Here is a 57671-nt window from a genome sequence, read left to right as displayed (position 1 = left end):
TTCAATTTATTACTTTAAACATAGCAATAATCACATCGGTTATTTGGAGTTTTTTAGATTTTAGAAGAAAAAATTACTCAACACTATTCATGTATCTAAGAGTATTTGTTAGATACTACATTGCTGCAACTATGTTTTCTTATGGGTTTTCTAAAGCATTTACCTTGCAATTCTCTGAGTTAAGTCTTATGGATCTTGTAAAAACTTATGGCAATTCCTCCCCTATGGGTTTAATGTGGAATTTCATGGAATATAGTGACACTTACACAAGATTTTCTGGTTACGCAGAAATAATTGCAGGTATATTACTAGTTTTTAGAAAGACTACTTTATTTGGAGCCTTAATGACCGTTGCTGTTATGTTCAATGTTTTTATGATGAACATGAGTTACGACATACCTGTAAAATTATATAGTGGACTACTAACCATTATGGGACTCTTTTTATTAGCACCAGACCTAAAACGTATAATAAATTTTCTGCTTCTTAACAAGCCTGTACAACCAAAAGTATTCACACCTTATTTTACTAAACATAAAGCAAAAACTGCTACTTTAATTGCCAAAACTTTAGTTATTTGTTTTTTTCTATACACCAATATCAGCGAATCTGCCGAAGGCCAAAAAAAATGGGGTAAAGAAGCACCTAAATCCTCTTTATATGGCATCTATGAAGTCATAGAATTTATAAAAAATAACGACACTTTGCCTCCATTAACAACAGACACTATACGCTGGAAAAGAATTTTAGTGGACAAGCGTTATACAGGGCTACAAACAATGGATGAAAAGTTTATATACAAAAAAGAGAAAACTGATACTATTTCTAAAACATTAGAGCTTACTGCATATCGAGACAGTACAGATGTTCAAAAACTTCAATACCGCATACAAGATAGCTTATACTTTTTTGAAGGCATTTACTATGGTGATACTCTAAAAATCAAAACTAAAAAGAAAAAGCGTAATGAGTTTTTATTAATTAACAGAGGATTTCATTGGATAAATGAATACCCATTTAATCGATAATCTCAATCACATTTCCATTTAAAATCTGAGACCTTATAACCTCCATTACTTTTAAAGTTATAATGCCACCATTCTGTCCTTATGGTCTTAAACCCATGTTTTTCCATAGTTTCACGCAACAATTTGCGGTGACTGAGTATCGTTTTTGAATGACCATTATATGAATGATGTGCTTCTTTCCCGAAATGATCAAAATCTGTTCCCATATCTACACCACCACCTGCTGACCTTACTAAAGTGATATCTACTGCCGCACCTTTATTATGAATAGATCCCCCTTTAGGATCAGCAACATATCCAGGATTAGGAAAAATCTTCCACATCTTTTTCTGAACACTATGCGGGCGATAACAATCAAAGAGCTTTATTCTATAGCCTTGTGCAAGGAGATCATTATTTGCTTTTACGAGTGCTTCTGCAACTTCCTTTCTAACATAACACTTAGCACAGGAATATACTTTCTCTTTCAAAAAATTATTAGAAGTAGCATATCGCATATCCAAAACAAATTCACTGGACATCTCCTCTATATTCACAAAACCTTCATCATTTGTATCAACAGCATTTTCTGTATTCACAATACCATCTGCAGCGATAGTTTTTTTTGTATCATCAGTACTTTCTGCACTCGATTCACCGCCTATCAGCATGACTATTGAATCTTTTTTTCTGAGCATACTCTGCTCTACTTTTTCTCCTCGTGCCTGTAATGCCTTAGATCTCTCTAAAAGGGCAATAGTTTGAGCCGTAGGCCCAGGAATTGCTTTTACATTATCATTACAAGAAAAAAACAGTACAGAAAAAATCAATAGCATTAATTTTCTCTCTATCATATCCATTTTTGTTTTTATCCCAATTACAATAAATATCTCGCATATTCCCATTCATATAGATTTCCCTCAAAAACTATATCAATTACATGCTTGATATCTTTAAATATAGTCAATATTTTTATTTTCAGTGTTTTCGCACACTGAGCCATAAATTATTTTTCTTTTCAGTTTATTATTTTACTTAAAAACATCTTTCACACTTCCACAAACAAGCATCTTATCCCCAAAAAAAGGATTTCTAATTTCCTCAGAATCAGATAACCAATACCCTCCTTCTCCATCAAAAGCCATTGGACAAAACTGCTTGTATACAGCTCCGGAAGTAATTTTCGTACCACGTATTAACTTCTCAGTTTCGTTAGTTAACGAAACAAAAAAATTACGTTGTTCTTTTACGTCTTTGGTTAAGGAAATTAGCTTTGAAGTTGCCTTAAGAGATTTATACTCTTCTAACATACCTATAGCAGCTTCCAGCTTTTTTGCCTCTACCTGAACACCTTCACTATTTGAATTCACTAGTGCTGCTTTGATATTAAGATATAAGCCATATATTTCAAGGCTTTTTCCATCCGAAAACTTAACTTCAGACACTTCATTTGTGATATTTAGATCAACACTTCCATCTAATTCATTCTGTGTAACAGTGACTGGTTTTTTATCTTGATTACAAGAAATTGAAATCAATGTCACTATGACCAGAAGTAATCCATATCTAACATTCAATATATTTAAATTCCTTTGCATAGAATCAGAAAATTTATTCGTCTATTAATTATTCCAAAAACCACAAAGTTAATTTAATATTTAAAACAATTAACAAAAGTATTTCTCTTTGAATATTTTTTTTAACAAAACTATACCATTAAGAATTCAGGACTTTTCTAAATATTTTAGATATTTTTGCCGGTAAAATTGTAAGGAATGCCATTTGAAGAGTTAAAACCCCAAGTAATACAGCTATTAAAAAATGAAGACCAATCAGTAACAGATAGATTACATACGATTTGTCAATTACTCAAAGACAAGATTGATTATTATGATTGGGTTGGTTTTTATTTTAAAAACGAAGACAAAGAGGAACTAAAACTTCGCACATATGTTGGCGCAGAAACAGATCATGTTATTATCCCTTTCGGGAAGGGTATTTGTGGTCAGGTAGCTGTATCTAATGAAAACTTTGTAGTTCCTGATGTGCAAGCACAGGACAATTATATTGCATGCAGCTTTACTGTTAAATCAGAGATTGTAATTCCATTATTCAAAAATGGAGAAAATATCGGACAAATTGATATAGATTCTGAAACCCCAAACCCTTTCACAGAAAAAGATGAAAGATTTTTAGAATTTGTAAATCAAGAAGTTGCTAAAATCCTTTAATTATTGTTCCTTCGTTGGTTCAAACATTAAATCATTTTACATATGAAAATCTTAGTCACGGGGGGATTGGGATTTATAGGTTCTCATACCGTAGTAGAGCTACAAAACAAAGGATATGAAGTTGTTATTATAGACAATTGCTCTAATTCTTCTCCTCATGTTATCAAAGGAATACATGCCATCACAGGTAAAGATGTAATTTTTGAACAATTCGATCTTAGAGAAAAGGATAAAGTGCAGGAGTTTTTTAAACGTCATCATGATATTGAAGGCGTCATTCATTTTGCTGCCTCAAAAGCCGTTGGAGAAAGCGTAGAAAAACCTTTACTATACTATGAAAACAACTTGTCAACCTTAGTTTTCATGCTGCAGCAACTAACAGAAAAAGCTTCTGCTAATTTTATTTTCAGTTCTTCATGTACCGTATATGGACAAGCAGATGAACTTCCGATTACCGAAGATGCACCCGTAAAAGCTGCAGAATCTCCTTATGGAAACACAAAACAAATTGGTGAAGAAATCATAAGAGATACCTGCAAAGTACACCCAGCACTAAAAGCTATATCTCTTCGCTATTTTAACCCAATTGGAGCACATCCTACAGCTGAAATTGGTGAATTACCTATTGGTGTGCCTCAGAACCTGGTTCCTTTTATTACACAGACCGCTATCGGCCTTAGAGAACAATTATCAGTTTTTGGTGATGATTACCCTACGGTAGACGGAACTTGCATCAGAGACTACATTCATGTGGTAGATCTAGCAAAAGCTCATGTAGTAGCCTTACAACGATTATTAGAAGATAATAATAAATCTAACTATGAAGTCTTTAATGTAGGCACAGGAACCGGAAGCTCTGTTTTAGAAGTAATCCATTCTTTTGAAAAAGCATCTGACAAAAAGCTGAACTATAAAATTGTCGAAAGAAGAGAAGGTGATATTACCGCAGCATATGCTGATACTACCAAAGCAAATAATGAATTAGGCTGGAAAGCAAAAAGCAGTCTGGATGATTCACTCAGTTCTGCCTGGAAATGGGAACAAAAAGTTAGAAGTTAGAAAAACTTTAATTCACTTTATAAAATAAGAAAGCCTGAAGTCTCAACTTCAGGCTTTCTTATTTATATGATTTAAATCTTAGTAAAATCTAGCTCTTTTATCTTCAATCTCTGCAGCTTCTTTAAGCGCATCAAAAACTTTAGAGTTCACTAACCCAGCTTGTGTTTTAGATGCTTGTGAAGCATAGCTCATATAAGTCTCTAAACCACTTGCAGGTGTTTTCTTCGTTACCTCTACTACATACACTCCATTGTTACCTACAATAGGACCAGAAACGTTCCCTATTTCTAAAGCAAAAGCAGTACCCACCACTTTTGGCTCTGTTCCAGCTCCACTAATAGTAGGAGTTTTCATTGTTAATGCAGAAGCTACTTTTACTGTTTGACCTTGACTTTGTGCAATTGCATCAAGAGCAGTTCCAGAAATTTTAGCTTTTAATGTTTCTGCCTTCTTCTCTTTAATTAGAATTGGCTTTACCGTAGGACTAGCATCTTCAACTGTCATAGTCCCTTTATCTGATTTTGCAGTTAATTGAACCACAGCATACCCTTCTGGGATATCAAATCGTTTTATTTCACCAATTTTAGATTCTTCATTAAATGCCCACTGCACTACTGTTCTTCTAGCACCTAATCCAGGGATATTCTCATCTAATTCTTTAATATTATTAACTGGTCGAACGGTTAATTCATTTTCTTTAGACACTTCTTCGAAATCCTTGTCTTTTGCAGAGATTTGAAATTTAGTAGTTTCTGTAAAAATTGCATTTATTGTCTTTTCACTTGGCTCTACCTTTTGTGCTACAGTTGCCACTTTTATAGCTCTTTCTTCATCTGTCTGATCTTCGATACTAATAATATGATATCCAAATTGAGTTTCTACAATACCCTGATCTCCTGTTTTATTATCAAAACAATAATCATTAAAAACAGGAACCATAGCTCCCGGAGTAAAGTATCCTAAATCTCCTCCTTTATCTTTATTAGAACTGTCAGCAGAGAATTCTGAAGCTAACGTTGCAAATTTAGCTTTATCTGCTCTGGTAACACCAATGATACTATCTGCTAGAGCTTTTGCTTCTTCTTTGGTACGTTTTGTATCACCAGCAGTCCCTAATCCTACCCAAGAAATTAAAATGTGACTTGCTTTTACAGAATCTGGTATTTGCTTTTGAGCAACAACCCTAGAAACTTTAATAAAATCTCCATCCTTATATGGCCCATAGACACCACCTACTTCTAGGTTATAAATTGTATCAGCTACTGTAGCTGGTAAATCTTTTTTGAACTTAAAACGATCATCAAATTTTACAGCAGAGTTTTGATTAACATAATCCTCTACATTCTCAACATTTCTGAATCCTTTAACGGTATCTGTTTTCCCATTTTCAAATTCTGCTTTATCATCCAATAAACTCGCAACCCTTCCTTTGATTTCATCTATATCTTCCTGGCTTGCTTCTTCATTAAAAAGCACATATCGTATACTTCTTGAAGCTTCTGCTTTATACTGATCTGCATGTACATCAACATAAGCTTTAATTTCTGCATCAGTTACATTAACTTCTGCATCTTCAATACTAGAAAATGGTAATTGCACATATTTAATATCTACATTATCATTTTCCATCTTATACACCAATTCACCTTCTTTTAATGTAGATCCCACACCAGCTTTGATCATATTAAGATACACTTGCTCACGAGCTCCTTTACTAATAGAAACCTCATACTCCAACCACTGTTGGTAAGCTTGTGGAGATGTTGCTTTTACATTTGCAACATATTCTTGCATTTTAGCCTTATCAAAAACTCCAGCCTCATTCTGAAACGTTGGATTGTTTGCTAAGGATTCTTCCAGTAATTGATTTACTTGATCTTCACCTACTATAATCCCTAACTCTTCAAATTGCTCTTCAAAAACTGTTTCACGTATTTCTTGGTTCCATACGTAATTAACAGCCTGAATGCTTGATGATCCTCCTCCAAAACTTCTAGAAGCTGTTTCTACTTTTCTAGCAAAATCAGTTCTATCAATATCTTTTCCGTTTATCGTTGCGATTACATTTTCAGCTTTTTGTGAAATTGCTCCTCCGTTACGAATCAAATCCGCCAAAACAAAAGAAAAAAGTGCTAATGCAATGATTACAATAAGAAAAACCGAACGTTGTCTGATTTTATTTAAAACTGCCATGATGTGTAATTATTTATTCAAAATATAGTGGGCGAAAGTACCATTTTATTGTAATAATACCAATTAAAATTCTGAAAGTATTATTAAGTTTTTTGCTTTTTTTATGTAAATAAGGTCAACAAAGTCTTTATGATGCATTTTCACCTAAATTAAATCATCTTTTTATTGTTTTATAACTCGATAAACAATAAAAAATTGTGTTATTTTACATGTAACAGCAAGCTATAAACTTCCTAAAAGTAAAGGCACAAAAAATAGTATACATATTAACGGTATCAGGAAACTTTTTAAAATAAGGAGCACATAAAAACCGAGAAGAATCGACTTTTATTTTAAATCAACAAGAACCAAAATCACTCCTCAGCAATCACTTGTAATTCGACAATTTCAATTTTGGTATTAGAAGTCTCTATAATTTTAATTCTAAATCCATCTATTTTTACTTCATCTCCTTGTTGTGGAATTTCTTCTGTATGATTTACAATCATCCCTCCCAGGGTTTCGTAATTTTCATCTTCAGGAAGGTCTAATTTATACAATTCATTGATATGATCTACTTCTATTCTTGCAGAAAACCTATATTGGTCATCAGCAACTTGTTCTTCAATAAGTTCAATAGAATCATGTTCGTCTTCAATCTCACCAAATAGCTCTTCCACAATATCTTCTACAGTAATGATACCACTAGTACCTCCATACTCATCGATAACAACCGCTATACTTTTATGTTTTTTTGTCAAAAGATTAAGCACATCTTTTACAAACATTGTCTCTGGCACAAAAACTACAGGAAGTAAAATTGCTCTTAGAGACTTTGGCTTTTTAAACAATTCAAAAGAGTGTACATACCCTATAATATCATCTACATTGCCGTTATATACAATTATTTTTGACAACCCGGTATCTATAAATATTTTACTAACTTCTTCTATAGATTGGGATTTCTCTACAGCAACCACCTCGGTTCTAGGAATCATTACCTCTCTTGATTTGACATCAGAAAAATCAAGAGCATTTTGAAAAATTTGAATTTCACTATCTATTTCATCATCTTTTTCAACGGTCTCCATCTGCTCACTAATATAATCCCCTAATTCTGTTTTACTAAAAGCTAGTTGAACCTGATCTCCATCAGTTTTTAGAAACTTCTTGAGCACAAAATCCGAAACCCAGATCACAAATGATGAAATTGGCGAAAAAATAATATAAAAGACATAAGCAGGAAAAGAAAATATTTTAAGCAACGTATTTGAGTAAATTTGAAAAAATACTTTTGGCAAAAACTCAGCAGTAATTAAAATAATCCCTGTAGAAATAATGGTTTGGGTCAAAAGATTTAATTCTGTAATAAAATAGTCTAATACCCAATATGGTGATGGTAGTAACGAACTAAATAGACTCATCAATACCTCTCCCATATACAACCCATAAATCACCAAAGCCACATTATTACCAACAAGCATTGTTGCAATAAACTTAGAAGGTTTTTTGGTTAAACGAGTAAGGATATTTGATATAAACCCTCCTTGTTTTTTTTCAATTTCAATATGAATTTTATTTGAGGAAACATAAGCAATTTCCATCCCTGAAAAAAAAGCTGAAAGAATTAAACAAAGTATAATAACAATAAAATGTAATTCCATGAATTAGTTCTTGTTATTTGCTTCAAATCTTTTTCTAAAGTTTCTTTTAAAGAAAAACATAAAGATCGCTGCTATTGCAAAAAAAAGATAGAGCATACTTCTCCCTCCTTCTTGCCCCCATTCTTCATATGCCTCATATAAAAAAAAGCACATAATTACTAAATAGGCATATTCAAAAAATTTAAATACTTTCTTCATAGTAGTGGATTACTCCTCTATAAACATTACTCCGTCATTAATTCTTGAATTCAAGATAGTAAAATCCTGATTAGCATCAAAACCATCTGCTTCATTAATAGTACCATCCGGGAGATAACTTTTATACGGTTGATCGGTAAATACCCAGCTAAGGTTTTGATTCCAATACAATTGTTTTGCTTGTAAATGTGTACTATCTGCTGTTAGGATATCTACATTACCTCTCATATCAATTATTCCTGTTTCCTGATAAGAAATTGCATAATCAGAGGTAACCACACTTACTTTTCCATCTTCATCTATAATATCTAATATGATTCCTTCTGGAAACTCATGATACGCAAAAGATCGATTAGAATAGTCTAAAATTCTAGAAGCTTTTAATATAGCGGTAAGCCTTCCTGAATCAGTATATTTAAGATTTACTTCAAAAGCTTCTGCAATAGGAGCTTCTTCGGATTCTAAATAATCGGGAGAAGTTATTTTTTTAGATTGGCATGAAAAAAACATTGTCACAGCAAATGCTATGACAATGTTCATTAATATATATTTTTTTTTATCCTGCATTACAGTTTAGGCACCTTAACAGTTTCTCCAATCCAACATCCAACACTAACGGATGTTATTCCTGGGTTGTTAAAAATATCTGTCTTTGTCGGAGCCTTAGCGCGATAATTTGCTGCATATTTATTTGCTGTAGACTTTAAACTTGGATCTATTTTCCCAGCTCTTCTAGCATAGTTTTCAGCCAACCAATATACCGCTCTTTTACTAAACACGTCGGTTCCACAACTATTTGCACTACTAGCAATCATACTTGCTATTCTCAAGTAGCATATCCCCATAGAAGGTTTTTGTTTTAATGCTTTTCTATAGTAGCTTCTGGCTTTTCCTTTACTACCTTGCTTTTTCATTATCTCACCAATCTTGAAGTATACTTTTGCCTTATCACTTGATTTAGTTTCTAATTCTGCTGATTGATTAAAATACTTTAATGCAGTAGTAGTCTTTTTATCTTTTAAAGCTAAAAGTCCTAAATAGTAAGCTGTTTTAGCAGAAGGATCTGATTTATGTAATGCCTCTACCAACTTAAAGAATAATGGATCCTCTGTACATTCTTTTGCAGACATTCTTCCTGCAGCACCTTTTAACCAATTTATATCAGCCTTCTTTGCTTCAAATTGTCCTGTATATAGAGGAATCAGGTTTTTACAATCTGCTAATTCTCCTAATTTCTGATTAATCCCAGCTTTTACTTTACTAAAAGCTGTTAAATTAATTCCTGAGTTTTTTAATGCTCTTTTCTCTTTAGAAGATAAAGCTGTACCTGCTTCTTCTTTTTCTGTAAGTTCTGCGATAATTTTTGCTAACCTATTTTCTTCATTTTCGATTTTTTCTGTAACATCATCATACAAATCAAAAACGCCCTGAAGTTCTTTTTTTCCTTCACCGTGAAGATCTACAAAAAGGGAGAAATACGTGTATAACTTTTTTGGTCTTTTAAAGTTTTTCTTATCCTCTGAATATCCTTTATCAAATTCAGCAAATTGAGTTTCTTTAGTACCAATTTTATTATCATACATGAGTTGACCTATATCAGAATGCATATCTCCAATTTTGGTCTTTCCCGGAAAATACTGAAAACGTTCTTTCCACAAGGCAATCAATTCATTTGCCAAAGTTGTTTTAGGCGCCCCAGAAGCTTTTTTATATTTTGCTTCTAACAATTTTTTTCCAAATTGATACGTCGCAACACTATATGTAGGGCATTCTTTTCTTACTTTCCATAATGGCTCTTCTGCCGCATCATAGTTCTTTACCTTTGCATGTTCATAAGCAATAGAAGCTGTCGTTGCACAGTCCGTAGCTTGAGCATTTATACTTGCAGTACTCAAAACTAATCCTGTTGCTATAACAAATAAAACTTTCGTATTCATAGCTGTGTTAATTATTGTATTTAATTAAATTTTATTTTCCTGAACCATTTATCATTTAATGATAAACTTAAAGAAACGTTAAAAAACTCTTCTTTAACTAATCCAAAATCTGTTGTCCCTCGTTGACCATACTCAAAACCTATATTAGCATTAGAGAATAATCTGCCAACTGGTAGTCCTACTCCAAAAGATATGCCAAACTCATCAATCGAATTTCCATTTATATTCAATCCTGTTTCTTCATATCGAAATCCTGCCCGATAAACAACACGACTAAAATAACTCGTTAACGAGTTATACTTAGGGATATAGTATCCTCCTGCTTTAAATCTTGAAGCATTTTCATACTCAACATTATCCTGACCGGATACAATATTAGTAAATTCTCCAGAATCAAGATATGTATATTCTCCTCCAACAAACCATTTTCTTGGCTGTCCTATACCACTAGCGAATTTAAACTCGGCAGGAAGATCAATTTTTTGATCACCAACGTTTATTTCTTGTCTTTCTGCTACCGTCTCTCTACCATTATTTGCAATTACTACAGTAGCTAGTTCTCTGGTACCATCTGCTTTTAACTCAAAAGATGGTGTTGACACAATCGAAGCAACCAGTTCTAGTTTTTCAGAAACCATAGTCTTATACCTTACTCCAAAAGATAAACTAAAAGCTGATAAATCTGTACTGGTTATTTCTCTGGTATCAAACTGTACATCAGGCCTTCTTAGTATTGTTTTATTTTCAATATTTCCAAAGTTATAATTTAAATCTACACCTACGCTTAGATTCTTGTTAACTTTAACCCCAGTAGCTAAAAAAACCTTATTTAAACCACCAGTCCCTTCAAATTGAAATTCTGATCCGTCATCTACAATATTATTAATACGATATCCTACAGAAGTAAGTGGTATAACTCCAAATCCGAATCCAAATTTACCTGCCGGAACACCTATAGCAAGGTAATCTAATGATGCATTCTCTCCTGAGGACGATTCATTGGCATTACTTAATTTAAAATTACGATATGATGTTCCTACCGTATATGAGGTTAATCCAAGCTCACTAAATGATGCTGGATTCTGAAGATTTAAATGAATACTATCTGCAAGTACACTTAATCCCCCCATCGATCTATTTTCTACCGTTCCTTTAAATTTTGGTATTCCAATTCCATAAAAAGAATACGGTGAAGAGGTTCCCTCCTGAGCATAAGATATTACCGCAATATGCACTAATACAACTACTAAAATCTTCTTTATCATCTACTATTATTAAAAGCTAAAATGCAGTTTAATCCTTCCAATAAAAAATTGGAAGTGGCAAATATGCCATTTTTTAATCTTTTAGACAAAAAATGTGCATCTCCTCCGGTTAAAATAACTGTTAAATCAGGATAAATGTTGCAATATTCTTCAATTACTCCTTTAATTTCATATAAAATTCCGAAAACCACACCCGAATGTATAGCTTCTTCTGTACTTTTTCCTATGTGATTTTGGGGAGATGTCAATTCTAACAGTGGTAATTTTGCAGTAAAATTATTTAAGCTGCTATATCTTAATCGTAACCCGGGAGCTATTGCTCCACCAATATATTCTTCTTTTTCATTTTTAAAATCGTAGGTAATACAAGTTCCTGCATCAATAATCAGGGTATTCTTCTTTGGGAACTGATCTACTGCAGCCGCAACAAGAACCATACGATCAATACCCAGAGTATTTGGTGTTTTATATAAATTTTTAAATGGCATGTTAACCTTATGGTCCAACATTAGAGTATTAAAAGAATTCTTGACATACAGTATTTGATCTTTATTCATATTTCCAACAGAAGAAACTATTGCTTTGGCAATCAGAGGGTATTCTTTTTTCACACGCTCTATCTCCTTTTTAAAAGAATTCTGTTTAATTGTATTTTTATAAACAATTTCAGATGTATCAAAAACTCCAATTTTAGTATACGTATTCCCTACATCAACGACAAGATTCATATCATTATTTCTAAGTTGCAAAAGTACAAAACGATTTTTTTAATTTTTTCTTTTGAGGATTAAAAAAAGCGTTCTATATTTGCATCCGCTTACAACAAGGTGCCTTAGCTCAGTTGGTAGAGCAAAGGACTGAAAATCCTTGTGTCCCTGGTTCGATTCCTGGAGGCACCACCTTAAAAGCCCAAACAATTTGTTTGGGCTTTTTGTTTGGTTTAAATTGGCTCTTCCTAATAGCAGGAATCAAGACCAGTTATTGTATTAAACACATTACATCTTGTTCCCTTTTCATCCTCATATCAATGTAATAAGCTGATATGAATGTTTTAAGACTACCAAGAGCTGTTTCAATAAAAAGCTCAAATACACGCTAAAAATTTTCTAATATTTTTTGCAACTATAAAACTTGTTTGACTTAGATTTGTTATTAGTTGTTAAATTAACAAGAGACTAATACACGAGTTTGGAAGCCCTATAAGGCACAAAATAGAGAAAAATTGTTCTAGACAAATTCTATGTACAATTGGATATAGAAATCACTCTACTGAATAAATAGAAAGGATAAACGAACTGTAAAGCATGAACATATTTGTAAGTTCATTGAGATTTTTTATGTTAAATGATTCTGGAGTAATAGCTATTTGGTTAGCAAATCAAGTGTCTCTCGTAGTGGTTAATTAAGAGCTTTAAAGATTATTGAAAAAGAGCAAAACAAAGTAAAAAATGAAAGACGCCAAGGTAAGATGGTTACAAGATTTTCGAAGATTTCTTCCTTTAAAAAGTCAATTCATCCTTTCTGGAAATATTAAAGATTTTCAGCTTATCAAAAATGATTTCGGAAGCTACAGCTGGCATAGATTAGAAAATGCAATTGATGCCGAACTTAAAAGTACAGGCTATAGGCATGTGGTTTATTACAATCCTATGAGTGGTTTTGATATTCCTTTTTTTCTTGGAAATCCTGAAGAAAAAAAAGCCTTGTTCCAAAAGCTTCATATTCCGCTTCAGCAAGATGACATATACCATAATTTACAAACTTTTAATATTGTATTACAAACCATAGTCAACTATCCTAATGAGCCCATAGCCTTAGTTGTTGATTTCGCTTCTCAATTTTTGATGAATGCTGAAAATCTAATAAAGGCCGAGCATGACACCTTTAGTTTGACACATATACTATCCCAAACTACAGAAACAAAACCTTATGGGCAACCACCTAAACCATTTTACAACACTGTTATTTGGATAGTAGACAAAGAAGGGGATTTACCCGATTGGATGGTCGTTAACAATCCCAAAATAAGACATATCCCAATAGGTAAACCAGACCATATTGCTCGAAGAAGATTAGTAGATCCTATTGTAGAAAGCTTATGCGAAACTAAAACAGAAGCTAAAAGAATAGCCACAGATTTTGTTGATGAGACTGAAGGGTTACTTCTCTTGGATTTAGTAGCCATTATAGAATTGGCTCGATCAGAATCTATTCATATTTCTCTTATTGTCGACGCCGTAAGGAGATATAAAGTAGGAGTAACTGAAGATCCCTGGGTTAAAATTGATAGAGAGAAAATTGAAAATGGCGAAGCTTTTATTAGAAAAAGAGTAAAAGGGCAAGACCATTCTGTACAGCACATGGTGGATATTGTAAAAAGAGCTATAACAGGTGTCGGCAGTTCCAAAAGAAATAATCGCCCTAGAGGTGTTGTATTTTTGGCTGGCCCAACGGGCGTCGGAAAAACGGAATTAGCCAAAACCTTAACTAGTCTTTTATTTGGTGACGAAAGTGCTTATATTAGATTTGACATGTCCGAGTTTAGTGCAGAACATTCTGACCAAAGACTCATTGGTGCACCTCCAGGCTATGTGGGTTATGATTTAGGAGGCGAATTGACCAATGCAGTTAGAGAAAAGCCTTTTAGCGTGGTATTGTTTGATGAAATTGAAAAAGCTCATCCTAGAATTCTAGATAAGTTTCTTCAAATTCTAGATGATGGGGTACTTACAAGTGGCCGAGGTGATAAAGTTTATTTTTCTGAAACGCTAATAGTTTTCACTTCCAACCTGGGGATTTATAAAAAATCAGCTACCGGAGAGCGTTTTCCAAACGTGACTTATGAAGATAATTTTGAAACGGTAGAAAAGAAAGTAAGAAATGAGATTGAACGCTATTTCAAATTCGATTTGAATCGACCTGAACTTTTGAATCGAATTGGAGATAACATCATTGTTTTTGATTACATCAGAAAAGATGTTGGCAAAATGATATTCAATATGATGATCGAAAATCACATCAACGCTATTCAGAAACAATTAGGCATTTCGCTTCATATTCAAGAAGATGTAATTCATACACTCGAAGAACTGTCTATTAAAGATTTAAATAACGGTGGTAGAGGCATCAGAAATAAGATAGAATATCATTTTATTACTCCTATTTCGAGAGCTTTGTTTTCAATAAATCCTGTCAAAGGCGATGTTGTCGAGTCCAAAGGTATTTCATTTGAAAACAAAGGGACTACCATCAATTTAATTAAAAAGTAGATCAATGGAAATTGGGATTTCACGTTTACATTTTCCAGTTACAACTCTTGGCCCCGGAAAACGAATAGGTATCTGGTTTCAAGGTTGTTCAATACATTGTGAAGGTTGTATTTCAGCAGACACTTGGCAATTTAACACCAAAATGGTTGATATAAATGAATTGAAAAGAGTTTTGAAAACGTGGTTACCTAGCTGTGATGGAATAACTATTACAGGAGGTGAACCTTTTGATCAACAAGCTGCACTGTTTGAATTGCTTACTTTCTTAAGACCTTACAATCTATCTGTTTTAGTATATAGTGGTTATTCTTATCAAAAACTTAAACAGAAAAAAGAAATCTTCGAAGGACTTATTGATGTTCTCATCTCTGAACCTTATGATTATAAAGAAACTCAAACCAAGGCTTTGTTAGGTAGCGATAATCAAAAAATTCATTTACTAACATCATTAGGAGAACATACATTTTCGGACTATGTAAAATGTATTCCAGAAAAAAAATTGGATGTACAATTTGATGATAATAAAGTATGGATGGCGGGTATTCCTATACAGGGAATGAAGGAAATAACAAAAACGTTGCAACAAGAAGGAGTTGATATAAAAAGCACTCAAGCTGTGATAAAGAAAAAATAAAAATGGAGTATATAAGACTTTGCCCAGCATGCAATAGTGAAAGACCGGTTAACGAGATGTATTGTCAAAATACTATTGAAAGCGTTACATGTAGTTGGTTATTGATGAATGTTAAACAAACACCTATTGGTGGAAGCGTAGAAATTCAGAAAACACCTCCAGAGCAAAAAACGCGATATTGCGAAAACGGACATGAAGTAGGAGAGCAAGATTTTATGTGTATGGAATGCGGAGCAGATATCCAAGAAACTGCCATTGCTCCAGAAGAAGAAATAATACAATCTATAGGTGAGTATACAGTAATAGAAATTGTAAAGACCACACAAGCAACCAAAGAATGTTTTTTAGTTAAGAATGACAAGGAAGAGATTTGTTTTTTAACCTTGTACCATGAAAATTATGAACCAGATAAAGCTATCTATAATGTTTTGCAAAAGGCTGACATTGATCATGTAGCAGCATTGATTGAAACTGGGTATTGGGATAATCGCTTTTTTGAAGTTACCGAACAAATAAAAGGAGGTGCTTTAGACACCCTTGATTATGTTGATGAAAATCAAATAGAGAAATTGGTTGACGAAATAGGAAGAGCTCTTCGAGATTTTTCTGAAGTTGGGATGCGACACCGAGACCTAAGTCCGCAGAATATACTTATCCGAAATCAAGAGTGTTTTGACCTAGTAATTATTGATTTTAGCTCTGCTCGTTTGTCAGATTATGATTTAGATACCGATACCCCCTTAGAACTCACAAGATATACTGCTCCAGAAGCTATTATTGGTGGTATAAGCCCTGCTTCAGACTGGTGGAGTTTGGGAATGATTGTTTTAGAACAGATTACCAAAGGAGCATTTTTTGAAAATATCAATGATAAAGCCTTTATGATTCATCTGGTAACTAGAGGTGTTGAGTTACCAACTAATATAGATGAAAGATTATTGTTATTACTTAAAGGACTTTTATGCAGAGACCCTTTAAAACGTTGGCATTGGGAAGAGGTCGATAAATGGTTGAAAAAAGAATATGTAGCTCCCCCAATAGAGTCTTCAACAAGCTTAAAACAAGAGAAAGAGAAAAAAATTATACTTGGCGACGAGACCTACGTCAATCTAAGTTATTTTGCCCTCGCTGCAGCTGAAGAAAAAAACTGGAAAGAAGGGTTAGAGTTATTTACCTCTGGAAAAATTTCAAATTGGGTAAAAGAGATACAAGGAGAAGATATCATATGTTCTTCTATAAGAAACCTTCGTTCTAAAGAAGATATTGATTTAGAATGGCGGTTTTCATTGGCATTGATGCATTTAAATGACGCTTTACCATTAACTTGGAGAGGTCAAATCATCATCCCTGCTTGGTTGCTTAGCAATCCTATTATTGCATCACAATTGATAGAAGGAGAAATCCCTGATTATCTAGACAACATCAATCGCGAAAAATGGTTGGTTCATTTAAAAAGAAGAAGACAAAATGTAGTACAGAAAGCAAAAAGTCTTGAAATTGATATTGACAAGGATAAGTTTAAAATAAATACTCTTAGCACTTCAAAAGTAAGGTTGAAATCTGAAATGGATTTACTCCGTCAAATTTATCCCGACGCAAAGAATATTGCTTTGTCTGATCTAATGGGAGATATTAGATTAAGTGAAGAAGATTTAATCCTCATGGTAAGTGCAGAGCATCAACAATTTGTTCCTATAGATCAACTTGTTAAAGACTGTATAGATTTAGCCGAAAAAATTGGTATCGATCCAGATGTATCATTTTACAGAGATATACTAGTAAAACCTAGAATAGAGATTTATGAATTGTTAAACAATCATCTAGAAGGTTTCTCTAAGAGTAATAATGAATCATTGAACCGCTGGGCGGATCGATTTAGAATACAAAAGAGACTTTCTTTATTACAATCTGTATTGTGCCTATCAATTCCAAAAAGCGAATGGATAACACCTCCAAAGCATGAGTACGCTTCTAGTTTATTACGCTTTTTCGAAAAGAAAATAATATATGCATCTTCCAGAGGGCCTTTGGTAAGACTGATCATCTCTAAAAATTCTGCTCGTATAGACATCAATGAATTAGGTACTTCATTAAAATCTTCAGAAAAGTTAATGAATAGTATTCTCAATAGGTCTTCTGGCACAGAAACGGTTGATCCGATGAGTTTTAGTAAAAACCCACTCTTACACTATAGAACAAGGCGTATGCTTCTAAAAGCGGCCAATTATAAAAGAGATACGGGTTTAGAGTCCTTATATATGGGGTTTCCATTTTTAATTAGTCAAGTAAAAACAACTCATAGACCACGCGTACTTCCCATTCTTCTATGGCCTGTGGCCTTAGAGTTAAAAAACAGAGCTGCCCCAACACTCGAAGTGGGCTTCGATAAAATTCGTGAAGAAGTTAGGTTAAATCCAGCACTTTCGAGCTCATTAGAGGAAGATCAATACAAAAGAATAAAAGAAATCTACCAAGAAATTCTTGGCAGACAAACACTAAGTATCTCAGAGGTAATTGACGCATTTGGTTCTTATATTCAATCTAACAGCATACAACTTACTTCACACCCAGAAGTTACTTACAAACTAAAACAAGTGGGACTACAACTGTATTGTTCTGCTGTATTCTTTAATGCAAATTTCACTGGACAAGCCATCAGTGAAGACCTTCGTTTGCTTCAGAAGCTACCGCATACGGATATTGCAATGGAGCCTATTTTGAAAATAACTACGCCAGAAATTCCGGCTTATGATCCGATTATTTCAGAAAGCGATCGATACACCGTGGTCCCTGTAGACCCTTCACAGGAAAAAGCAGTCATGCAAAGTCGCTCAAATCCAGGCATTGTTATAGAAGGCCCACCAGGAACTGGTAAAAGTCAAACGATTGTAAATATCATTTCTGATTGTATAGGTAGAAAAGAGAAGGTATTGGTGGTATCCCAAAAAAGAGCAGCTATTCAGGTGATAATGAAACGACTCGAAGCTGCAGAAATAGAAAATAGGGCACTGACCATAACAGATATCACAAAAGATAGGCAACCTATTATTCAGAGTATTAGAGAACAAGTATCTCATCATCTCAATAAAACCAAACATCAAAATTCTTTTGAAGAAATTAAACGCCAAAGGGCTAATCTAACTCAACAAATAGACAGAATAGAAGCTGAACTGAATGTTTTATCACAACAAATACATAAGTTAGATGATATTTCAGGGATAAGTTATCGCAACATATTATCCGAGCTCATTGAAATTCAATCAAAAAATTATATTGATGTCCCAGAAGTTAGAAATCACCTAGAAAACAATACAGTCAATGAGTTGAATGTTCTAGAAGAACAAATTAGTGGATTAATAAATGATTGGATACCTTCAAAATATGAAGAAAATAGCTTGATTAACCTTCAAATAACACAATATGATGAGGCTACTCAAAGTACTATCTATACAGGTTTAAAAAACTTTTATGAAGTTGAAGAGAAAAGAGTAGCTTGTATAAAACAAACCTCTGGAATTTATGATAATGCAGAGGCACAATTTTACGAATCATGGCTAAGAGAAAATGAAGACAAACTTCTAAAAATAAACAATGTAGAAGCCGAAAATGCTAAAAACTGGTTTGATTTAATTTATGATGAATTCAATGAAAAATCAACAGCAGAAGATATATCAAGTGCTCTAAGTAAACTTTTAATATCTGTACAAAAACTGATTGCCGATCAAAGAAACGAGCAATTCACAGAATGGTTAAAACAAGCTTTGGACAAACAGTTAGACAAAACCATCAGAGGTTGTGATTCTTATTTGAGAAAATCAAAATTCAAGATACTTAATCCATTATCATGGATACACAATTTCAGGTTAAAAAAAATATTGAGTATACACCAACTTCAATTAAAAGATGAACACGTAAAGCAATTAAAAATAGCATCTGTTAACGAAGTAACTTTTCGAGATTATCAAGGGCAATATCAGACACAAATGAAAAAACTAAATGTTGGGTTTGAGCCAATTCTCGAAGATAAATTGCTTGCAGTAAAAATAGGTAGTAAATTAAGTGAATTATTGCAAACCATCGCTTTGGCCCAAGCTCTAAAAAGCTGTCCTCTTAAAAACGAAGCTCGAAACTTATTAAGGACAGGAGACAAGAAAGAATACAAGGTATTTATTCAGCATTTAAGAGATTCTAACTCGCGATATCAAATTAGAAAAGAATCCTATAAAAAGTTAAATCCGCTAGCACAATGGTTAGAACCTACCAGTTATAAACAATTCGAAGAACGTATTAAAAATAATGATGTTGATGTATCAATTCTGGAAAAAATGCAAGCTGATATGGCTTATTTTATTCCGTATCAAAAATTTAGGATAAGATTAGGGGACAAAAAAAACTTTGACAATACCTTAAAGCTATTAGCACTATTTAGAAAATATGACCAGCAAATTCAGGATTTCCCTTCTGATAGCAGAAGTCAACTTATCAGGAAAACTATTAGACGTGAAGGATTATTGGGTTGGAAACAACGCATAGAAAAGCGATCACCTGCTCTGCTCATGGCAGAAAGCGACATAGAACAAGGTGTTAAGTCATTAGATAAGTTTTTATCAAATGTTAAAGAACAAAATAAAAAACTACTAAATCTCAATTACGATTTCGAAAAAATAGGTACGAAGCTCCAATGGAATTCTATTACCAAGCTACGAGGAAAGAATTATAAAAAACTTAGAGAATTCATCCATTTAGGAGAGGAAATAGGGTTAATGGATGTGCGCCCTATATGGCTTATGAGCCCAGAGGTTGTTTCTCAATCGCTACCGTTACAAGCAGGTATGTTTGACGTGGTTATTTTTGATGAAGCCTCTCAAATGCTAATAGAACATGCTATTCCATCCTTGTATCGAGCCAAAAGAGCAATCATAAGCGGTGATGAAAAACAGATGCCTCCAGCTGGCTTCTTTGCTCATAAAATAGCCACGGACGATGATGACGATATAATTAATGTTGAATTAAGTGAAGATAATTCTGAAGAAGAATTGGCTAGTTATGAAGACGCATGGAATAAAAAGGAAGTAAAAGATTGCCCAGACCTATTAACCTTAGCTAAGACGGTATTGCCAACAACTACACTCCAAATCCACTATCGTTCACAGTATAAAGCGTTGATTAATTTTTCTAATCATGCTTTTTATAGTGGGCAATTACATGTTCCGGCGTATCATCCTATAGATGAAATAGAAAAAATTAAACCCTTGGAAGTAATTCGGGTAGATGGTATTTATAATGAACAAACAAATAGTGATGAAGCAGACGCTTTAATCCAATACTTGTCTGATCATTGGCAATTACCAGAAAACAAAAGATTAAGCACTGGTATTGTTACTTTCAACAAAAAGCAATCTGAACTTATTGAAGGAAAAATTGAAGAAAAGGCACTAAACGATCAAGATTTCATGGCAAGGTTACTACAAGAGCGAAATAAGCAGCAAGAAGGAGAGGACATGGGATTCTTTATAAAAAATGTAGAAAATGTGCAGGGCGATGAGCGAGATATGATTTTGTTTAGCACTACATTTGGGCATAATAAGCATGGTGTTTTTCGTCGAAACTTTGGTGCCCTGGGACATCGTGGAGGTGAAAGACGGCTAAATGTAGCGATTACCAGAGCTCGATATAAAGTAATTATTGCGACTTCAATGCCCATTAATGATATTTCGGATATGCTATCTATAGGAAGATCACCTTCCAAACCAAGAGATTACATACAGGCCTATTTGAACTTTGCCGAAACCCATTCTAATACCCAGATTCAGGTTGCAAATAAGAGTATCCGTAAACTTTCGTTAGCTAATAGCTATGAAGACATCGTCCTTAAAAATGATGGATTCAAAAATACAGTTAAAAATTACATCAAAGGCTTGGGTTATGATACTGTAGAAAATAGTGATTACAATGTTTTCTATGTAGACTTGGCTATACAGGATCAGGAAAGTGGCAGATTTGTTATTGGTATTGAGTGTGACGCGCCAAATAATGAGTTGTTAAAAAATGCCCGATATAGAGAATTGTGGCGCCCACAAGTTCTCAAAAAATCAATCCCTGTTATACATAGAACAACATCATACCGATGGTTTCAAGATACAGAAGGTGAAAAAAAGAGATTGGAAGAAGCTATAAAAAATGCCCTAAATTCAATATAAATGAGTGGTCCAAAAGTAGTAAGAATAGTTACGCCCGAAGAGAGGAGAATAATAAAACAAAAATGGCTTACTAGCCTAAGAAGTAAAATTGAAGATATTAAAGAATATGCTTTAAAACATGGTGTTTTGGATGAAGACTTAAGCATGTCTCTAGAAGAAACATTACAACATTATCAAAGCATTTCAGAGGACGATTACTCAAAAATAGAGCGTGAAGTACCCGGTCAAATACAATACCTAGAAAAGGAAAAGAAGAACCTAGTCCAAAAAGTTGTTAAACAAAGAGCTTCTAAATGGGAAACTTATAAAAACCTGAAGAGCACGCATAATGAATTAAGATTTCTATTACAAAAAAAGAAAATTGAATTTGAAGATTTTAAAGAACCTTTGGTAATTTCGGAAGCAGAAATAGAACAATACAGTCAAAAAATAGATGGCTTGTATAAAACCTTAAAGGACGTTGCTTTTAATGAACAAAAATTAACTGATGAGCAAATAGAGATACAAAAACGGCTATCTGCTGGAAATAGTTTACTTTCTGTTAAAGAATGGGGTTCAAATCTCCCAAAAGTTTTATCCAGGCTTAAAAAACTAGAAAACACTTTAAAGGAAATGTATGTGCAGGGATTTTCTCAAGATAAAACACAAGAGTTTATACAGCGATGCAATGCTCTTAATGACAAAGATGTTAATTATCCTCTTTTAATAGATTCGCTCATTATAGAAGCAGCTGCGTTTACTAAAACGCAGTTGGAGCTAAACGATATAAAAGAAGCTCTAAAAAATGCCATTGCACAATTGGAGACATTAGCATTAGAAATTAAATTTATTAAAAAATGGAAAGAATTACTCAAATCAGATAATCTTGTTAAGTTACAGGAGGCATTAGAAAGAGCAACCCATTTGTATGAAGAAGAATCACAGAAAATTATTGTCGAAACAAGACGGGTAGCTATTAAAAAAGCATTAAAAAGTGCTGGTTATGAAGTTAATGATTCTATGGAAACCGCTTGGGTAGAAAATGGTCGTTTAGTGGTAAAAAAAGCAAAAAATTCTCTTTATGGAGTAGAATTTATGAGCCCCAAAAATCTAAGTCGCATACAAGCACGTATTGTTGCAGATGAGAACAGAAAAAATGAAAGAACGCCGAATCTTGATAAAAATCAAGAAGAAATTTGGTGTGATGAATTTGATGAGATCAAAGAGATTTTAGAAAGTGAAGATTTATCCATTATAATTGATAAAATGCAAGAACCTGGGGCCATCAAACTCAAGGAAGTTAATTTAGATGATGGTTATCATCAGAGCTCAAGAAGCGTAAGAAGAGGGAAACAATTATGAATACACTGCTTAATCTTGCAGAACAGAGTTTTTTAATAACCTCTTAAATATCTGATAATTAACCCATGATCTTGTGTCAAAAAGCTCGATTGTATTCCTAAAGATGCCTCCTTAAAACCCCGAACAAATTGTTCGGGGTTTTTTAATTTATGATTTTGTCCCGTCCTGAAATCACGTTATTATCTTTAAAGTGGTTTAAAATTTTTTCTTTCTAAGTGATCGATAAATCTCTATTAAACCTTCTCTTTCATATTTTACTAATGTAGTTACTTACTTTATATGTAAAAACGCAGCAAGATTAATCAATTTTAGTAGTAAACTGCTGATAATAGTAATAGGTTTCTCATGATATTTCTCGTAAAAATTTCAATATTTTATCGTAATTTGCTAATAAACTGTGTATCTCAAATCATTTTTACCATTATTACAATTTAATACTAAACATCTAGTATATACAGGAAGGAACTATATAATAACTTTAAATTAAATCATGAGTTTTAAAAATATATTCTTGGTGTTACTCATAGTATCATCTTGTCAGGGTCAACAACAAAATAAAACAAATAACTCTATTACTATTACAGCCAATAATGAAGTAATATTTAAAAAGAAGAATCCTGATATAGATTCTGTTTCGGCTTTTACTAAGAAAAAAACTGAATTAATTCCAGTAGGAGATTCGGCCAATGCGTTTTTTGATGTAGATAAAGACGGTGATCAAGATTTGATTATATCCGGTTATACGAATAGTCCTGAAAATTTAAAAACGGTTACCAGACTTTACATTAATGACGGGACTGGTAATTATACTCATGATAAAAGATCTGTGTTTAGTGGGGTGGAATATGGGGGAATTGACGTAGCCGATATTGATAATGATAATGATTTTGACATTATACTTACTGGTCAACAGCTTGAGAATAAAAGGTTAAATATAGAAGAAACAAATGCAGTTAAACTTTATATCAATAACAATGGAGTTTTTAAAGAAGATTCTCATTTCGAACTTAACAAAATCTATTGGGGAACAGTAAAATTTTGTAATTTTAATCGGGATACTCATAAAGATTTACTGGTAATAGCTAATAATTTTTCTGAAATATTTACTAATCAAAATTCTGAACTTATTTTAGAAAAAAATATTAATCTTGAAAAATTATATGATCCTATAGTTGCTGTTTTTGATATGGATAAAGATCTGGATGATGACATTGTTATTCAGGGAACAGTTGATGAAATTAACCCAAGGACCATTGTTTATGAAAATCGTTCTGGGCAATTTATATCCAAAAAACATAATTTTTTTCCAGCTACCCAAGGTATACTAAAAGCAGAAGATATTGATAACGATGGGGATAAGGATTTATTTATTTCGGGGGCATATATGCCAGACGAAAATACCACGAAAATGAAATCCTTGTTTTATATAAATGACGGAAAAGGAAACTTTAAAGAGACTGATACCGAAGTTATAGGTTACAATATGGGTAATCTCGTTTTTGCAGATATCGATAATGACAATGATAAAGATCTGATTATTACAGGAAACAGAATTTTTGACGAAGATTATGATTCAAACGAAGGAACCGATATCTACTTAAATGACGGAAAAGGATATTTTACACTCTACAAAAAAGCAGCACTCGATTTTTATTCACAGCACTCTATCAATGTGGCAGATATTGATGGTGATGGAGATCAAGATGTTTTATTAACTGGTTATTACAAAGAAGACATCCCTACCACTACTATCTATATAAACAATCACATTACTCCTTAATAAAACACCCTCTTTGATGTCAAATACTATCAAAATATATAAAAAAGTTTTATTATTAGTTATATTTTCTGGTATTATCATTTCTTGTAAAACCGAAACCACCAGTGAGGATACAAGCACACAAAAACTAGATCTAAAAAAATCTCCAGAAGAAATACCTGAGAATTCATATCTTTTTGATGTTACAGTGAATTCTGATGATGGTTTGGTACTCAGAAAAGAACCTAATATCAATGCTGAACGGATTACTTTTTTACCTTATAAAACAAAATTGAAGATCATTTCTTTTACTAATTTTTTTGATCAAATTCAGCTTGGGAAAAATAAAAAAGCTTATGGCCAATGGGTTAAGGTTAATTACACTTCTGTTACAAATAATACAATCTCAGGCTATGTTTTTGACGATTTTTTGGATTACAACTTTTTTAAAAAAGAGGATGAGTATTCTTTGATAACTAGAGATACTGTGGTAGTCTATAATGAACAAGAATTTCTAGACGCATTATCTTCTCAAAGAGTAATTATAGTAGATGCACAAAGTTTGAATTTTGAAAAATATTTTCGAACTCATAAAGAAAAAGTACCAAAATATTTGATAACCAGTTTTGATGATGATGAAGAACCTTCTTACCAAGATGAAACTTATTATTTTTCTCAGGATTACGAAGGGAATGCTTCACTAAGTTTATTTAATTATTACAATTTAGAAATTCGAGGCAAGGATAAATCAATAGATTTTATAGTGAATACAAGTGCTCTTGATGTTATTAAGTTTAATAATTGCGGAAATATATTGTTAGATAATCTCAATTTTTACCATAAGCCTTTTGATAACTCAGCATGTAGTGGCTCTGTAACAGTATTTATAGATTGTTTGAGCTTTTTCTTTCAAAATGTTCATTTTAACGGAACTGGTGCAATTGGAGCTCGTATTATTGATAGCGAACAATTTAGTTTTACTAATTGCGAATTTTATAAAAATGCCAGATCTGCAATCTATTCAAAAAATGGATCTGACATAGAGGTAACTAAATCTGAGTTTTATAATAATAATCTTGAAGAGATATTCTATATTGAATCAAATAAAATAGGTTCCTCTTTATCTGTTTCTAATTGTTTGGTCACAGATAACGTTATTTTCTCTGCTTTAAATACTTTTTCAGAAGAAATGTCCTCCTTAGCAGAAGTTGAGTTTAAAAATGTATCATTTATAAATAATAAAGTGGCAGGTGACTTCTTTGATAACAGAGATGAGGGTTATATTACTTTTATTGATTGTGAAATAAATAACAATATTTCTACAGGTAATAGATGGATATTAAATGCTGATGAAGGAACCCCGCAAGTAAAGTTTTTTAATTCCACAATAAAAGACAATGTTGATTTCTATGCTTTTATTAATCAAAAATATAGATACTCTTTTGACGATAAAACTATAGAAGAAAATATATTTGACTCAGCATCAGATACTATTCCTACGAAGTTTAATTATTTTTATAAAGGTCCCGAAAATTCTATCTTTAGAAATATTAGAGACTTGGATTTTAATAAACAAGATAATCTTATAAGTTACAGGGGACACCTACTCAATGGGTTATATTTTATTCAATTGTCAGGAATTGATGATTTTTTTGGTTTTCCTTTAAAAAAGTCAATCAATTATGCTACAGGAAATTTTGTTAAAGGTAAGCTAGAGGGGGAATGGATTTTAGAGAACAGAATACAAGATCCTTATTATGAATACTTTTTAACATATAAAGAAGGTACTTTAGATGGTCCTTCTAGAATAAGTGGTTTAAAAATACTAGATGAAGGTAAATATGTTAATAATAAAAAGGAAGGAGTATGGAGTTCTTATTATTTGAATGGCAGTATACAAAATAAAATAGATTACGTAAATGGCAAGAAAAACGGATCTGCGATTTTTTACTACAGACACGGTAGCGTGATGGAAGAACGTACCGACATCAACAACCTCAATGGAAATACAAAATATTATTTTGAAAATGGCACTCTGGCAAATGAAATATACTATGAAGATGGTAAAATAAATACCAAAAAAAGCAGCTTTTTTGATATCGCAAAAAACAAGAAAGAAGCCGTAGCTTATGAGGTGACTTATCAAGGAGAAGTCCAAGGTGAACCTAGTTATAATTTACCTATTGATTTGCATGAAGAAGCATACAAGGATAAAGTCCATATATGGTATGACAAAACAAGCAAACTACTTCTTGCATATACTTATTATAAAGATGGAATGAAAAATGGGATACAATATCAAACTCTTAGATTTGGTAAAGAACAAAACAAAACTTTAAACAGATTTTATTTTAAGAATGACATAAAGCGTTATATCAAAATTTTTGATAGTATTAATAATCATATTCTAACCTATAGTTATTGGGACGGAAACTTAACCGAAAAATCCATATTTAAGGGAGAAAAAAATACGATTACCAAATATGAAGAATTTAAAACGGTTGGAGGTAAGCTCATGAAACATGGAAAACATATTGAATATAAATCTACAAGTGAAAAAGTTATACTTGAAGAGGTTTATGAAAATGGGGAAAAAATGTAGTTGACAAACAAATTACTTGTATTTTTAGCTACACATTTTCTGGCATAGTATCTTATCTATTGACTTCTTTTAACCTCTATCTCAATAGTATTACTTTCTATAGTATCGCAAGTCGCTTTTATTTTTATCGTAGATGCTCTTGTATTGGATTGTAGTATTAATAATGCTTTTCCTTTTAATGTTCGCACATGGTTGGTCTGATATTTTTCTATTACTTCTCTACCACCATTATCAACTCCTAACACTCTTGTATCTCCTTCTATATGAAATACTACTTCTCTATCATTATTATGTATTGGGTTTCCGTTTATATCTTCCAACTGTATAGTAACATGGGCTACATCATACCCATCTGTGGATAAGTATTGTTTATCTGTATGTATTGCTACTTGCTCAAATTTTGCAGCAGTTTGTATTGATGATTCAACCGAACCTCCTAAAGCTTTTGCTGTTAATTTACCATCTGAATAAGGGACTAGCCATTTTAAAATATGATCATTTTGATCTTCCGATTTTTGAGTCCCCAATGATTTTCCATCTAAAAATAATGTCACTTGGGGTTGATTAGTATACACTTCTACTGCAATTTCTTGCTCTTTTTTATAGTTCCAATGTTCATTTACATTATGCCACCCCCATTTTTGATGAGCTGCCCAATTTGACTCTTTTTCGACTAATTGTTGTTTAGATGCATCCCATACATAAGGTGATTGATCTATCAACTGTGTTGTAATATATATATGTGGCTCATCTGACCATAAAGTTTTAAACATATGAAATGCTGGTTTTTTAAATCCTGCAAAATCCAACAATCCACTGCTGGAACCTCTAATTGGCCATGCTCTCGATTCGCCCATATAATTAATTCCAGTCCACAAAAACATTCCTGCTATAAACTCCTTGTCCAGTACTTGTTTCCATTCATGATACTTTGCCCAATTTTCTGTTCCTAAAAACGTTTTTTCAGGATAATTGCGATGTACATAGTCATATACCGATTGACGATAGCTTAAACCAACAACATCCAAAGCATCTGCGTAACCAGAAAAATTACTTACTGAGGGTATGGTAATATTTGCAGTAACAAAACGAGTAGTATCTTCTTCTTTAACCCATTTTGATAGTTGTTTTGCTGTATTAGCTAAATTAAATTTCCCTTGTCCTTCGGTATTAAAATTTTCTTTTATTTGATCTATTGATAAAGGAGGTTCATCCCAATAATAACTTACATCACCTACTCGGTTTTTACCCCAATATCCTGTTGCGCTCATATATCTGGGATACGTCCATTCGATTTCATTACCGATGCTCCACATGATAATAGATGGGTGATTGCGATCCCGTAATACCATACTTTTTATATCCCGAGCAGACCACTCGGTAAAATGCTCAGTATACCCTTTTGTCAATGGGCTGGCTTCTTTTTGATTATAATTATGTCTTTTATCTTTTGGATTATTCCATTCATCAAAAGCTTCATCTTGTACCAGAAACCCCATTTGATCACATAAATCCAAGAATTCTTCTGATGGAGGATTATGGGCAGTTCGAATTGCATTACACCCAGCTTCTTTTAACGCTTTCAATCTACGTTTCCAAACACCTTTGGGCACCGCACTTCCTACCAAACCTCCATCATGATGCAGACAAACACCTTTGATCAAAGTATTTTTTCCATTTAAGAAAAACCCTTTGTCTTTATCAAAAGCAATAGAACGAATTCCAAAAGGAGTTTCAGATCTATCTACAACAACATCATTAACGATAACTTCAGAAACAAGTCTATACATATTTGGAGTTTCTATATCCCAGATATTTGGATTTTGAATAGTAATTTCTTGTAATTGTGGTACTGATGCATTCGGTTCAATATCTATTTTATTTTGAATACTAGTTATTTTAATATCCTGATTATAGATTACAGTACGGACAATGGCTTTTTGTTTTTCTGAAGATTGATTTGCTATTGTTGATGTAATCGCTACAGTCGCTTTCTTTTCTGAAACTTTGGGAGTACTAACAAAAACTCCCCATTGTGGTATATGTACTTTACTTTTGGTTACTAATTTTACATTACGATAAATCCCTGAACCTGGGTACCATCGACTGTCTATATAAGCAGAACGGTCTACCTTTACAGCAATCTGATTGGGTTGATCATAGTTTAAATATTTCGTCAATTCATAGGTAAAAGGTGTATATCCATAAGGATGTTTTCCCAAATAGTGTCCATTAATCCATACTTCTGAGTTAGAATACACGCCATCAAACTCGATCCAAGTGAGCTTATGTTTTGTGCTTGAAGGCACTGTGAAAATTTTACGATACCAACCTATGCCTCCTGGCAGAAATCCTGTTGCACCTGCTGTCTTTTCTTGAGAAAATTCTTGTGTAACACTCCAATCATGTGGCAATCGAATCTCTTCCCAATTGGTATCTGTTAAGGTTATACTTTGTCCGTTTTTAACATCTCCTAAATGAAATTTCCAATCAAAATTGAAGTCTTCTATACTTCTGGTAAATTCTGATTCGCTAGAATTACATGCGAGTAGCAAAACACTTGTAAGTATTATATAAAGAAAGGGTTTTAGATTCATGATCATAATTTTGCAATAAGTATAATTTCAAAGCATACTACGCTTAAAAATCTATAGAGATATTTGCAAATTTATATTGAACCATTCATAAGCAATACAACGAATAGATAAAATGTTATCACATTTAGTCTATTTGCTGCTTTATGAAGTCAGTCCCAAACGATTAATTTCTTCTTTTAACCGAGGCAATACCTCTTTCCCAAACCATTCATTCTTAGCTTGCCAGATATTATTTCTTGGGGAAGGGTGTGGCAAAACAAAATATTTGGGGAGGTAGCTTTCAAAACTATGAACAGTTTCTGTTAATGTTCGTTTTGATTTTTCTTTTAGGTAATAATCCTGAGCATATTTACCTACTAATATCGTGAGTTCTACATTTTTCATTTGCTTCAGTAGTTGATTATGCCATAATGGAGCACATTCTTTCCTCGGGGGTAAATCTCCCGACTTACCTTTTCCTGGATAACAAAACCCCATAGGTACTAATCCTACTTTTGTAGCATTATGAAATGTATCATTATCTACTCCCATCCAACTCCTCAAATTATCTCCACTTTTATCATCCCAAGGAATACCTGTTCTATGTACTACTGTTCCGGGTGCCTGACCAATAATTACAACCTTACTCTCTATTGTTCCCGATACTATAGGTCTCGGCCCCAGTTCTAAATGCTCAGAACATACGGTACATCTCGATATTTCTTGTAATAATTCTTTCATCCTTCTAAAATAAAAAACTAAAGCATACCAATCAATACAAATTATTAATCAATATGCTTTAGCCATCATAAAAATCAATCTTAAAACTAGTCTTTTTTAATTATGTGTTTTACTAAGTTTTTCCCAATTTTTATTTGCTGTCGAAACAAGTTTGTTATGATCTTTTTCTGCTAACCATAATTGCTGAGCATCTAATTCTAAATTGTACAGGTACAGGAAGTATTTTCCATCTTTTACTATAAATTTATTTGGATCTGGTCTAAACTTTGCGCCAGCGTATACTCCAAAAGCACAAAAACCGCCATATTCAGGAATATATTTTTTAGGGTTCTTATCAAAGGTTGCTTTTTGTTCTGCTGATGTAAAATAATACACCACTTTTTGATATTCAGATTTATGTTGTTTTACTCCTTTTTGAGCAATTTTTAAATCCAAATAGGACACTGGACTATACCCTTCTAAAGCAATATTACTATTATCAATATTATTTGCTTTGTTATCCTGAGCAGATAGCGTTGTACTTATTACTAAAGCAAATAGGACAACTATTGTTTTTACTATGTTTTTCATTATTACTATTCTTTATATTTTATTATTATTTTAAATTCGTTGTGTTGGTCAAATACACCAAAATATGACCTTATTGTGCGTTAAAATATTCTTCTTGTATTACCTTTCCTTCGTTATTCCAAACTCTGCGAATAATCTCATGCCAATAAATCTTACTCTCGTCTTTCATGTTAAAGTCAAAGGTAAATTCTGAAGCAGATACATTACCATCTACAATAGTATGATGATGTGTAATACCATTAACTTCTGCAATTGCTCCGGCAAAACCTTCCATTTTTTCAACCATCTGTTGCTTATTGGTAGTTGCCAATCCATTATAATCTGAAGTTGTTGCTTCTTCTGCAAAAAATTGCTTTACAGCATCTACGATAGCTCCTTGAGTTACTATGCTGTCCATTTGGGTTGCTTGTTCTTTAATATTCATTTTTTATATTTTAAGTAGTTAAACAAATTGTGTGTTGTAATTACATTGCAAATATGAAAATGATTAGCCTCGCAGAGGCTACAAAAAACACGCTATAAATTGTACTTTTTATTTTTTGTACTTTGTAGGCGAAGTGCCTACATAGTTAGTGAAGAATGAAGAAAAATGATTAGCCTCTTCAAAACCTAAAGCATAAGCTACATCTTTTACATTTTCATTTTCTTCTAACATCATCTTTGCAGATGAAATGATCTGTAAACGAATTAATTGCCCCAGAGAAGTATTCATTTTTTGTTTTACCTTTTTTGATAATGTTTTTACACTAATATTCATTTCTTCGGCATAGAACCCAAGAGCATGTTCTTCTTTATGAAATTCCTGAATAAGTGCTATAATATCCTGTGAGAAAGTATCTCTGTTTTGGTAATCAAAATTATCTCTGAACTGCCTAGGGGTTTGCCCTACTTTGTTCTTAAAAAAACGATTAAAATATGCTGCATCTTTAAACCCTTGATCGTATGCAATTTCCTGAATACTTTTATCTGTAAATGCTATATCCTTTTTGCTTTCTGTAAGTTGTTTTTTATGTATTAGTTTATGGATAGAAATTCCAATTTTATCTTTAACCAAATGCTGAACATCATATTGGGTATTCACCATAAAATCGATTAAAGATTTTGTATTGATCTGATTTGCAAATTCTGCATCTATTACATCTTTTACATCAAATATAACCTGGTATTCTTCTTTATTGGCTTGAAAAGGGTTTTGCCAATACCACTGCTCGGTAGAAACATCAATAAGATTACTCATCTTATCATTAAAGACAGTAGTATTTAGAAAAGACTGACAATCTTCACATTCATTAAAATTGATATACCCTAATGAAATAAGATGCTTAAACAGAATTCGTACGTCTTTGGATTTAAATAGTATTTCATCAGGAAAATCAATAAATCGAACTACAAAATCGTCTGACATAAATTTGATATACTGCCCTTTTTCCAGGTAAATGGCTTTATCCTCCCAATCCTGATAACTCTTAAAATCAACCTGGATATTACCGGTTCCTTCAAGAATATGAATCAGTGTATACTTTGTAATAAAATATACTTTATTGATTTCGGCATTGATTTTCTTTACCATTACAAAAGGGTTGACTTTATCTTAGTCGAAATTTATTCTTAAAAGTAGTATATCTAATACTGTATTACAAATTTACATATTCAACAAAAGATAAAGTCTTAAGAAAAAAAGCAACTGTAGTGCTACAGCTGTTTTTCTATATGTTCCTACTTCCTGTCCCATTCAATTTTTGACACCACTGGAGGATTTATAGTGGTATCAAAGGCTTTTCATATCTTTATTTTAATGTCATTTCTGTTAATGTATATATTTTTTCATATCCTTCTATTAAGTCACTTGTTTCAATAACTTCTAGAGGGTAATATTTTTCTAAAACCTCTTTATAGCGTATAATAGGGTGGTATTTAAAAATAATTTCTTCTGTTACATACATTATGTATTTTTCTTTAACCCTCGGAAGCTCTTTGGCTATTGGTACGGGATTATTGATTTCTAATAGTATCTTAAAACAATTGTATCCATGAATCACTTTTGTATCATTTCTATATTCGGTTATACAAAAATCATGAGTATTACGATAGTTATATTTTGTTGGCATACATTTTATAACTTTATTCTTTTTATCTCGTATTAAGGGAGTTATAGTTTCATTTACTGGGTCTATAACACAGCTTTCTGACTTACTCCCTTTTGCAGTATGAGCATAAAGGATTAAACCTAATTCAAAGGAAAAGGTATTCACAAGGTCTTTATCCATAAAATTAGGATGACACGTTTTTTTAAAAGCATCTTTACTCATGTTTTGCATGTCTATGATTTTTTGCATGCCTAGGTTTTTAGACCTCCTGCTTACTGCTATTTCTTTAATTATACCAACTGAAGAGTTTCTCGAATGTTCTAGAACCTTATTTAAACTCCTGCTATAGGTAGAATCGACTAATTTTTGGTCAATAATTTTAATATCTCTTTTAAAAGATATGCTTCCTTCTTCTGGTATTAAGGGTGTTTCTGGTTGACTAGAACAACTAACCAATATAAGCAAGTTGGCTATTATGATGGTTATTTTCATTTATTTAGGTTATAAAAAAGAGTTGATATTCTTTGCAATAATAAAGCACACCAGTTTCATTTTTTGAAACTGAGTACATTTTTTTCGAAGATTTTTTTGTTAAAGTTGAGAGAGCTAGAAGATACCCCAGGCAGACGAAGTCTCCTGACTTTGTAGTATACATCAAAAATAAAACTCCGCGAAGTCGGGAGACTTTGCGGAGCTAGATAATCATTAATGCTTCGAAATTATAAACTTTAAGCAGGGACTAGAATTCCTGCTTGACATAATACGGTATAAAATATGCCGTACTTTCACTTCCCTTACGGAAATACAAAAATGAAAAAATCTTATTTTTTTTCAATAGAACATAGGTAACTATTTCATCTTCTACACTAACTACAAAAATATTTTTTCTTTCTTGTTTTTCAAACCGCCATAAATCCTTAATAGAGCTGTCATCATAATGTTCTACTTTAAAAACGACATCTTTATTTAGTAAATATTTTTTGGTGGTTTTTATATAGGTTATATAATTCTGAAACATTTCTATTGCTTCATCTTCTGATTTAATTTTAGAACCTTTATATCTGTATTCTTTAGATATTTGATCTAAAGGTTTCTCCTTTATAAAAATATCTTCAAAAAATGACTTTACGAATTCATGCTTTTCTGTTTTCTCACTCTGACAATAAGAAAGTAGAGTACGAGCTAAAAAAAATGGAAGAATAAATTTCTGTTTACTATTTTTTTTTTCATAATATAATTTTTGTGGTTAACACCCTCCTTTTTTCTTAGGAGCATTGCCACCTGTTTTATCAATAGTTATAGTAGAAGTCGAGTTCATTACTCTTATGTCTTCTCCTAAATCGACGAAGATAGTTTTCATATTTTAACCTTACAGTTAAATCGCTTCTATAAACGGAACAACATGATAATAAACATAATCATCATCTCCTCCTCCACTTTCTTTTTCTACAAAAATTAAATAGTACTTAGAAAAAAACTTAAGAAATTCAGCCCTTCCTTTTTCTCGTATATTATCAAATACAGTTGAAAAGGATTCTGTGTCCTTAGAAGGCTGACCTCCTTCGCTTTTAGGTTCTCTTGTTTTAAAACCGTACAGCGTTGAATATTTTGATAATTCTTTTACATAAAAAACATCAACGCATCCATTATGTTGTTGTGTGCGAAACAAATCATTTTCCTGATTGTCAATTCTTAGCACTAATAAATCTTTTTTGTTTTCTTGTGAAAAAACACAATTAAAAACAAGACAAAATGCTAAAATCATAACTTTTTTCATAGATAGAAAAATTTAAGTTTAAAGTTAATACATTTATTTAGTTACGAGAACATATGTTATCATCTTTTTGACCTCCATGTTCTCTCTCTAAGCTAACTGTTCTTAATACTGCGTTATATTCTGCTAAATTATTCTTCTTTAGTTCACCCCAAGCTTTTGAATCTTGTAATCCTTCCCATGCTATTCTTTTATAAAAATCAATAGTTAAACCATTTGGGTACTCTGACTTTAATAATTCTGAAAGATTGTCAAAATCTTCTTTTAAATCTAATTTATGTATTGCTTCCAATGTCTTTGCCATACTTTCAAGATATTGTTCTGCTATTACTTGATGGTCTACATTATATTTTTCTGCATATTCTAAGTAAGTGATCCCGAAATTATAATCTGCTTCAGCAGTGCTGTTTGTACTATAAACTCTTCTATATATTTCAGCATGAATATACTCGTGCAACATGTTTCTAATGGTAATTAAATTACTTGAATTTTTTGCTGATTTAGAACTAATAAGAATATCTATTAAATCAGTATTCTCATGATATCTGGTTACACCAGCCGGATAAGCGATTTGACCATTTGGTAACTCAATTCTTATCTCAGGAACAGAAGTAATAATAATATGAAGATCAGTGTCATCAACTAAAAAATTATTTAATAAATTTCTAAAAAAAGTAGTATGCCCTTTACGAAGAATGTTATGTAAACATTTTTCCGTGCCTTTTAATCTATCTAGAATTTCATCATCAAAATATACACCATCTAGACTACCATTGTTATTGGCTATTGACAATGCAGCATGTAGTGCAAAGTCACTTCTAAAAAATTGACGTGCAGTAAAACCATTGTCGTATAAGATTCTACCTAAATTATAATCAAATAATACTTGACCAAAAGGAAAACCTATAACGGTTGAGTGACCTAAATTAAATAATCTACCTAAATCTTCATCGGTATAAGAACCCCAAGTAATATTATACCTTCCCCCTAACTCAATAGCAGATCGAACTAGGCTTCCTTCTGTAGTAAAATTAAGAGGGTCATCACTTGTTCGCATTGCTTCAGTCAAATTGAAAAAACCATCTACTCCATTAGCAATCTCGGTATTTCCTAAGTTCCATTCAGCAATCCTGTTAGAACCACCGGTTTGCCCAGTTTCAAACAGGTGTATTGGATGATCTGGCGGATATCCCGAATAATGAGAAAAACGCATATTTTCTTGGTTCATAGCTTGCCCGTTAGTATGAGCAGTGATGAGATTATCTGTAAGTGTCATAGATTCACTGGAATATGTATTGGTTTCAAAATATTTTTTAAGTTCGCTCTTTACATTTTCTTTTCCTGAACCATTCACATAAGCTGTTGTTTGATTAGGTAGTGACCTTAATGCAAGACCAAACAAAGCTGCATCATCAGTAATATCTTCAAACTGTGGTGGTGTATATCCGTCCATTGGTGGCGTTGTTCCTCCTGTTCTAAAGGTTAATGTTTGGATATACTGATCCTCATTATCTTCTAAGGTAAAAATATTATTTGGATTCCCAAAAGGAAGATAAGGCACACCTCTATCTTGTTCCTTAACCCAAATCATATACCTAGTCATAAAACGCACAGCGTTTTCATAGTCTAAAGACTTATAATGCACTACAAGATGACCTGCGAGAGTATTAGAAATATAACCTTCATTTAACATTCTTTGTAGGCGACTTCTACGTAGATTATATTCGGACTTAGCAGACCGTTGGCTATTTCTGATATTTAGTTGTTCAGTTAATAAAGCATTTACCTCTCCATCAGTCATGCTTTTAAGGAGTTTACCATTGTATTTTAAATCCCCGTATTTTGGACTTGCAGTACCTTCTCTTTTTCTAATGTCTAATATCTTAGCGTTAATTGTCGAGGATGCTAAAAGGTCACTATCAACTCCTTCTACCGCTTTTAGAATGTTATCAATTTTGGTGAAATATTCGTTTGCAAGCGCATCTGTTTGCGCGCCCTTAAAATAGCCTCTTTGAATATTCTCAAAATTATAATCAGGAGACAAGCCTTGTGGACTAGCATCTTGAGCAAAATAATTAATCCCTGTAATTGCGCCTGCTAATAAAAGCTCTTGTCCATATAACCATTTATCTTTTTCGGTACTTGTTTCTAATTGCCGATTAAAAATACCTAAATGACTTGTTGATATACATAAACATTGCCTTTCAGATTTGCTTTTTGCTTCACAATCAATACAGCTTGTTGTTCCATCTTCAGAATATTGTTCAATCTGGGCGTATGTTATATTTGAAAACAGACATATTATGCCTATCATCATTACTCTATATAGTGATTTCATCTGTATATTTTTGTTTTAGATTATTGTTTGACAATGGTTTTCACGAATGGCAGACCATTTATTTTAATTTGAATGAGGTATGTGCCACTTGCCAGTGTAGAGCTATCTATGGGTATTGATTGTTCACGGTTAGCTTTGCTTCTAAAAGGAGGTAAAACAATTCTTTCATTACCGAACATATCATACACAGATATCTGAATCTCATCATTTTCTTTAAAATCAGAAGTAAGATTAAACCTGTCTCCAATTGGATTAGGAGATATAACTGCAAAATTTTGGTCAATTGATTTTGATAGTGTATTTGTTGATAGTGACTGTATAGAATTGTCTTTACTAAGAATAATTTTAATTGGAGGAGCACTTTCATTAAACTCTACGATTCTATGATTTCCCCCAAATTGACCGATCAAGACCGTATCATTATTTATTGTTCTTGTTCCTAAACTGATTTGAGGAACCTCATACGTGACATTGTTCTTATCAGGATGATCTTTATAAAGACGTTGTAAAGAAAAATTTAGACTATCAAATTTCATAAAACTAAGCGTCATCTCTGATGTTCCTTTTATTGTGCTCCCTTCAATATCAAACTGGTACTGCACATTACTTTTGCTAGAGGTGATACTTTCCATTTCTAGGTTTAATGTAAAAGGAATATCACGCTTTACACCTCCTTGATATGACCAGTCAAATTCAATAAATCTACCATTGTAATTTCCATTAAATTTTTCAGGCTTGGGAGTAAAATGAGGAGCATAACTATAGAGAGCTTGATGTTCTTCTGCTGAAATCGGTAGCCATTCACTATTTTGAGTAGGCAAATATTCTAATAGAGTTCTACTATTAAAAATATCATTTTCTGTCAACATTTGTAATGCTTTTGTTTTATCTTGGGTGACTCCATATCCAAAATAATACATTACTGCCAACCAGTGTTTTGCCATAGGAAGGTTACTTTGTTCAAAATAATTTTTAGCCCTAGTATAATTTGAGCCAAGAGCAGTGGGGAAATGTTTCATATTTATGTAACCGGCAACGTAGCGAGCTAAATCGGGTTTATGGTTACGGCTGATCATTGTTCGACAGATATCATCAGCTTTAGAATAGTCAACGCCATCATAAACAGAATATTCACCCTTTAGATATACCATAAGCAATCTTTCAGTTGCAGGAAGGTATCTTCTGCTATGTGCGCTTAATACTAAATTAAGACCTTTCAGTTCTTTATCAGGATCATCAGACAGCCATGTTAGTATCCCTGCTGTATACATTGACGCTGTACTCCCTTCCTGAGGTGTTGTGCAAGGTGATATATCATCCAATAGACTATTAATTAAATCTATTGGATAATCAGGAAAATCTGCTTCAAATTGTAAAATACTTTCTGCTCTTTGGTCGCAGGTGAGTTGCGCATACCCAGTATGTGCAATAGTTAGGGCAAGACATAGCAAGCCCCATACAAAAGATTTATTCATTTGTGAAAAAATTAAATGGTTAATATTTATTTATGTATTAAGGTAACATCAAACCTAAGGTGATATTAAAGGTCAGTTAAAGGAGAAATCCCTTTATGGTCAAGAACCAAAACCGTTTGATTACAGCGCTATAGTCTTACAGTCTTTGGTTTGCTATTGTACATTTTTAAAGCGCGATGCTAATATTGGTGGTATGATATTGTTTTCATAAGTTGGATTTTTTTAGGTTATTAATAAAAGTTGTTACTCATTGCAATATTAAGACGTGCCAGTTTCATTTTTCGGGATTCTGTAAAATGACAATGTTAATTAATAGTTAAAAAAATAAATGGCTTTTATATGATTTAGAGCTTGGATTAAGGTCATGAAGAAAACCTTTGTCTTTTTATCATTCATTAATCTTTAATAACATATAAGCAGTAAATTTTTGCATAAATCATTATTTCTTTAGGCTTATCATTTAAAAGATGGTACATAAAGTCGCCAATATCAATATTCATGGCATTTAATACGCCATAAAGTATTTCTGGAGGTATTTCATCTATATGATCTGGAAGCATTAAAAACTAGATTAAAAAGGATACAGGAGCAATTAAGGGGACTATGTACACAAACTCAACTTTAGTTGATTATAATAATTACTCCTGTTTTTCCTTTTATATATTTCATTAATTCTGTTGATTGGCTTAAATTTTTCGATTATATGATCAACTTTTGGATTAATTGGATGATCCATTTAAGTACAAAGACGATGTCGAACGTCTTTTTAACCTTCTCACGCGTCTTTTTGACGAAGTATTTAACTCTGTTTACACCATTTTTAAAAGATGGCTTTAAAATTTTAAGAGCATGCCTTGAAATTTTCACTTCAAAAGCTGAAATTTTAGCAAACCGAGTTAAAAACTTTGTCTTTGGAGCTCAACCGAACGTCTTTTTAACGCACGAGAAGGTCTTTTGAGTTAAACGAAACTATTCTTCTGTAGCATTAGGTGTAGGCACACTTTTGGTACGGGCAAAAAATTGCTTTAATTCTGCTACTTTTTCTGTAAAACCAGGTTTTCCTGCGCCCTTACTATATTGCGAATACGAATAGTCATTAAGGGCATCTTGATAATTATCATAATCATGTAGTATTTTGGTACTCTCTAATCGATATGCCAGGCTTTCTACGCGACCCAAAAGATTTTCTGCAAATACTCTGGCTTTATAATCCTTTTCAAACTCCTCCCAATCTACATCAGGAGAACTTAGAACACTACTATGTTGGCGATAATCCCAAATCTTATTAACGAATAACTTGTTGGTTTCATTAATAGCCTTGTAGCTCCTTCGTTCTTTTTCTGTTAATGCTGATAGCTTATCAATAAATATAGTTTCTAGTTGAGTGACTAAGCTTTCTGCTTGGTCTCTTTCCTCTTGTGTTAGTAAATCCTGAATGATATTTCTCATGGTTTTAAAATTTATTTGTTATTATTTTTTAAAGTTTTAATAGTTGTTAGAAGTATGAAGTCGGGTGTCCGATGTTTTTCTAACTTCTTAACTCCTGTCTTCTGACATTTGACTCTTTTTATATTTTTCACTTTTAGTTATTTATTTCAATATTTTCTTTTCCTTACCTCAACAGTGACTGTCCTGAGCTTATCGAAGGGCTCTGTATGACAATAGTATTTTTCACTCTTCGCTCTTCATTCCTAACTCCTCTCTTCTGTCTCCTTAACACATTTTGCGGTTTTACATTTTGAGTTTTTATCAAAAGACTTTAATTAGGGTAACTACACAAGCTATGTTTTGTGGTTAAGCAATAGTATATTGCGGGCTTTATAGATGAGTTGTATGGCTTCGTCACTGGATTTTCCTTGTGCGTAGAGCTTATTTATCCAGAGATATAAAATGATTTCGTATGAACTATAATGTACGAGATTGTACATAAATTCGTCCATTTTATGATGTAATGCCTGTAAGATATCAGACATAAATTTGTGCTTGTTATTGCTAGAGTTGGCTCGCATATTCAACATTTTTTGTTCCCCCAAATGTATGGGTAGAAAAAAGAGGTTTGCAAGCAAAGCATGTCGATATTTATAAATTATCTGATCGTAATTTGCAAATAAATTAAATAAAAATAATTGACAATCAGCATGTTATGAAAAATCATATGTTTTTATAAATTCTATGTATTCGATATAAGAAAATGTGCATCGGATAATGATTTTTGGTAGAAAATTAAACTTCGGCAGTGCCTGTCCTGAGCTTGTCGAAGGGCTCAGTGTGACAATATTTTTATTGTGATATATTTTGGCAAGTTCAGTAGGGCTATCGAGATTCAGTTTTTACATCAAAAAATCTCTATTCTCGATACAATCCCCCTTTGTCGGATTACTCGAATTGACGAGATTTTTATAATAAGCTCGTCATCCTGAACCTGATCCCAGATCCAATTAATAAAATGATGATCCGAAACGGGGATGCTGAAATAAATTCAGCATGACATAATAGTATAGATATGTAATACAAACCGGATAATAAAAGGTATTCAACCAAGATCTCGTTGAAAATTTTAAATGGATATGGATAGACCTGTCAGGTTTTCGAAACCTGGCAGGTCTTGGTATGCAAGTTGTCATTCTGGTGTAGACCGGAATCTATAACGAGATGCTCCAAAGTGGATCCCGGATCAAGTCCAGGATGACAAGGACAAAGATGTTTCAATATACCTGTTCCAAAACCTGTCGAAGGGCTAAAAATGATAAATTTAAGGTGATATTCACTTCTTAAAATCAGAGTAACAGATTTAGTATCAACTTTAGTTTACATCAACACTATCTGTCTGTTTTTCTAATTTTTTAATAAAATATGATGGATAAATCCCGGTTCTTTTATAAAAAGCTTTAGCAAAAACTTCTGAAGTATTAAATCCTATCTCTTGCGCAATGGCTTTGATGGTATATTTTCTTAATTTGGGATCAGTTTGTAGTTTTTTGACTACATAATCAATTCGTAAATCACTAACATATTGACTAATACTTTTTTGTTTATAGGTATTTACAACTAATGATAAATAGCTCGAATTTGATCCAAACTTTTTAGCCAAATCTTTAGAGTTAATGTTAGGTTTAAGGTAAAGCTCTTTTTCCTCAAATTCTTTTAATTTATCCAAAAGATGATCCTGAGTTTCCTGGCTTATAGTATCTACACTTACTTTTTTTACTACAGGTGTTCCTGATATATTATGATCCTGTTGCGCAGCCTTATCCAATAGCTTTAAAAAACGTTTTTTATGCACATACCCTCTGCGATACCCATAGATCGCAATGAGTAGTACCGCAATCAAACTTGTCACCAAAATAATAATGGTTTCTTTTTTTAAGGATTGATCTTCTTGTAATTGTGCTATTAATTCTTCCTTATCAGAAATTAACTCTACCGTATCATATCGTTTGATAATGTTTTTGGTTAAATAGATCTGATTAGAATCTCGAATACTATCGAGCTTTAATAAGGTGTTGATATAGTGAAGCTGCTGCTCTACATCATTTTTTGATTTATAATAGGTTATTAAATGGGTATATGTTTTTAATAATAAAGGAACGATGTCCTCGGTTTCTTTAAGAGTTTGATCAACATTTTTAAAATGTTCTATACTTTTCTCAATATCCCCATATCCATCATAAGAAAGGGCTATATAATAATCACAGACTGCTATTCTTATTTTCTCTCCACTTTTCTTTTCTTTTAATTTTTTTCCTTTTTTTAAACTATCAATTGCACTGCGGTAATTTTTAGCATGATAATGATATATCCCAGAACGAACTACAAATTGTGGATACATAGATATATCATTTGTCCTCAACGTTTCTTTAATTCCTTTATCAATATATATTTTGGCTAAATCTAATTCTAAGTGCGCTACATAAGAATCTGCTAAAGCAAAAAGAGCTCTATTATAATCAGATGGGTTTTTAAATTTAGGATTCTGATCCAAAAAGTTTAAGTGCTCTAAAAATATAGTTTGAGCCTCTTTTCCTTCTCCTAAATTATTTTTTAATAGACCTATATTAAATTTTATGGATCGATATAAATATTCGTTATTATTATTTTTTGCAGCTTCTGAGGCTATTAAATAGAGTTCTAAAGCTTCTTTATAATTCCCAAATTCATATTGCGTGTTACCTTTTAACAAATAGCCTTTCGAAGGATAATTTCTATATTTTTTATCTTTGGTGAGCTCGATCAAACTATCAGCATATTGTAATTTAGTCTTTGTAACTAAGTACCCTAAAAAAAAATATGTATTTGCCATCCCCAGAGTATCAGAACGGGATTTGGACTGAGACAAATACAATTGTAATGTTTTGATCTTAAGACTATCTGCTTTTGGGTTTCTGAATATGGCATTTAGCGCATCATAATCCAATACACCCATATCACTTTCTATACGCTTTGTTTGCCCAATTACTTCTTTAGAAAAAACAATTGCTATGAGCACATATATTAAAAACAGATATTTTTTGATCACTATAATAATTTTAAGCAGGTTTATATTGCTCGATAAAGGTATAATTAATTGAGAAATCTAATACTAGGAAGATGAGTATTTATAATAAAACAAAAACCCGAACAGTGGTTCGAGTTTGTTTTGATAATTAACAAAATTGTCTTAATCAAGATATATTTCTTACATTAAATCAATCCACCACTTAAAGGATACGTTTTAATACCGCATATCTTGGTGTCTGTGTCTGGTGGAATCGAAATAGATCCCCCCATAACATTTTGAGCGTTTTCTAGCTTAGCAATTTTAATCTTCTCTAAACTCAGTACTCTTTTATTTTTACTTGTTTTCATGTGATTATAATTTTTGTGACTAACATAATTAAAGTCTTAATTTTTGAATAAATACATATTTAAAACACTAATTAATCTCCATCTCCTGCCCCTTAAATCAGGTATATTTTGATAGTTGATAAATAAACCGTCTTAATCAAGACATACTGCTTACACTAAATATATGGATCACTAGTTACGGGAAACGTTTTAGTTTCCCAAGTACATTTCAAAATACCAGTGCGCTTAGTTGGTGGAATAGATCCCCCTCTAACATGTTGAGCGTTTTCTAGCTTGGTAATTTTAATCTTATCTAAACTTAGTACCCTCTTACTTTTCTTCGTTTTCATGTGATTATAATTTTTGTGATTCATACCATTAAAACCCTATTTTTTAAGTAGGTATCTAAAATACTAATTAACCTCCATTTATTGTTTCTTCAGATATTGGACGTGTTTTTGTTGTATCTACACATCCAGGGGCATCCCTTGTAAGAGGAAGATTACCGCACCCTTTACCATTAATTACTTGGATATTTTCTAATTTACTAATTTGGATTTTATCTAAACTGAGAACCCTTTTCCTTTTGTTTGTTTTCATAATAGTCGATTTATAGATTAAATTTTATTATTTATTTGAAGAGTATTCAAATAGCATTCCAAAATGTATATATAACTTATTATCCGTTATTTAATTGTTTAATAAAATAGGATGGATAAATCCCTGTTCTCTTATGAAAAGCAGAAGAAAATGACTGCGCGTTTTTAAATCCTACTTCTTCTGCAATGGCCTTAATAGTATAGGAACGTAATGCCTTATCGGTAGTAAGCTCACCTACAGCAAAATCAACTCGTAAATTATTAAGGTAATTTGCAAAATTCATGTTCTTATGTACATTGATAATTTTGGATAAATATGCACTATTGGTTTGTAATTCTTTGGCCAATAAATTAAGTGTATACTGTTTTTTAGAAAATCTAACTGATTCTTCAAAGCCATGAAGCTTCTTTAATACTGTTGCTATAACTTCTTCTGGAATATCAATCTCTTCTTTTTTTGAAATAGTATTGCTAATAGCTGTGAATTCTGGCTGACCTTGATCTTTATTTTTTTGTTCCTCGAGCAAATTCAAAAAACGTTTTTTATTAGCATAACTTCTATAAAAAAAGTACACTACGAGAATAACTAATGTAATTAAAAATAGAATGAGTACTGCAATGGTTTCTTCTTTTAAAAATGTTTCTTCCTGTAGTTCATTAATTAATTTTTCTTTTTCAGCAATTAATTCTGCCGTGTCATATCGTTCATTAATATTTTTGGTCAAATAAATCTGATTTGCATGCCGAATACTATCCAACCTTAACAACGTATTGATATATTCAATTTGTTTCTCGAGATCATTTTTTAATTCGGAATCTGCTATTAGATAATCATAGGTATCTATTAATTCTGGAATAACATCTTCAGTTTTCTTAAGAATATGATCTACATTCTTAAAATATGATATACTGCTTTCATTGTTCCCCAAGGCCCTATATGATCTGGCTATATAGTAATCACAAATAGCCATTCTTGTTTTTACCTCATCAAAATTTTTAATGATATCTTTTCCTTTTTCTAAACTATCAATTGCTGTTTTATAGTTTTTAGAGAAATACTCATACATCCCTGAGTACATCACAAAACTAGAATATATAGATGTATCGTTCACTTTTAATGTTTGACGAATTCCCTGGTCAATATAACTTTTAGCCTCACTAAATTGACTACTGTAGATATATGAATCGGTTAAAGCAAAGAGTGCTCTATTATAATCGGATGGGCTTTTAAATTTAGGATTCTGATCTAAAAAGTTTAAGTGTTCCAAGAATATAACTTGGGCTTCTTCTCTTTCTCCAGCATTGTTTTTTAATAGTCCTATATTAAATTTTATAGATCGGTATAAATATTGGTTCCCATTTTTTTTTGCAGCTTCTGAAGCTATTAAATAGAGCTCAAGAGCTTCTATATAATTCCCTAGTTCATACTGTGTATTACCTTGCAACAAATATCCTTTAGCTGGGTAATTTATATACTTTTTATCTTTTGTGATCCCAATCAAACTATCTGCATATTGTAATTTAGCCTCTTTAACTACATGTGCTAAAAAGAAATATGCATTTGCCATGCCTAGAGTATCGGCACGGGATTTGGACTCAGATAAATACGACTGTAGTGTTTTGACCTTAAGACTATCTGTTTTTTGATTTGCAATTAAGGCTTTGAGTTGAGTATAACCCAGATCATTCTGATTCTTATCTTCTTTTTCATTTTGGCCATATACCTGATTCGCATAAACAAACAGTATCAACAGGTAACCTAAAAATGTATACTTTTTAATCATAAGCATAATTTTTTACAAAATTTCATTTATCTGCTCCATGGAAACCAAAAACCATACCTTTTAAATAAACAATTAAAAATCAATGATTTACACATCGTAAATTGTATTACATGTATGAAGTCACCTCGTTAAGTTCTAACCAAATAGATTTTATGAGTACCAAGATAATTAATTTGATTACAAAAGTTAATATTATCTAAATATAACCGACCTTTTGATCATAAAATTAAAACCATGTGGTATTTATAAATTTGTGGTTTAAATTTATAAATACCAAGAACATTGTTTTGTATTTCACATCTGTTTTGAGCTAATTTTGGATGTATAAAAACTAATAGTTTAAAACTATTTGATAATATAAAACTGATTTGTTGGGGGTAATGCGCATCAGCTATTAATACCAATTCAACCATAAAACATGATATATAATTCGTTTATTTTTTACAATTTCTTCGTTTTAAAATTTAACAATAGCTATGGCTATTCTGAAATTTTATGCCTTGAACTAACAAAAACTAATTCAAATTATTCATATCTCATTTTATAATCGATTTGGTATAATTATCAAAGTGTTTAAATTAAAAACCTGAACAAATGTTCAGGTTTTTTTTATGTATTTATTAATTTTTTAATCTGTTTGATTCCCATAACAGAATAATATTAGTTGTTTATTTCTTCTTTTTAGTAGGTCTTTTAAAATACATTCTGGCTTTTATTTTATTATACAATAAAACAATAACAGCAAACAAACCTAATATCAACAAACCTCCTCTGCCCGTTAAGTATTCAAATATGTCCATCATAAATAGTTCTCTTTTTTGTTCAAATATATTTAATTTTCGATAAGAAAAACCCGTTTCGATTGTATTGCGTAACACCAATAAGACGTAACACTATTATGTTTCCTTACAATATAAATACAACATTTCTCAAAAAGTAAACCCTTGTACAGAAAAATCTGTCAAGGGTTTGCTCATACCATTTACAATTTGAGTTTACTGCAATAAAATGTTTTTTTTCTTTTACAGTATACCCAAACTATAACTGGTATTAATCACGAATTAATCAAAATCACTACTTCTGATATTATTAATGTCGTTTATTTTTTCGTACTCTTTATTTCTTTTACTATTTCTTTGGTAGTATACACATGACTCGCAATCATTTGAAAATTTACCACAGCAGCTTCATAAGCATTCATACCTGGTAAAATTGCTCCTGCAGTTGCGTCTTTTACTACCGCTACATCAAAACCTGATTCTACAAGATCCCTCATATGAGATTCTGTACATAAATTAGCAGACATTCCTGCCAATATTACTTTACCATAGCCGTGTTTACGCAATTGTAACGCCAAATCGTTAGATTCTGGCCCATACACTTTATGAGGGCTTGTCACAATAACATTATCTCCTTTGATGTATTTTTTATAGGTATCCAGCCAATCTGCTCCTGATCCTTCAAAACCGTCTAGCGACAAAGCATCTTTTCTATCAAACATATTGATTTTATGCATCAAAGCTTCTAAAGCTCCTTCTATCTTCCATGTATGATCATGAGGGTAATAGTAGTGTGGAGAAACAAAAACTGGTATGTTTTTTTCTTTTGCTACCTTAAATAATGCTTCGATATTATCTACCGTATTATTAGCGGTTACACTTTCTCCCACAACTCCCCAAGTTACGCCATCAGGGCTTAAAAAATCATTTTGTGGATCTGTAATTACTATGGCTGTATTCTCATCTACAGTAAATCCCGGATCAGGAAGCTGTGCATATACACTTGTTAATCCTGATATTAATAAAACTATGGTTACTATTACATTTTTCATTGTCTCTTTTTTTTAAGGTTAATACTCAATTTGACAATGCAAAGATGGCTCAGAAAACAGAGCAGTTGTTAGGTAACTATTCCCGAAGTGTTGGCAATTTTTCCTCACTTATTTTTTCTTTAAACTCTGAAGGGGAAATACCTTCTTGTTTTTTGAAAAAACGACTAAAGGTTTGAATATCATCATAACCGATTTCATAGGCTATTTCTTTTATTTGCTTATTCGTATAATGTAAAAGCCTTCTTGCTTCTAACATTTTTCGATCTTGTATGTATTGTAAAGGTGTTTTTGATCCTATCTTAGAAAAAATATTAGACAATGTTTTTGGAGATTTATGCAATAAACCCGCATATTCTGAAACACTATGTTTTGTTTTAAAATGCTGTTCTACCAAAAAGTTAAATTCTCTTACCATATCAGAATCTTCTTTTTTGCTAGGATAGTTTTCCTGAGACTTATAAATTCTGGCACATAGAATAAGATAGCGTTTTAACATCATTTGCAACATCTCTATTTGCAAACTATCATCAGATTGCATTTCTATAGTAAACATTTTCCATAAGGTTTCGAACTTATCTACTTCTTCTTCGGGAATCTGAATAACAGGTAATTGTGATGCTCCAAAAAACAAAATACCTTTACATCCCACTTCTGTGTCATGATCAAGAATACAATAGAAAGGTCTATTAAATCGAAGAAATCTAATCTGTTTTATATCTTTTATAATAACGCGATGAAACTCGGTTAAAAACACAATTTGATTTTTAAAAAATATATGGCTCTTTCCATCTATTATTAATTCATTCAAATCAGATTCAAACCATAAAATAGTTAAGCTACTTTCGATAGTTTTTTTTAATACATCATTGTTTTGACTATTAATCGTTTCTAGCTGAAGATATTCCTTTATATTTCCTAAAAAAATCATATTTACATTTGGCTTTTAGTATTGCCAAAATTTTGCCTTAATTGTTAACTGTACTTCATAGTATTGCATAAATCCAACATCATCACAAAGAAATACATCGATTTATCACAAAAACATCCCTACATCTATACTTTGAATATTTTCTTCATAAGATATTCTCTAAGTTCTTATAAACTAACTTTTCTTTATTGCAAGATATACATTGATAGACATTTGCCTGTTTTATTATTAACACCTTTATTTGTACAATTAAGACATTGATTCTAATATATCATGAAACTTCCTATTTTAGATATTACTCAATTTCACGATACCGGTGATATTGAGAGTTTTTATGCTAATGATTTTGAATCCCATCTACGTAATAATCGGGATATAATATCTCATCCTCACAAGCATAATTTTTACCTTTCAGTTCTATTTATAGAAGGGGAAGGAATTCATGAGATCGATTTTGAATCTTATTCAATCAAACCAGGATCTATTTTCCTTTTAAGACCAGGGCAAACCCATTCTTGGAAATTTACAAAACCAGGAAAAGGGTATATCTTTTTTCATTCTAAAGAATTTTATGAAGCTATTTGTCAAAATAAAAACCTTAATATATTTCCTTTCTTCTTTTCAAACCAAAATTCTCCATCGATTTACCTCAACAAGGAGACTATGTCCTCTATCGAACCACTTTTTATCTCTATTCTAAATGAAACACGTTCTTCTGCACTATTAAAAAAGCAAAAATTAGTCAACCTCATTGATCTAATCTATATAGAATTATCTCGACTTGTATTAAAGGATAGCCTTGAAGACCTGGTAAATTCTAAAAACTTTACCATGAAGTTATATAAGTTCGAACAATTGATAGAAGAGAAGTATAAAACATTAAAATCTGCTCTCGCCTATGCCGAAATCATGAATATTAGTGTTAAACATTTAAATCGAATCTGTAAAGAGACTATTGGAAAAACAACTACAGACCTTATTCTGGAAAGAGTCATTTTAGAAGCCAAAAGACAAATCTTATATTCTGAAAATAATCTTGCAGAAATTGCCTGGGATCTTGGATATGATGATTATTCTCATTTCTCAAAATTATTTAAACAAAAAAGTGGTATATCCCCTTCTCAGTTTCAAAAAATGTATCTAAAGAAGGTATAATTTCTTCGTCTGTTAAGTGCATAAAGGTTAAATCATTATATTTATGATTTCATCAGAGGCTCAAATTTATATTTGGGTTTTGTTTTTTTATATGAATAGATATATTCGTTATTATTAAGAAGTTACTATTTTTGCTTCGTAAATTTTTACTATGAATTATTTCAAGACCCTACTTACTTATACTCTGTTAGTTTTCATTACAACCTCAATTCATTCTCAAGATTCTGAAGGAGAAATGACGACCTGGCAGATGATCAAATATGATGGAGCTTCAATTTATAAAGGAGTAAAACACACCTATACTCAACCCTTTAGATGGAAAGGAAAAGATTGGGCCACCTTTGGCGGAATAGTAGCAGGAACAGCAACTTTACTAGCCCTTGATGAACCTGCCAATGAGTATTTTACAAAACAAGGAGAAGATATCCCAAGCGGGATAAGGGAAGTAAGTTTTCGTTTTGGGAAACCTTTATTAAATTATGGTTTAACAAGTAGCGTATATGCATTAGGGTTAATTACAAAAAATGAAAAAATAAGAAAAACTGGAGTATTACTAATTGCTTCTGCAACAGCTGGAGGCTTGCTCCAGACGGTAAGTAAGACCTTAATAGGGCGAGCACGACCACTTACAGGAGAAGGAAATCTAAGTTTTCGGTTTTATTCTGGAGGTGATGCCGGGTTTCATTCTTTTCCTTCAGGGCATGCTATTCTTTCAGTTACGACCGCTTATGCTATAGGAAAACAGTTTAAAAACCCATATATAAAAGGAGGTATTTATGCCATTGGAATGTTATCACCAATATCTCGTTTATGGGAAGGGGCGCATTGGCTTACAGATGTTGTTTTGAGTACAGCTTTAAGTATCGTTATCGTTGATGGTATCGATAAATACTTAAAAAGGACAGAACGCTATGCTTACAACAATAAAGAAAATAAGATACGTTGGAACCTTAAACTAGGAGCAGGGCAAATAGGAATAGTAGGGCAATTTTAACTCTAAAATAGTTTTTTCTTTTCTATTCAAATTCTTTTTCATAATAAGTAGCTGCATCTTGTAATAAAAGATCTAAATATTTGTTTTCTGCTTTAAGACGAATTTCATCCCATCTTAAATATCGTATCAGATCTTCCTGAATTAAGGATCTGTATTGATGTACGCTCTGAATATCAAAATAGAGTCTCCCTGTTCTTCTTACAAAAAAATCTGCCAAACCATTGGTCATTTCATGATGCACACTATACCATAACTCTGCTCTAATTAATTTTTCTTCAACAGAATCGTTTAAAAAGTAATTTACCTTATCTATAATAATATCTGCTTGTTTGCCATAAGTAGTAGCCAAATACCATCCATAATAGGGGTCATCATTTTTTAATTCTTTAAGTCGTAATGTAATATGATCCAGATATACATTTACGGCTGCAGTATCTTCAAGTGGTGTGCTTGTAAGAGGAATTTGTTCTGTATGAGACTTAGAAAATTTGTCTCTTCTTTTAGTACTCATTGTCTTAAGCACTGTATCAATAACCCGTTGTGCCATCTTTCTATATCCAGTAAGTTTTCCTCCTGCAATAGAGATCAACCCCGTTTTTGACACAAAAATCTCATCTTTCCTGGATAGTTCTGATGGATCTTTTCCATCCTCATGAATCAATGGTCTAAGTCCTGCCCAATTTGATTCTATATCTTCCTGACTTAAGTGTACCGTAGGAAACATATTATTAATAGCATCCAAAAGATACTGAGCATCCATAGTGGTTGCTACGACACGATTAAGGTTTGCACTATAGTTTGTATCTGTAGTCCCCACATAGGTAGCTCTTCCTCTCGGAATTGCAAAAACCATCCTTCCATCGGGAACATCAAAATAAATAGACTGGGTAAGCGGAAAACGCTCTCTAGAGAAAACAAGATGAACTCCTTTGGTAAGATGCAGGTGCTTATTATTCATAGAATGATCTTTTTCTCGTAAAAGATCTACCCATGGACCCGCCGCAGAAACAAAATTTCTAGAGCGTATCGTGAAACTTTTCTTCGTATTGTGATCAATACATTTTAGACTTTTAATCTTGCCTTCTTCATCATAATTAAAAGAAGTCATTTCACAATAGTTTATACTATTTGCTCCAAAAGAAGCCGCCTTTTTAAGTAATTCTACAGTAAGCCTTGCATCATCTGTTCTATATTCTGCATAGTATCCTCCTCCTGTAAGTCCATCTTTACTAAGTAATGGTTCCTTTTCTAATGTTTCCTGCGCACTTAACATTTTTCTTTTGTCATCCCCTTCTACATTGGCAAGAAAATCATAAACTTTTAACCCTACAGATGCCATAAATTTTCCATACGTACCTCCTTCGATAAGAGGCAATAGCATTTTTTCGGGGACCACTAGATGGGGAGCAAGTTTATGCACTGTTGCACGTTCACTACCCGATTCTTTCACTAAGCCTATTTCCATCTGTTTAAGATATCTAAGGCCACCATGGATAAGCTTTGTTGATTTATTACTGGTTCCTGAAGCAAAGTCATTTTTTTCTACCAAACACACTTTTAACCCTCTGGATGCCGCATCCAATGCTATTCCAGCTCCGGTTACTCCACCTCCTATGACAACAAGGTCATATTTTTCGTTTTTTGCACTCCGCAATTGCATCTCTCTATCTAAGACAGAAAAACGAATAGGTCCGTCCTCTTTCACAGCTAACATATTTTTATTCACTGTCTTGGTACGAGCCACTGCTTGTTGCCATCCAGTATACTTACGACTGCGCTCATGTGCCGTAATTTCTGGAGTAAATATTGTGTCTATGGTCCTAATTTTTGAAATATCTTTTTTTGTCCATATTCCAGCCTTAATTCCTGCTAAAAATGCCGCACCCATAGCAGTAACTTCTAACATTTTTGGACGATCTACTGCTACATTAAGAATATCTGACTGAAATTGCATTAAATAATTATTTGCTGATGCACCGCCATCTACCTTAAGTTCTTTCATCTGTTTGCCGCTATCTTCTACCATAGCTTCCAGTACATCTCGCGTTTGGTAAGCCAATGCCTCTATTGTGGCTTTGATTATTTCATTTTTACCAGAATCCAATGTAAGTCCATAAATCGCTCCTTTGGCTTCCATATCCCAATATGGAGCTCCTAATCCTGCGAATGCCGGTACAACATATAATTCATCAGAAGTAGGAGTAGATTTACAAATAGCTTCTGTTTCTGATGCGTTATCAATAATTTGAAGTTTATCTCGTAACCACTGTACAGATGCTCCTCCCACAAAAATACTCCCTTCTAGCGCATATTTAATATTATCTTCTGGTAAGCTACAACATAATGTAGTTAGTAAACCATTTTTGGATTTATATGGTTTTTTACCTGTATTAAGTAACATAAAACACCCTGTCCCGTACGTATTTTTAGCAATTCCAGAGGTATATCCTCCTTGTCCAAATAATGAGGCTTGTTGATCTCCTGCTACTCCATAAATAGGAATATCATGCCCTTCGTAATTAATATTCCCAAAATCTGAAGAAGAATATTGTACTTGAGGCAGTACCGATTTAGGAATATCCATTGCCTTTAATAATGTGTCATCCCAGTCTAAATCAATGATATTATAAAGCATCGTTCTCGATGCATTAGAATGATCTGTAACATGCTTAGCTCCATTAGTAAATTTCCAGATTAACCAAGTATCTATTGTTCCGAATAAAAGATCTCCATTTATTGCTTTTTCTCTGGCACCTTCGACATGATCCAATATCCATTTTAATTTTGTTCCAGAAAAATAAGAATCAATCACCAACCCCGTATGCTTAGATACATATTCATCTAATCCTTTTGATTTGAGGTGTTCACAAATCTTGGTAGTTCTTTTATCCAACCAAACTATCGCATTATAAATAGGTTTTCCTGTAGTTTTATCCCAAACAACTGTCGTTTCTCTTTGATTAGTGATTCCTATAGCGGCAACTTCTTCAATACATAATCCAGATGTCTTCAATACTTCTTCAAGAACTTCTTGCTGATGCATAAAAATTTCAAGCGGATCATGTTCAACCCATCCTGATTTAGGATAATGTTGTGTTAATTCTTTTTGGGCAACACCACATATTTCTCCTAGATTGTTAAAAATAATAGCCCTAGTACTTGTGGTCCCCTGATCAAATGCGATGATGTGTTTTTTGGTCATATCCTAATGTTTAAATGCAATACAACTTGTTTTTTAAGCAAAATCTTAAAGGAAATTCTTAAAAAAGAGGTAATTACTTATATATTTTAACAATATTTCTTCAATAAAAAATTATTCTTTTGATAAAAATAATAATTTTATATGCTATTCTATGCTATTGTATAAATTTTATTTTTTAAACACTATTCATTCTCCGCTAATTCATCTTTGATTGGCAGAAATATTTCTGCTTTCCATTCTAGTTCATCTCCTCCTTGCATCGGGTTATTGTAAAAGATTTCTAACGGTGTCTTTTCTACCAAAATATTATTTTTCTTTGCATAGGTTAATAATACAAACCATGCTTCATCACTATTTCTATAATTTCCGTGATATGTAGCTTTTAAAGCCTTTTTAGACTTTATTTTTCCGACGTTGATTCCTGAACCAACCGGTAATGAATCCCGGTACTTTATTGGAAATCCAAAATCAAGATAAATAGAATCTGCTTCAGTATCCCAGTTTTTAATATTTACAAAAGGAAAACCATCTTTTTGAATATCATTTTTGGTCAATTTAGGATACAGAAATGCATTAGACCTCATCATCTCATTAGCTTTTCTATATCGTTTGGTTTTAGAAGAAACTGAAATATACTCCATCTCAGGGGATTCTGATTCTCCATCAACAACTACCATAAAACTATCTGTATAGTTCATTATTTTTTTTCTAAGATCAATAAGATTACTTTTTACAGAATCTATAACCTTCGAAGATCCAATAAGCACCTTCAGTCGGTTTTCAAGAGAATGATCTTGGGAGACAATACCCACTTCAACTTTGGTAATGGTATCTGCCATACTTTTAAAATTCCATTCTAATATAACCGGCACCTTATCAATAACTATTTTCTGTTGTAACGATTCATAAGGATAAATTTCTCTTATATCATTAGTTTTTGCAATTGATCTAAGGTTTTTAACTTGATCATATATACTTCCAGGAGCTGCATTTGCTTTGAAGCTAATCTCGTAGTCATATTTTTTAATATATAAGTACCATATGGTCAATCCAAAAAGCAAGGTCACTATAACAATTACTACTTTTTTCATCACTTATAACTCTATTTGTTGCTATCTGTTTTAACATTGTCCCCATCTATCATCTGAAGTTTTTTGACTACGAATTCTCCCAATCTTCGTCCTTGTTCCAAGCCTAAATCTATAGCAGCGCGATAGTGAATCCCGCCATACAATCTACTAATTGCGGCTTCATCTGCAGCTAAGTTAAAAGAGTTAAAGGATCGAATAGGAAGTCCATACTGTACTTCGGTATCATCGTTGAAAGCAAAATTATCTCCAAAAATCTCGGTTAACACTGTCGAGGCAGCACCAGAAACTACAGAATGCCCACTGGTATATTCTGGAAAAGGTGGTGTTTGTAAAACCGGTTCCCAATGCTCATCAATATGTTGATTTATTAGCGTTTCTGGACGTATCAAATTACTTCTATACTTCTCATCCCAGCAGCTTATAAATGCATCAGAGATGGCTATAGATGTTTTTGTATACGCATATACCGTTTTTGCAAAATCTGCATCTGTTTTCCTACAGGCAATTTTACAAATTCCAATCCAATGTGCTCCCGGAGTAATCTTTTTTGTAGCAAACATAAGATGCCCTTTATGTGTTGACACATATGGATTGCAGTCCCAAAATTGGGCTATTTGTATTTTTTCTGAAGTTTCTCCTTCTGCTTTTATTTCTTTTCCAACTTCATAAGTCTCCAATACTTCTTTATAAAAGGGAGAATCTTTTTCTAAAGAAAAATCAGGATGTTTTGTGGGTGTAAACTGTGATGCAGAATCAATAATAGAAGCCCTGATCTCCCTCCAATGTGGTTCGATCCCATCCATATAATCGGGTGGTGTAGGTTGCCATCGAGCAGGATCTTCTGTATTAACCGTAAATTTTGGCATCGTTCGCGTTTGTGCATAGTTATCTTTTGACAACCAATCTTTTATATGCTGTGCTACTTGCAGCCCGTATGCCTTAGAAGTCTTAAAATTTGTTTCATTAATTCCTTCCCATGAATTGTACAGGCTATCCCTATAAATTTCTATTTTATCTTCTGAAAAAACAAGTTCCTTACCTACATCCAGATATGCCACCAGTGCAGCAATTTTATAATTAATATTTAGCGTTGTATCTGCCTCAGGAATTGCAGTCAGTCCATGTAATTTACTCGATAAAGTTCTATACTTCTTATTTTCCTGACGGATAACCTCGTACGCTGCTATATTAGGATAATTATATATTCTGCTCGCTACGGGGGGAGAAAATATATCATGAACCATCACCTCGGTAATTTTATCTACCGTAGTATGGTAAGTATCTTGTGTAATTTCTATTTGAACAGCTTCTTTTTGACAAGAACTTAATGCTACCAGGAATAGCAAAAGATATAAAAATCTTTTTTGCTCTTTGAACATTTTTGTAAGTGTTAGCGAATTCCGTTTTTTATTTAGAAAACTCATAAATCTCTGATTCTGCATTATTAATGGTAATTAGTAAATAAGTACGAGAAGCAAAATTAATGATATTTAGCCCTCGTACTGATTTTTGAGTGAGGTTAATATTCAATTCACTTCCTTCAATTACATCTCCATTTTTTTGAAGTATCGCTCCAGCAAAACTATCAAATCTACCATGATATGGTATTACTCCAAAATAATTACCCGCCATTAGAACTTCTTCTTCACCGTCACTATTAAAATCATACTTTAGCATCCTTGTAATAGGTGAAACTTGTAGAGCATCTTTAAAAGGAACGAAAGTAAATTTTCCGTTATCATTTTTTAAATATCCTGATGCCAATTGATGTGCTTCAAGTAAAGTTGCTTGATCCAATAATTTAGTACCGAAAATTTCTTCGACTGTTTTTCCTGCAAAGGCCGAATAGGAGGTAAATTTTTTTCTTAGAAAATTTAACTGACTCGATAATTCATCTAGTCCAAGTGCAGTATAATAATTCCCATTTTTTGGAATAGCAACAATAGTTTCTGTCTTTTTGTTATCATCAAAATCAGAATAATATAATCGTAAAGGAAAATCTATTGATGCTTTAAATTTAGAATTGAGTCCAAAATTTCCCAGTATATAATCTTGATCACCATCATTATCCATATCAAATGCTATTATAGATTGCCATAGGCCATTCATCTTATCCTTTAAAATAGAAGAAGTTACATCTAATAGAGTTCCGTTATTATTCTTGAAAAAATGTGGTGACATCCATTCTCCAACTACGATTAAATCATGAAGTCCATCCCCGTCAAAATCATTCCAAATAGCATCAGTAACCATCCCTACTTTTTGTAAAGCTATATTCTCTTTTTTTCTAAAACTACCATTATCATTTATCAACATATAAGAGTTCGGAATATTCCCAAAATCATTAGATACTGCGTATGCTCC

At 32.4% G+C, this 57671-nt stretch carries 45 protein-coding genes and 1 tRNA gene (2 of these 46 cut by a window edge); 12 read left to right on the top strand and 34 right to left on the bottom strand.

All coding sequences use genetic code 11. From position 1 onward, the window contains the following. Nucleotides 1–1028, top strand: the 3' portion of a protein-coding gene (locus PQF96_RS24025; RefSeq protein ID WP_271769050.1) for a hypothetical protein. Its footprint begins 271 nt before the window's first position; only the last 1028 of its 1299 coding nucleotides appear in the window; its start codon lies off the left edge, out of view; its stop codon occupies nt 1026–1028. Between the two features lie 2 nt (nt 1029–1030). On the opposite strand, the gene PQF96_RS24020 is transcribed toward PQF96_RS24025, so the two are convergent. After that, nucleotides 1031–1861 (bottom strand): M15 family metallopeptidase, encoded by an 831-nt coding sequence (locus PQF96_RS24020; RefSeq protein ID WP_271769047.1) that lies wholly within the window; start codon nt 1859–1861, stop codon nt 1031–1033. 177 nt (nt 1862–2038) lie between these two features. Then, the gene (locus PQF96_RS24015) at nt 2039–2605 is read right to left on the bottom strand and encodes a DUF3347 domain-containing protein (RefSeq protein ID WP_271769045.1); all 567 of its coding nucleotides are present in this window, start codon (nt 2603–2605) and stop codon (nt 2039–2041) included. A gap of 177 nt (nt 2606–2782) precedes the next feature. On the opposite strand from PQF96_RS24015, the gene PQF96_RS24010 reads away from it, so the two are divergent. Further along, complete coding sequence (locus tag PQF96_RS24010) at nt 2783–3238, top strand: GAF domain-containing protein (RefSeq protein ID WP_109434121.1); 456 nt, start codon at nt 2783–2785, stop codon at nt 3236–3238. Nucleotides 3239–3280: 42 nt separating this feature from the next. Then, a complete protein-coding gene (gene galE / locus PQF96_RS24005; protein WP_271769043.1) occupies nt 3281–4297 on the top strand; it encodes a UDP-glucose 4-epimerase GalE in 1017 nt (338 codons plus the stop codon). A gap of 78 nt (nt 4298–4375) precedes the next feature. Here the strand turns inward: galE and PQF96_RS24000 are convergent, their stop codons facing one another. The 7 genes from PQF96_RS24000 to PQF96_RS23970 form a co-directional block, all read right to left on the bottom strand. Further along, nucleotides 4376–6490: a peptidylprolyl isomerase gene (locus PQF96_RS24000; protein WP_271769041.1), complete on the bottom strand. Its 2115-nt coding sequence runs from the start codon at nt 6488–6490 to the stop codon at nt 4376–4378. A 353-nt stretch (nt 6491–6843) separates the two neighbouring features. Beyond that, a complete protein-coding gene (locus tag PQF96_RS23995; protein ID WP_271769038.1) occupies nt 6844–8133 on the bottom strand; it encodes a hemolysin family protein in 1290 nt (429 codons plus the stop codon). Between the two features lie 3 nt (nt 8134–8136). After that, nucleotides 8137–8331 carry a hypothetical protein gene (locus tag PQF96_RS23990; RefSeq protein WP_109434125.1) on the bottom strand — a complete coding sequence of 65 codons (195 nt, stop codon included), beginning with the start codon at nt 8329–8331 and terminating at the stop codon, nt 8137–8139. 9 nt (nt 8332–8340) lie between these two features. Continuing rightward, nucleotides 8341–8871 carry an LPS export ABC transporter periplasmic protein LptC gene (gene lptC / locus PQF96_RS23985; protein ID WP_271769036.1) on the bottom strand — a complete coding sequence of 177 codons (531 nt, stop codon included), beginning with the start codon at nt 8869–8871 and terminating at the stop codon, nt 8341–8343. Between the two features lie 26 nt (nt 8872–8897). Beyond that, complete coding sequence (locus PQF96_RS23980; protein ID WP_271769035.1) at nt 8898–10268, bottom strand: tetratricopeptide repeat protein; 1371 nt, start codon at nt 10266–10268, stop codon at nt 8898–8900. 20 nt (nt 10269–10288) lie between these two features. Beyond that, nucleotides 10289–11533, bottom strand: coding sequence for a porin family protein (locus PQF96_RS23975; RefSeq protein WP_109434128.1), 1245 nt, complete (start codon nt 11531–11533; stop codon nt 10289–10291). Further along, complete coding sequence (locus PQF96_RS23970) at nt 11530–12261, bottom strand: type III pantothenate kinase (RefSeq protein WP_271769032.1); 732 nt, start codon at nt 12259–12261, stop codon at nt 11530–11532. The genes PQF96_RS23975 and PQF96_RS23970 overlap by 4 nt, the downstream gene beginning before the upstream one ends. 98 nt (nt 12262–12359) lie before the next feature. Between PQF96_RS23970 and PQF96_RS23965 the strand changes: the two genes are divergently transcribed. The 7 genes from PQF96_RS23965 (at nt 12360) to PQF96_RS23935 (ending at nt 27338) form a co-directional block, all read left to right on the top strand. Further along, nucleotides 12360–12432 (top strand) — tRNA-Phe (locus PQF96_RS23965). A gap of 549 nt (nt 12433–12981) precedes the next feature. Then, nucleotides 12982–14802 (top strand): AAA family ATPase, encoded by a 1821-nt coding sequence (locus tag PQF96_RS23960; RefSeq protein WP_271769030.1) that lies wholly within the window; start codon nt 12982–12984, stop codon nt 14800–14802. A gap of 4 nt (nt 14803–14806) precedes the next feature. Next, on the top strand, nt 14807–15436 hold the full coding sequence (locus PQF96_RS23955; RefSeq protein WP_271769029.1) for a 4Fe-4S single cluster domain-containing protein: 630 nt from the start codon (nt 14807–14809) through the stop codon (nt 15434–15436). 2 nt (nt 15437–15438) lie between these two features. Further along, nucleotides 15439–21636, top strand: a complete 6198-nt coding sequence (locus PQF96_RS23950; RefSeq protein WP_271769027.1) for a protein kinase domain-containing protein — start codon at nt 15439–15441, stop codon at nt 21634–21636. Continuing rightward, on the top strand, nt 21637–22977 hold the full coding sequence (locus PQF96_RS23945) for a coiled-coil domain-containing protein (protein ID WP_109434139.1): 1341 nt from the start codon (nt 21637–21639) through the stop codon (nt 22975–22977). A 490-nt stretch (nt 22978–23467) separates the two neighbouring features. Continuing rightward, entirely contained in the window at nt 23468–24757 is a 1290-nt protein-coding gene (locus PQF96_RS23940) for an FG-GAP repeat domain-containing protein (protein ID WP_271769024.1), read from the top strand. Nucleotides 24758–24773: 16 nt separating this feature from the next. Continuing rightward, the gene (locus PQF96_RS23935; RefSeq protein ID WP_271769022.1) at nt 24774–27338 is read left to right on the top strand and encodes a right-handed parallel beta-helix repeat-containing protein; all 2565 of its coding nucleotides are present in this window, start codon (nt 24774–24776) and stop codon (nt 27336–27338) included. Nucleotides 27339–27394: 56 nt separating this feature from the next. Here the strand turns inward: PQF96_RS23935 and PQF96_RS23930 are convergent, their stop codons facing one another. The 21 genes from PQF96_RS23930 to PQF96_RS23830 form a co-directional block, all read right to left on the bottom strand. After that, nucleotides 27395–29935: a glycoside hydrolase family 2 TIM barrel-domain containing protein gene (locus PQF96_RS23930; RefSeq protein WP_271769019.1), complete on the bottom strand. Its 2541-nt coding sequence runs from the start codon at nt 29933–29935 to the stop codon at nt 27395–27397. Between the two features lie 141 nt (nt 29936–30076). Then, nucleotides 30077–30655 (bottom strand): uracil-DNA glycosylase family protein, encoded by a 579-nt coding sequence (locus tag PQF96_RS23925; protein ID WP_271769016.1) that lies wholly within the window; start codon nt 30653–30655, stop codon nt 30077–30079. Nucleotides 30656–30751: 96 nt separating this feature from the next. Next, a complete protein-coding gene (locus PQF96_RS23920; protein WP_109434142.1) occupies nt 30752–31225 on the bottom strand; it encodes a YHS domain-containing (seleno)protein in 474 nt (157 codons plus the stop codon). 70 nt (nt 31226–31295) lie between these two features. After that, nucleotides 31296–31649 (bottom strand): hypothetical protein, encoded by a 354-nt coding sequence (locus PQF96_RS23915; RefSeq protein WP_271769014.1) that lies wholly within the window; start codon nt 31647–31649, stop codon nt 31296–31298. Between the two features lie 108 nt (nt 31650–31757). Beyond that, nucleotides 31758–32795 (bottom strand): helix-turn-helix domain-containing protein, encoded by a 1038-nt coding sequence (locus tag PQF96_RS23910; protein WP_109434144.1) that lies wholly within the window; start codon nt 32793–32795, stop codon nt 31758–31760. A gap of 217 nt (nt 32796–33012) precedes the next feature. Then, nucleotides 33013–33804: a hypothetical protein gene (locus PQF96_RS23905; protein ID WP_271769008.1), complete on the bottom strand. Its 792-nt coding sequence runs from the start codon at nt 33802–33804 to the stop codon at nt 33013–33015. 247 nt (nt 33805–34051) lie between these two features. Continuing rightward, nucleotides 34052–34330 carry a hypothetical protein gene (locus PQF96_RS23900; RefSeq protein ID WP_271769005.1) on the bottom strand — a complete coding sequence of 93 codons (279 nt, stop codon included), beginning with the start codon at nt 34328–34330 and terminating at the stop codon, nt 34052–34054. A 357-nt stretch (nt 34331–34687) separates the two neighbouring features. Continuing rightward, complete coding sequence (locus PQF96_RS23895; protein ID WP_271769004.1) at nt 34688–35089, bottom strand: hypothetical protein; 402 nt, start codon at nt 35087–35089, stop codon at nt 34688–34690. Nucleotides 35090–35126: 37 nt separating this feature from the next. Then, nucleotides 35127–37424 carry a hypothetical protein gene (locus tag PQF96_RS23890; protein ID WP_271769001.1) on the bottom strand — a complete coding sequence of 766 codons (2298 nt, stop codon included), beginning with the start codon at nt 37422–37424 and terminating at the stop codon, nt 35127–35129. A 20-nt stretch (nt 37425–37444) separates the two neighbouring features. Continuing rightward, nucleotides 37445–38899, bottom strand: coding sequence for a T9SS type A sorting domain-containing protein (locus tag PQF96_RS23885; RefSeq protein WP_271768999.1), 1455 nt, complete (start codon nt 38897–38899; stop codon nt 37445–37447). A gap of 395 nt (nt 38900–39294) precedes the next feature. Continuing rightward, nucleotides 39295–39459: a hypothetical protein gene (locus PQF96_RS23880; RefSeq protein ID WP_271768997.1), complete on the bottom strand. Its 165-nt coding sequence runs from the start codon at nt 39457–39459 to the stop codon at nt 39295–39297. Nucleotides 39460–39868: 409 nt separating this feature from the next. Further along, complete coding sequence (locus PQF96_RS23875; RefSeq protein ID WP_271768994.1) at nt 39869–40348, bottom strand: hypothetical protein; 480 nt, start codon at nt 40346–40348, stop codon at nt 39869–39871. 332 nt (nt 40349–40680) lie between these two features. Beyond that, nucleotides 40681–40872 (bottom strand): hypothetical protein, encoded by a 192-nt coding sequence (locus tag PQF96_RS23870; RefSeq protein ID WP_271768991.1) that lies wholly within the window; start codon nt 40870–40872, stop codon nt 40681–40683. A gap of 830 nt (nt 40873–41702) precedes the next feature. Beyond that, on the bottom strand, nt 41703–43415 hold the full coding sequence (locus tag PQF96_RS23865) for a helix-turn-helix domain-containing protein (protein ID WP_271768988.1): 1713 nt from the start codon (nt 43413–43415) through the stop codon (nt 41703–41705). A gap of 164 nt (nt 43416–43579) precedes the next feature. Beyond that, nucleotides 43580–43744 (bottom strand): hypothetical protein, encoded by a 165-nt coding sequence (locus PQF96_RS23860; RefSeq protein WP_271768985.1) that lies wholly within the window; start codon nt 43742–43744, stop codon nt 43580–43582. Between the two features lie 155 nt (nt 43745–43899). Beyond that, a complete protein-coding gene (locus PQF96_RS23855) occupies nt 43900–44073 on the bottom strand; it encodes a hypothetical protein (RefSeq protein WP_271768982.1) in 174 nt (57 codons plus the stop codon). Between the two features lie 67 nt (nt 44074–44140). Next, nucleotides 44141–44323, bottom strand: a complete 183-nt coding sequence (locus tag PQF96_RS23850; protein ID WP_271768980.1) for a hypothetical protein — start codon at nt 44321–44323, stop codon at nt 44141–44143. 79 nt (nt 44324–44402) lie between these two features. Continuing rightward, nucleotides 44403–46106, bottom strand: a complete 1704-nt coding sequence (locus PQF96_RS23845; protein WP_271768978.1) for a helix-turn-helix domain-containing protein — start codon at nt 46104–46106, stop codon at nt 44403–44405. Nucleotides 46107–46774: 668 nt separating this feature from the next. Further along, a complete protein-coding gene (locus PQF96_RS23840; RefSeq protein WP_255412203.1) occupies nt 46775–46909 on the bottom strand; it encodes a hypothetical protein in 135 nt (44 codons plus the stop codon). A 296-nt stretch (nt 46910–47205) separates the two neighbouring features. Next, nucleotides 47206–47937 carry a cysteine hydrolase gene (locus PQF96_RS23835; protein ID WP_109434151.1) on the bottom strand — a complete coding sequence of 244 codons (732 nt, stop codon included), beginning with the start codon at nt 47935–47937 and terminating at the stop codon, nt 47206–47208. Nucleotides 47938–48013: 76 nt separating this feature from the next. Next, on the bottom strand, nt 48014–48865 hold the full coding sequence (locus PQF96_RS23830) for a helix-turn-helix transcriptional regulator (protein ID WP_271768973.1): 852 nt from the start codon (nt 48863–48865) through the stop codon (nt 48014–48016). Nucleotides 48866–49138: 273 nt separating this feature from the next. Here PQF96_RS23830 and PQF96_RS23825 point away from each other — a divergent pair, with 273 nt between their 5' ends. Next, the gene (locus PQF96_RS23825) at nt 49139–50020 is read left to right on the top strand and encodes an AraC family transcriptional regulator (protein ID WP_109434153.1); all 882 of its coding nucleotides are present in this window, start codon (nt 49139–49141) and stop codon (nt 50018–50020) included. Nucleotides 50021–50171: 151 nt separating this feature from the next. After that, nucleotides 50172–51014 carry a phosphatase PAP2 family protein gene (locus tag PQF96_RS23820; RefSeq protein WP_109434154.1) on the top strand — a complete coding sequence of 281 codons (843 nt, stop codon included), beginning with the start codon at nt 50172–50174 and terminating at the stop codon, nt 51012–51014. A 22-nt stretch (nt 51015–51036) separates the two neighbouring features. Here the strand turns inward: PQF96_RS23820 and glpK are convergent, their stop codons facing one another. The 4 genes from glpK to PQF96_RS23800 form a co-directional block, all read right to left on the bottom strand. After that, nucleotides 51037–54216 carry a glycerol kinase GlpK gene (gene glpK, locus PQF96_RS23815; protein ID WP_271768969.1) on the bottom strand — a complete coding sequence of 1060 codons (3180 nt, stop codon included), beginning with the start codon at nt 54214–54216 and terminating at the stop codon, nt 51037–51039. Nucleotides 54217–54398: 182 nt separating this feature from the next. Then, the gene (locus PQF96_RS23810) at nt 54399–55307 is read right to left on the bottom strand and encodes a GyrI-like domain-containing protein (RefSeq protein ID WP_271768967.1); all 909 of its coding nucleotides are present in this window, start codon (nt 55305–55307) and stop codon (nt 54399–54401) included. A gap of 11 nt (nt 55308–55318) precedes the next feature. Then, nucleotides 55319–56686: a vanadium-dependent haloperoxidase gene (locus PQF96_RS23805; RefSeq protein ID WP_271768965.1), complete on the bottom strand. Its 1368-nt coding sequence runs from the start codon at nt 56684–56686 to the stop codon at nt 55319–55321. 28 nt (nt 56687–56714) lie between these two features. Further along, nucleotides 56715–57671: the final stretch of a VCBS repeat-containing protein gene (locus PQF96_RS23800; protein WP_271768963.1), read on the bottom strand. The gene runs 2313 nt beyond the window's last position; the window shows 957 of its 3270 coding nt (coding positions 2314–3270); its start codon lies beyond the right edge, outside the window — the gene reads right to left on this strand; it ends in the stop codon at nt 56715–56717.

Source organism: Aquimarina algiphila, from assembly GCF_947494415.1.
Classification (GTDB): Bacteria; Bacteroidota; Bacteroidia; order Flavobacteriales; family Flavobacteriaceae; genus Aquimarina; species Aquimarina algiphila.
This window is presented reverse-complemented; position numbering and strand designations above follow the sequence as displayed.

What these genes read in the sequence shown, in the direction of transcription:
- PQF96_RS24020 (WP_271769047.1), bottom strand. Translation starts at nt 1,861, where the DNA reads ATGATAGAGAGAAAATTAATGCTATTGATTTTTTCTGTACTGTTTTTT.
- PQF96_RS24015 (WP_271769045.1), bottom strand. Translation starts at nt 2,605, where the DNA reads ATGCAAAGGAATTTAAATATATTGAATGTTAGATATGGATTACTTCTG.
- PQF96_RS24010 (WP_109434121.1), top strand. Translation starts at nt 2,783, where the DNA reads ATGCCATTTGAAGAGTTAAAACCCCAAGTAATACAGCTATTAAAAAAT.
- galE (WP_271769043.1), top strand. Translation starts at nt 3,281, where the DNA reads ATGAAAATCTTAGTCACGGGGGGATTGGGATTTATAGGTTCTCATACC.
- PQF96_RS24000 (WP_271769041.1), bottom strand. Translation starts at nt 6,490, where the DNA reads ATGGCAGTTTTAAATAAAATCAGACAACGTTCGGTTTTTCTTATTGTA.
- PQF96_RS23995 (WP_271769038.1), bottom strand. Translation starts at nt 8,133, where the DNA reads ATGGAATTACATTTTATTGTTATTATACTTTGTTTAATTCTTTCAGCT.
- PQF96_RS23990 (WP_109434125.1), bottom strand. Translation starts at nt 8,331, where the DNA reads ATGAAGAAAGTATTTAAATTTTTTGAATATGCCTATTTAGTAATTATG.
- lptC (WP_271769036.1), bottom strand. Translation starts at nt 8,871, where the DNA reads ATGAACATTGTCATAGCATTTGCTGTGACAATGTTTTTTTCATGCCAA.
- PQF96_RS23980 (WP_271769035.1), bottom strand. Translation starts at nt 10,268, where the DNA reads ATGAATACGAAAGTTTTATTTGTTATAGCAACAGGATTAGTTTTGAGT.
- PQF96_RS23975 (WP_109434128.1), bottom strand. Translation starts at nt 11,533, where the DNA reads ATGATAAAGAAGATTTTAGTAGTTGTATTAGTGCATATTGCGGTAATA.
- PQF96_RS23970 (WP_271769032.1), bottom strand. Translation starts at nt 12,261, where the DNA reads ATGAATCTTGTCGTTGATGTAGGGAATACGTATACTAAAATTGGAGTT.
- PQF96_RS23960 (WP_271769030.1), top strand. Translation starts at nt 12,982, where the DNA reads ATGAAAGACGCCAAGGTAAGATGGTTACAAGATTTTCGAAGATTTCTT.
- PQF96_RS23955 (WP_271769029.1), top strand. Translation starts at nt 14,807, where the DNA reads ATGGAAATTGGGATTTCACGTTTACATTTTCCAGTTACAACTCTTGGC.
- PQF96_RS23950 (WP_271769027.1), top strand. Translation starts at nt 15,439, where the DNA reads ATGGAGTATATAAGACTTTGCCCAGCATGCAATAGTGAAAGACCGGTT.
- PQF96_RS23945 (WP_109434139.1), top strand. Translation starts at nt 21,637, where the DNA reads ATGAGTGGTCCAAAAGTAGTAAGAATAGTTACGCCCGAAGAGAGGAGA.
- PQF96_RS23940 (WP_271769024.1), top strand. Translation starts at nt 23,468, where the DNA reads ATGAGTTTTAAAAATATATTCTTGGTGTTACTCATAGTATCATCTTGT.
- PQF96_RS23935 (WP_271769022.1), top strand. Translation starts at nt 24,774, where the DNA reads ATGTCAAATACTATCAAAATATATAAAAAAGTTTTATTATTAGTTATA.
- PQF96_RS23930 (WP_271769019.1), bottom strand. Translation starts at nt 29,935, where the DNA reads ATGAATCTAAAACCCTTTCTTTATATAATACTTACAAGTGTTTTGCTA.
- PQF96_RS23925 (WP_271769016.1), bottom strand. Translation starts at nt 30,655, where the DNA reads ATGAAAGAATTATTACAAGAAATATCGAGATGTACCGTATGTTCTGAG.
- PQF96_RS23920 (WP_109434142.1), bottom strand. Translation starts at nt 31,225, where the DNA reads ATGAAAAACATAGTAAAAACAATAGTTGTCCTATTTGCTTTAGTAATA.
- PQF96_RS23915 (WP_271769014.1), bottom strand. Translation starts at nt 31,649, where the DNA reads ATGAATATTAAAGAACAAGCAACCCAAATGGACAGCATAGTAACTCAA.
- PQF96_RS23910 (WP_109434144.1), bottom strand. Translation starts at nt 32,795, where the DNA reads ATGGTAAAGAAAATCAATGCCGAAATCAATAAAGTATATTTTATTACA.
- PQF96_RS23905 (WP_271769008.1), bottom strand. Translation starts at nt 33,804, where the DNA reads ATGAAAATAACCATCATAATAGCCAACTTGCTTATATTGGTTAGTTGT.
- PQF96_RS23900 (WP_271769005.1), bottom strand. Translation starts at nt 34,330, where the DNA reads ATGTTTCAGAATTATATAACCTATATAAAAACCACCAAAAAATATTTA.
- PQF96_RS23895 (WP_271769004.1), bottom strand. Translation starts at nt 35,089, where the DNA reads ATGAAAAAAGTTATGATTTTAGCATTTTGTCTTGTTTTTAATTGTGTT.
- PQF96_RS23890 (WP_271769001.1), bottom strand. Translation starts at nt 37,424, where the DNA reads ATGAAATCACTATATAGAGTAATGATGATAGGCATAATATGTCTGTTT.
- PQF96_RS23885 (WP_271768999.1), bottom strand. Translation starts at nt 38,899, where the DNA reads ATGAATAAATCTTTTGTATGGGGCTTGCTATGTCTTGCCCTAACTATT.
- PQF96_RS23880 (WP_271768997.1), bottom strand. Translation starts at nt 39,459, where the DNA reads ATGCTTCCAGATCATATAGATGAAATACCTCCAGAAATACTTTATGGC.
- PQF96_RS23875 (WP_271768994.1), bottom strand. Translation starts at nt 40,348, where the DNA reads ATGAGAAATATCATTCAGGATTTACTAACACAAGAGGAAAGAGACCAA.
- PQF96_RS23870 (WP_271768991.1), bottom strand. Translation starts at nt 40,872, where the DNA reads ATGTCTGATATCTTACAGGCATTACATCATAAAATGGACGAATTTATG.
- PQF96_RS23860 (WP_271768985.1), bottom strand. Translation starts at nt 43,744, where the DNA reads ATGAAAACAAGTAAAAATAAAAGAGTACTGAGTTTAGAGAAGATTAAA.
- PQF96_RS23855 (WP_271768982.1), bottom strand. Translation starts at nt 44,073, where the DNA reads ATGAAAACGAAGAAAAGTAAGAGGGTACTAAGTTTAGATAAGATTAAA.
- PQF96_RS23850 (WP_271768980.1), bottom strand. Translation starts at nt 44,323, where the DNA reads ATGAAAACAAACAAAAGGAAAAGGGTTCTCAGTTTAGATAAAATCCAA.
- PQF96_RS23845 (WP_271768978.1), bottom strand. Translation starts at nt 46,106, where the DNA reads ATGATTAAAAAGTATACATTTTTAGGTTACCTGTTGATACTGTTTGTT.
- PQF96_RS23840 (WP_255412203.1), bottom strand. Translation starts at nt 46,909, where the DNA reads ATGATGGACATATTTGAATACTTAACGGGCAGAGGAGGTTTGTTGATA.
- PQF96_RS23835 (WP_109434151.1), bottom strand. Translation starts at nt 47,937, where the DNA reads ATGAAAAATGTAATAGTAACCATAGTTTTATTAATATCAGGATTAACA.
- PQF96_RS23830 (WP_271768973.1), bottom strand. Translation starts at nt 48,865, where the DNA reads ATGATTTTTTTAGGAAATATAAAGGAATATCTTCAGCTAGAAACGATT.
- PQF96_RS23825 (WP_109434153.1), top strand. Translation starts at nt 49,139, where the DNA reads ATGAAACTTCCTATTTTAGATATTACTCAATTTCACGATACCGGTGAT.
- PQF96_RS23820 (WP_109434154.1), top strand. Translation starts at nt 50,172, where the DNA reads ATGAATTATTTCAAGACCCTACTTACTTATACTCTGTTAGTTTTCATT.
- glpK (WP_271768969.1), bottom strand. Translation starts at nt 54,216, where the DNA reads ATGACCAAAAAACACATCATCGCATTTGATCAGGGGACCACAAGTACT.
- PQF96_RS23810 (WP_271768967.1), bottom strand. Translation starts at nt 55,307, where the DNA reads ATGAAAAAAGTAGTAATTGTTATAGTGACCTTGCTTTTTGGATTGACC.
- PQF96_RS23805 (WP_271768965.1), bottom strand. Translation starts at nt 56,686, where the DNA reads ATGTTCAAAGAGCAAAAAAGATTTTTATATCTTTTGCTATTCCTGGTA.